The organism is Cupriavidus sp. 22TCCZM01-5, assembly GCF_057798915.1.
On the sequence record NZ_JBYOJR010000010.1, the window covers coordinates 113,201 to 168,841 of the forward strand.

Sequence of the window (55,641 nt, forward strand, 5' to 3'; positions counted from 1 at the left end):
TACCACTGGGCCAATACCCCAGACAGTACCCACTGGACAGTACCCCGGAATCAGTACCCCGGAAGCAGTGCCGGGACCAGTGCCGGGACGGTCCCCAATGGTTGTGACAGTCGCACGACCGTTGGTCCGCCAATCATTGGGCAATCGGCACCATTGGTCGCGTCAGTCGCTTCCATTGGCACCACCAACACCAATTCGGAGGACACTATTGACGGATAAGAACAGCAAGAACAATGGGTTCGCGTCACTATTGCCGGACCACGGCGCAAGCCCCATCGTGGGCGGACTGGTGGGGCTGTTGGTCGGAGATTCGCTTGGCGTGCCATACGAATTTCATCCTCCGGAGGACCTGCCAAGCCGCGACCTGATCGAAATGCAGCCGCCCAACTACTTCAAGCGGGCACATTTCGGGGTTCCGATTGGCTGCTTTAGTGACGACGGTGCCCAAGCCCTGTGTTTACTTGCCAGCCTGCTGGAACGAGGCACGTTTTCACTGGCAGACTTCGCCGATCGGCTGCTGCGGTGGTACGACGAAGGCTATATGGCTGTGGACGGCCACGTATTTGACTGTGGCCTGCAAACCGAACTCGCCATCGAACGGCTACGAGACGGCGTGTCACCGCTTGAATCTGGCGGGGTGGACGAACGCAGCAATGGCAATGGTTCGGTCATGCGCTGTTTGCCGCTGGCCCTGTGGCACACCGGCACCGATGAAGAACTGGTCCACCATGCGCACCTACAGTCCCTTGTTACGCACGCCCACCCACGGTCACTGGTATGTTGCGCGTATCTGTGCGTGGTGGGTCGTGGCTATCTGATGAAGCTGGACGATCCGTGGGGCTGGGCGGACCTCCGCATTGGCGCAATCTATGACGGCTGGTCCGTGGAACAAGAACGGCAGGTCCTGTTGCGCGAACTGGACGTACTGCGCAGCTTCCCCACAACCCACAAGCCAACAGGCGGCGGATATTGCATCGATACCATCTGGTCGGTGCACAAGGCCATGCAGGAAGCAACGTTTGAAGATGTGGTCAGGACCGCCATCCTGTTCGGGCACGACACCGATACGACAGCGGCAGTTGCGGGCGGCCTCGCTGGAATTCGTGCCAGTGGTGTTGCTGAAATTCCGACACGATGGCTGGAACAGTTGCGCGGGTATGACATCGTGGAATCGTTGATCTTCCGATTTGAGGCAACGGCGTCATGTCGTTCAGACCAGCAGAAACCGTGAACCGCACAGACTGACGTTTCAACCATCCGTGAAAGAGGCTGCGGCCAGTTCTCCGGCAAGGTCAGTACGCCAGTTGCGATATGATGGCTAGGTTACTTCGCTCAAACCTGCCCACTAACGTAGATGGCGAATCACTTAGACCTGCCCCGCGATGAAGCAGAAGAAATTCTTGCCTTGGAGAAGACCGCGCCGGGCGGGGACTGGCATCCTTTTTCGTCTGGCCGAATCGAAAAGTGGAGCTTGGCGGTCGGCGTGATGGCAGAAGGGGGCAAATACAAGCGTGATCTGGCGGTCGAGTTGATCTGCCTGCGGACGATGAAGCCGTTTCGAGAGTGCTACAAGTTCGGTCTGTTCAAGACGGAATGCGGTGCTCCAAGGCGAATCTACCAACTGGATACCACGACGGTGCCGTTGGGCATGCCCGGCAGCCACGACTGGCCGCATCAACATGTTGGGCAGGACAGGGAAGGTTTTGGGAAAAGTGATTTTCCGTCAACTTTTGAGCAGGCTATTGAGCATTTCCAGCGGACCGCTAACATTAGCTTTGAAGAACCCGTGGAATCTCCCTTCACGTTCGCCCTGAAATCACAATGAACTGCGCTCAACTCCTCGCGTCGATTGGCTTCCAGTGCCGTAGCCTAGTTCAGCCAAGTGGCGAGGTTATTCATTGTCTTTCCACGCCATTCCAATACTTTGATGGCGATGGCATCCATGTATTCGCGGAAGAGGCTGGCAGCGTTCTGAGATTCTTCGATGGGGGCGAGGCACTGTTTCATGTGGCCGGTTCTGGAATCAAGTTTAGGGACAACCGCTCAGTCGCCCCTATTAAGAAGCTGGTAAAGGATGCCGGTGCGGACCTATCAGAGGATGGGGAAATTTCCGCTCTAGCGATGCCAGCAGACGCAAGGTCTGGCTTTCAAAAGGTAATCACAGCCATCCTCGCCATCGCTGATTGGGAATGTGAGAACGCCGGTCTGACAAGCGACACCGCAAGCCTTGCAGCGGAAGTTGAGTTCTATTTGCAGCAGTGGAAGCCGGGGCATGAGATTCTGAGGGACCAAACAATGTTTGGCCTCTCGGGACGCTCGCATTCTTTTGACTTCTTACTGGATGGGGAACTCATAGATGTCGTCTCGTCTCGCCCACAGTCCACAGCAGCCGAAGTGAGAAAGCTTGCCGACATTCTCGGAATTCCATCTCAGGCCAAGGCCGACGTAAGAGTCATCATCGATGACCGAGGCAACGCTGAGAGGGCGCAACAAGAAGCGATCATTCTGAGCCGCTTTGCTGATGTCTGGTTGCTTTCGCACCTTCAATCACTTGTGGATAAACCATCGGCAATTCTCAACTGATTGTTGGATAGCCTCGGTCGCGTTCAGCGAACTTCCCATAGCCTTCCTGTCGGCGCAATGTAAAACGGTCCCAGAAGCAAGATCGGGGACCGTCAGACTGGTCGGATTCAACTTAGCCGCCGACGAAATTGCCGGAACTTTCCTACTTTCCCTGATCGACGGAAGCCCGAACGGCTTCGAGTTGTGCTTTGATCTCGTCGAAGGTCAAGGTGTCCAGCGATTTGGCTATAAGTGTTTGTGCCGCTCCGATGACAAATCGATCACCTGCGGAGATTGATAGACCGGCCTTTTCCAATCGCGAGGCCACAGTATCGATTTCATCCGTCGGGTCTGGGATCGCACTGCCTTGTGACAAGACAACGGATCGTCGTCTACATACCAAGATGGCGTCCAAGCTGATTGGGTCTTTGGCAGCAGTCTTCGGACTGGCCGCACGCAGTTCAGCGTGGACAGGATGGACAGCTACTACCGCTAAGCCTGCCCCTGTAATCGCTTCGTAGATCGCCGCCCAGCCCTCCGCTCGGGAATGGTGGAAACTGAATGCCAGCACGCCGTCATCCTTCAGTACCCGGCAGCATTCAGTGAAAACAGAGGTTAGCTGGCGCGAAAAGACGCGTGGGTCCTTATGCTGTACCTCGCCATCATCTGATGAATCTGCACGGGCAAACCATTGGTATCGGTTCTTCAGGACTGGCGAAAGCCAGGCGAAGAAAAAGTCGCTCAGCTCCGAATAGTGAACGAAGTCAAAATACGGAGGATCAGTCACGACGGCGTCTACCGATGCATCTGGGATAGGCAGTTGCGAACTGTCTCCGTTGAGGATCATCAACCCATGATCAGCAGCATTCAGTTCGGTCCACGTATCCATGCGCCTAGCCCTGATCGGCTGACTGGCAACGGTTTTGCGGGAACCAACGCGCTTGCCGGTGGCATCGTAGTCAAAGTCAATTTCGAAGGGCTCATCGAGATACCGCTTCGCCCGAAGCAATCGAGACTCGAAGAGCGTGCTGAAGGTCCCACTGCTTCGGTCGGTTCCCCAAACGGAATTTTCAAGCGGCGTTCTCTCTGGCTTCAGAATGTGGTTCGAGAACATATGCCGAACCGCGCCTGTGCCTTCCCCCTTGAAGCTGCAAAACAGATTGTTGAACTCCAAAGTGCTTGAAAACAAGCACAACATCTGTTCTTGAATTGCAAGGTCTTCAATCTTTAGAATTTCGCGCAGCAGTAGTCCAAGGCAGAGCAGTTGTCTTGCGTTGAAGAAATCGCGCCACTTTGTGTAGTTGTACCCACGCGCCTGATCAGTATTGTGGCCGGGGCGAACGCTGGCAACAGGCAATGGAAGGTCCTCTGTCGCAAGTCGTACCTCTGCCTGTTCATATAGAGCAATGTCTTCATCACGGGCAGGAAGGTAGACCTTCTCCCCATCTGGTCGCAGCGCCATCATTGCGTAAAGGCGATGCTGCGGAGGTGCCCCGTCTTTCGGAAGTAAGTCCTTGATTCTGTAGCGTTTGCCTGCACCTGTGGTCACATATTGGCCTGCGGCTGGCCCGACTTGGGGGTCAAAACGATGCGCACAATGGGGGCAAGTGACATCTGTCGCGTCATAGCGATCTTCAAGTACCCCCCAGCAGTCGGGGCATACAATCTGCGCTCTGGGCTTCTTCTTTGGATACGCGTCCTGCGAGAAGACGTACCGAGACATCAGCGGGATTGTTTCGCCTTCCGGTGTGGTAAGAGTTTTTACCCAGAAGTAGTACAGAACCGGAATCATTTGCCCGGAAGCCGGGTCGCGTGTCTGGAAGTACCGTCGAATCTCAGGGGCAGCATCCCTCTCCAACGTGTCAAATGCTTTACGAAGCTGCTCCTCTGACGCGGGTGTAAACGCCTGACGAACCAGAAAGGTGCTGACAGGGTTTATGTCAGACCCTATGGCCTTTGCCCCAAGTTTGACCGCCTCGCCAAGGGTTGTGCCACTGCCCATGAACGGATCGAGCACGACCTTACCGGCGAAGTCGTGTCGCTTATAGAACTGCTCCCACGTGTCTGTACCGGGCTTGTCTAGGGCGGCCAGTGTAATCCCCCTGAAGACCGAACCTAGCCGCGTCGCCCACCATTTGTGGATGTGGTAGATTGGGCGATTGATCTCTTTTCGCCAACTTTCCTGTTCGGCGATCTGACTGATCTCGACGATAGGAAAGTCACATTCGAGTGCCGTCGCTGCGAAAGCGTTGGCAAAAGTAATGTCCTCGGTGACGGTATTCATTCTTCGTCGGCCCTAGAGTTTTCGTCCGGTAGAACGGGGCGGCCTAGCATCGATACCGGCTTGTCGGACTGGCTTGCAAGCCGATAAGCAACAAAGTGATGCTGTGCCCCCGCGCTTGGATTGGCAATGCGTTCGGCTGTCAGTTGGTTAGTCCTCAGGTCGAAGTTGTATCCAACGACAAGAGTTTCTGCTTCGGTACGCGTCAATCGGCCAACTTCTCGGAAGCGGGGGTCGGTACCCATGCTCTCGGGTAGGATCAGCGTCATCAGGCCGGTCGTGCCTTCTGTGAGGGCGAAAGGTGTCGGTGCTACATACATCTTCCGATCACGGATCATGATGTCTCCGTAGGTTCCGAATCCTTTCACACTCTTATTCTTGTGCACATAGTTGTGGTCCGCATTTAGGAAATCACCGTGGCACAGAACGAGGTCAACGACGGGGTACTGTCTACGCCCATTGCCCTGATCAGCGAATGGCGTAAGGTCGGCGGGGTATCGACCGAAAACGTAGAAGATTTGGCGACCGTTGTGATAGCCGGTCGGCACTTGGCTGTTTGAGTCGTAATCCTTTTCGCGCCCCGGCCATGCAAGTCCCTTGATCTCGTAGCCCTCGGTCGCCTCAACCAGGGAGAAATCTGGATAGGTATTGCGACCAGACCCCTCAAAATGAACGGAGAGGCTTTCAAGGCGCTTTTGGAACCAGTTCTGGAAGTGGAATTCCTTGTCCTTAGCACTTACCGACTCAATCAGTTCTCCCGCTTCGACTGCCAGCACGCATTGTTCGAACACATCAAAGCAGGTGGTCCTTCGAGTCATCTTTTTATCTTCCGTTTGTAGGTTGCGTGGGGAGGTACTGATGAAGGGGTGTTTGTGAGTGCTGATGAAGGGGTATTTGGGAGGCGCCATGCCTTGGCCGTTTCGAGCACTGAAAAGTGGCGGGAATTCTAACAGCTTCGAGGATCGATCCGACCGGATGTCACCTGCCCTAGGGCGGGCATTGGGAGACGATCACTTTGATGGTGGTTCGAGATCGGTACGCGTCAGGCGAAACCGGTTTGTATGTGGTTCGGTCGATGACCAGCAAGTACGCATATCGAACGTTGTTGCCGATCCAAGGCAAGGCGAACCGAGCGCAGGTGTCCGAAACCGAGTGTTGGCGGACATCCTGAATCCGCGTGTCCAAAACTTAGCTTGTAAACCTATCGGACAGGGTATAAGATTCGTACTCCCATTACGGACACATGAGGTGCGGATGTCACGACTGTTTGCCTATTGCCGGGTATCGACTGCGGACCAGACGACCGAGAACCAAGTGAAGGAAATCGAAGCGGCGGGATTCACCGTCGCCAAGCAGCGGATCGTTTCCGAAACCATTTCCGGTTCAGTGGCCGCATCCGAACGCAAGGGCTTCTCGAAGCTGCTGGACAAGCTGGAAGACTCTGATGTCCTTATCGTGACGAAGCTCGACAGATTGGGCAGAAACGCAATCGACGTGCGGGCTACGGTCGAACGGCTGGAAGCCGCTGGCGTCCGCGTTCACTGTCTGGCCCTTGGCGGGGTGGACCTCACTAGCCCGGCAGGCAAAATGACCATGCAAGTCATCAACGCGGTGGCCGAATTCGAACGTGATCTGCTGATCGAGCGCACGCAGGCTGGCCTTCGTCGTGCGCGGAGTGAAGGGAAGACCTTTGGCAGGCCGTCAGCCCTGACAGCCGATCAGCGTGCGATCGTCGTGACCCGGTTGAGTGCCGGCGTCTCCGTTGCCCAGATTGCGCGGGACATGAAGACCAGCCGCCAGACGATCATGCGGGTCAGGGAAGCGGCGGCAACAATTGAATGACGACAGGGTATCGGTTGTTCCCGGTCCACGTTGTCGCGCTTGGGCGGCACGCGAGACGGAAAAATACCGTCCCAAATTGAGGACCGATTCGCCGCAGCTTTCGATAATTGATGGACACTAAGAAATGTCAAAAAGAGAAGATTTGAAGCCGGTCAAGACGCAATTGGTTGGTGATATCGTCGATGAGTTGGGCCTTGAAATGACATCGCAGTATGATTGGTGTTTTGGTGATCCTGACGATGTAGGAGTAGTTTTTATCTGGTTTAAGTCGCTTCGAGAGGTGGACGGTACGATTTGCTTTACGGATCGAACTAGCGATTGGATTGATGAAAATCGTGATACCGCCTTGTCGGTTCAGAAAAACCGTGCACAAGCGGTTGGAAACATGATTTTGAAGGCTTACTGGAATGGCCGCCCAATTCGCGTAGCTGTTGTTGATGGTCCAAAGAAAAAAATTGGAAACAGGGAAACCAGTGAGGCGCAATTTAGAGAATTGGATGACGTGCTCTGGTTCCCGCATCATCGCGACCCGTCAACCAATCAAATCGTGGTGATGCGCGGCGTACCTCAGCCACCCGGCTTCAATGCATATGACGAGGACCACTCGCAGAACGCCAAAAATTTAGTCAAAGGTGACGGCGAGGATAGGCCAGTCATACCGGTTACAAAATCAACGGTCTACGAGCGTGATTCTCAGGTTGTCCGTGAGGTTAAAAGAAGGGCCTCAGACGGTTGCTGTGAATATTGCGGCAAGGAGGGCTTTGCGACACCGCAAGGCGGCTATTATTTGGAAGCCCATCACGTTATTCCGTTGCATTGTAACGGATTCGACAAAGTCTGGAATGTTGTCGCGCTCTGTGCTGAGGATCATCGACGCGCCCATTTCGGGTTGGATCGTGACCGTATGCGTGACGAATTGATTCTTAATGTCCTTGACAAATATTACCCGGATCGCTTTGAGCAACTTGAAAATGCATCGCTGCGAATGACCAAGCGTGCTGATGCGTCAGATATTTTGGAGCGGGACTTATTAACGTAGGAGACGTTATTAACGTAGCATCCTGAAATATCAATGCGTCGGGAAAGTGGCGGCGGTGCCGAAGCGTTCCAACCCGCGCAGAGATACGCGCCGCCTGATCCCTCATCGCCATCAGGCGTGCATTTCCATGATTTCATAATGCTGGTTATCCAGCGTCACTATCTTGGTCAGCGACCCATCTGAGTTGCTGATATACGATGCACCGGGTTCCGCTTCTGTTTGTTTGGTCGGTGATTCATCTACAAATGCTGACTTCAACGCGTTCAACATGGCGTGGAACTTCGACATCTCGTCCAGTTGAACAACATTATCGCGGACAGAGTTATTTTCCGAGATGGCGGCGATAAGTTTTTGGATCGAACGCGACTTCACCGGCTGCCGGTCCAACTGTTGACGCTTGACGGTGTGTTCTGTGCTTGCGAACCTGCGGGCTGCTTCATCCCGCTTCTGAAATTCGCCGATGCTAATACCACGTACCTTCAACATGGCTTGAAGCGGCATGTCATGACCGCATACACGGATACAGAAGTCATACCACGGATTGCCGGAAGGCGTGACATCCCGTTGCCGGTATTTGTACATCATCCCATCCATCGAAACACCGTCCGCGAAGAAGACGACGCCATCGTTCTTTTCCGTCTCAGTGCGAACGTTGTTCTTCACAATCCTCTTGATGTCGGTCCCTTTGACCAGAGTGTCCGTGGCATAACCATGCTTTTGGAGAATCTCGGCTGCGAGGTCGCGTTGAATCGCACTGAGCTTCTTCGAAAGGATGGTGTGATTAAGTCCGGTTTCACCCTTGTCGTTCTCGATCAAGGCTACAAGGTCTTTGTTGCTCAGATTTGCACGTTCCGGCTTGTTACACAGCATCGTTGCAAGTGTTGTGGCCCAATAGGGAAACTTCGAATCGAGAATAACTTTGACGATGCTTTTGAATTCGTTTCCTGATTCAACCGTTGCCAGTTTTTGGTCCGCATACTGGCGAACATCCATTTCAACCAAGGCGGCTTCTTGATACTTCTTCTTGTAGTCTTGTTGTGACACTTCGTTTTCCTCTTAATGGGGATGAAATCCCCGGTTGGTGATATTTCATTTCAATCTCTCCTTGTGATGTGGGGGAACGCAGATTGCCCCTCCGAACCCTGTAAAATTGACAGAAATAGGTGACTGTCCGTGTATAGTCATACCTAGTTGATCACGTGTAGTGATGAATTGGTTGCTTCTTCATTGGTGAAGTAAAAACCAAGTTTGAAATCCGACGACCCGAAGGGACGGCGGTTTCGACATCGCGCCAGCGATGTTCCATATGTGATAAATGGGAACTGGTTGTGCATTGCTGTCACAGGTTTCCTCCCTCCGAACCCTGTCAAATTGACAGAAATTGTTGAACCGTTGCTCATTGGTTGATCACATGTAGTGATGAATTGATTACTTCTTCATGAAATACGTGTTCGAAATCCGACGGCCCGCAGGGACGGCGGTTTCGGCGGAGCGACAGCGACGCAGAACTTGTCCCCAATTGGGAACTAGTCATCCATTCCCCGAAGACCAATCCAGTTCGGTCGCTTCGCTTCCCGAACCGCGTTGATGGCTTCGCTGCCGCTACGCCATCACGCGCATACTGGTCAAAGCAGATGAAGTCCGGTGTTCGAATATTGGATTCGGCAGCCGGAAATGAGGTTCTGATCTTCACCGCCAGTCCTGATTGGACATCATGGAAACAACGCATTCGTCCGCTACGCGTCCTCATGGCGTTGTGGGCTTCGCTGGCGCTGCGCCATCACCAGGTGCTTCGGATCAAATCAAGTCCGATGTTCGAAGTTCAGCTGCGGCAACAACCGGACATGAGGTCCTGATCTTCACCGCTAGTCCTGATTGGACATCATGGCAGCAATGCATTCGTCCGCTTCGCGTCCTCATGGCATTGCGAGCTTCGCTGGCGCTTCGCCATCACCGGGTACTTCGGTTCAGATCAAGTCCGATGTTCGAATATCGGATTCCGAAGTCGAAACAATGAGGTCCGATCTACACCGGTAGTGCTAATCGGTCATCCTTGGCGACATGCATCATTCGTCCGCTGTCGCGTCCGAATGTGGTTGCTGGCTTCGCTGCGCTTCGGCCATCACCGGGTACTGGCTTGTCCGCCTACTGGTGCCCACTTGAACCATGAAGTCCCACCGGTTGCCGATATGGGCAATCTTCACCGCTGGCGGATACCGGTCCTTTGGTAGTCAATGGCGACAACCGCTGACGTGGGGGTTCGGCCCTTAGCTTCACGCCGCGCCTTGCGTTCCTGGCCTTGGTTCCTTGGTCAAACTGGAACCTGATCGAGTCCAGTCGTTGACAATGGCGACAACTTCATGCGAAAATTTATACTTCGGCGAAATTGCAACCAAGAGAAGGCGGCATTATACCAGAGATTGGTGTTGCCGTCGAGCGTTTCCGTTCGTTTGGTGTTAACTTCGCCGTTGTGCCTGCGTCCTTCTTCGGGACAGGGCCGGGGGATTTGTCCAGCTTGCCACCCCGACACATCGTCGAACCGGCTAAAAGGGAGATTTGCTATGTCTGCAACAGGTAGCACGCGCTTGCCCTCTTTGGGCCACCCCTACTACGAAGGTCGGCGCAGAAGTCCAGAAGAATCGCCGCTTCGACCTTCCTACATCCCCGCACATCAGGCCCACACGGTCGCGCCATGCATTCGCGTTGGCGTACATCCAAGCCGGTCGTTCCAATTGACGGCAGAGGCCGCTTCATAGCCCCGCTTCGGCCATCAGTTCGGCCACGCTGATTCCAAGGGCGTTCGCCAGTCTTTTCAATGTCAGCGTTGCGGCGTTGTTGGTGCCACGTTCTACGCGTCCCACATAGCTGCGGTCCACTTCGGCAAGTAATGCCAATGATTCCTGCGACAGGTCCTTTGCTTCGCGCAGGCGGCGAATTGCTTCTCCAAGAGCGACCAAAGAGGGGTCTTTGCGTTTGTGGGTCCGAATTGGCATCCCCGCATCGTGTGCGGTAAGATGCCGCGCTGACGACGGACCATGGTCCCCATTGCTCTCCGTGAAAGATTTGTTCGCCTGTGACCATGGGCGGTTATCGGGACGCATCCATCCAGAAGAAGCAGAGCAACATGGGAGAAACCTATATGCAGAACAACCAGAATCAGCCCATATGGAATCCATCGACCGTGGCCGGTCTTAGCTTCGTATTCACACCGGCCTTCGGCAGCTACCTACAGGCATCGAATTGGCGTTCTCTGGGCCAGCCGGAACGGGCAGCCACGTCGAAAGCGTGGTTCTACGTCAGCCTACTTGTCTTGGCTGCGATGGCGGCTGCGGTCTGCTTTGCTGCCAAGGCTGGTGGTGACAGTGATGCCGTACGCGGATTCATCAACGTCGGCGGGCTGATCTACTTCTTCGTCTGGTACGTGGCCTCTGGTCGCAACCAGGTCAGCTATGTGAAGGACGGCTTCGGCAAGACCTATGCGAAAAAGTCACTGGTGAAGCCGGTATTGGCCGCACTTGGGGTGGCAGTCCTGTATGCCGTGGCCGTCGTCGGCCTGCTGTTCGCCACGCAGGGGTCCAGCGATGAGGACGGCCAAGCAACCGATCAGGCGTCATCAACCGGACCGTCGTTCAGTCTTGCCGCCTTGTTCGGTGGCGCTGCCAAGCTGGACTGCGCGTCGCCCGACGTGAAGAAAATCATCACGGACAACTACGCCGAGCAGTTCACCGGAACCGGAATTCCCGATCTGACGATGGCGATTGACCGCAAGCGCATCAGTTTCCGGGTCGAGATGATCACCGAAACGGGGCGAAACACCGCATCGCAATTCGTGAACTGCAAGGGAAATCTCGTCATCAGCTTCCCGGAAGAGGACTTGGCGAAGGCCAGAAGGGCGCTCGGTGATGGTGGGATTTCCGGGATTTATTCCGAGGCCATCCGCAAGACTGGACCGCTGTTCAACGAGGAAATTACCTACAGGGTATCGGTCCCCGCAGACAAAGAGGAACGGAAGAACGGGCCACTTGTTGAAATCACCTTTGTGAATGCCAAAGAAGCATCAAGCAACCTTCGTATGTACGGCGCAACGTATGGTGCGTTGGCGTACACGGTCGCCGATGTCTCGGCATCGAAGCGGAACAATGTGAAGTGGGACAAGGCTTACAAGGATGCGGTTGCTCAGGAATGTGGCAAGCAATCGAATCTTGATCTTTGCCGGTGCAGGTTGGATCAGTTCGAACAGGTCTTTAACCAAGACGATTTCCAGCGCATCGGCTACATCGTTCAAACGAAGACGTTGGACCCGGACAAGTACCCCAATTTCATCGCTCTGTCGGACAGCTTGAACAAGCAGTGCCCGCTGCCACACGGAGTTGCCAGCGTTCTGGGTACATCGGGCGATGCGGCACCGTCGCAGGTGCCTCAGCCCGAAGGGAAGCCCTCTGTCGAAGCAGCACCGGCAGCAGCGGCACCGCAACCAGCACCGCAGGCACCGACAGCACAGCCAGAAGCATCAACGCCCGCAATTTCCGCCAGTTTTGACTGTGGGAAGGCATCGTCCAAGATCGAAAAATTGATCTGTTCGACGCCGGAAACCGCCGATGCTGACCGGCAACTTGCATCCGCCTATCGCACGGCTGCGGCCAAATCGAGCGATGCAGCGGCGCTGAAGCTGCGACAACGTGAATGGCTTACCACAGAACGGAACGCCTGTAACGATGCTGCTTGCCTGCTGCGTGTGACCGAAGCCCGCATTCAGGCACTGTCCTCGCTGTAACGCCGTTCCAAGACTAGACCCGACCGCCGTTCATCGGCGGTTCTTCATTATTCGACCACTGACAACCGGAGAAGTCTATGAAAGCTCAATTGATTGTTGGCTTATTGCTGGCTGCTGGCGTGACGGCGGCGAACGCACACGTCATCGGCACCATCAAGGATGGCAGCGAACGCATCACCCTGACGGACAAGCGGTCGTGTGATGGCTGCGAATTTGAAGCCAGCACGACCGCGAAGGGCATGAACGCAAGCTGGAACTACACGGACATCGACGGCGTAATTCAAGTTGACGAATCCGACGGTGTCAGCCCAGCGCAGTCGCGTAAGTACAACCTTGGCAAGGATGTGAAATTGACGCCGTTCGGGAAGAAATTCATCGGACCGGCTAACGACTAAGTTCGCGACACTGCGATAGCGGGACAACAGCACGCCGGATGTTGTCCCGGTCGTTCAACCAAGACCGGCTGAATCTACGGACGGAGAGCCTATTGACGAAGACCTTCAGCGAGCACGAAATCAATATCGACACCCTTGAAGCCCATATCCGGGACAGCGGACTCGTCCCGCATGAAGTCCAAGCTGACGGCATCTGGATGCGGTCCCCGCAGGGTCTGGGGTTCCGCATTTCCATCATCGAAGACAGGAAGTTTGTCCAGTTCAGGACCTTTCTGCCCCTGAACCGACAAGCACCCATTGACCAGAAGCACGACCTTGCACGTCGATTGAATGAAGGCGTTTTCCTGCCGGTCTTCGCTATCGATTCCGACGAAGACCTTGCGGTGACATACGTTCTTCCATACACGACGGGTCTGATCGCCGGGAACTTCATCGCCATCGTTCACCGGTTCGGGTCCATGCTCGAATATGTGGTCCAGACCTACAAGGGCGGACTGATTGACTTCGGCTGCCCCCCAGAAGCATCCAACCTGTCAGAACCGGAATCGGATGACATAAGCCGGGCACTGCTTCACTGACGTTGGGATGCCGAAATGGTGGCCGCTTTGCGAATAGAACGAACAGCAGAGAGATCGCGGCCATCGATCACCTTGATCACGCTGTTTTTCTCCTTCGCCCAATCTTCCCGCTGGCGAATGTCCGCTTCAACGTCTCGCCGATGGTTCCAGTTTCTGTCGTGCGCTGAAGTGTATAAGGCGATGAAATGCCTAATCGGGATTCGGCCATCGGCATTTTCAATGGTCGGAAGGTCGCGGATGTGTCGATCAAACTCCTTGCCTGGGATGTTTCTCACGTCGCAAGCCTCAATCTCGAAGGTGGCATGCAAGGTCCAGTATTGCAGGCTTTTGCGGTCCTGATGCGGCGAGGCCATCTGGGGCTGGCGCGTCACCCAAACCAAGTCGATGTTCTTCTTGCGCTGCCTGTCTGGTAGATGCACCCGAAACTCGGGAATGACCACATACCCTTTCTCGATGCCGATTTGTACGAGTTGGGCATAGAGATCGTTTTTCGTGATGGGTGGCACCACAACGTTTGCAGTCATCGCGTGATTCGTAGCCAAGTCTGTTAGTAGGGGGCTAACCGGTCAAGCAAGAAGGACATCGGGATGCCAATGTCCTTCAGCCGTCAATGCAAGCCGGTCAACCGATCTTCTTTGCCAGTTCAGCGGCAGAGGGATAGTAATATCGTTTCAGCATCGTAAGATGAGTTCTCGGTCGGGTTCCGCAAGTCCGCGTGATCGCCGTATGACGAAGGTCGTACCGAGGTCAACCAGTCCACCCCGGAGCATGTTTGCCAGTCGAGCCAAATGAGCGAGGTGCTCCATGAATGGAGACCTCGCCACCGTGCGGCGGTCAGGTCTAGCAATTGACGGCCAACTTCCTAGCCAGTTCTCTGGCGTCAATCGAGACATACCGCTGAAGCATGTTCGCCGTTGCATGCCCGGAAATTGCACGCAGTTCCAGAACGGAGAACCCCTGTCCAGCTAGTCGGGTCAGGGCGTCATGCCGCAGGTCATGGAACGTGAAATCGTGGATTCCAGCTCGAATGACAGCGCGTTCGTATGCTTGCTTCAGGGCTTCGACAGAGACAGGAAAGACCGCACCGCTGACGCTTCTCGGCAACCCCGCCAGCATCGATGTGCAAGGTGGTGACAGGGGAACGATCCGTGGCTGCCCGGTCTTGGTGATCTTCAGCGCGGCGGTATTGTGGTGCAGATCAACGTCTTTCCATTTCAGGGCAAGGATTTCGCCCCGCCGTGCCGCCGTCTCCAAGGCAAAGACCACGACAGCCTTGATCCACGGGTTCTGGCATTGCCCACAACTAAGGACCAGTGCGTCACGCTGCCCCGGTGTCAGGACGCGATCACGGGGCTTACCGGCGCTAGGCTTCCTGACAAGACCAACCGGATTTGCCTGAAGCGGAATCGCCCATTCTCGTATGGCGACGCTGAAGACATGCCCAAGAAGCTGAAGCTCACGCAGTACCGTGCCGGATGAGACCTGCTTCAGGCGGGCATCCCGCCACGATGCAATCATCTGCGGTGTGATGGCCGACAGCGAATACTTGGCAATGTCTTGTAGCTTGAAACGTCCGATTCTGTAGGCTTCGGACCTGTTGCCGCGTTTGGCTGTGCTGATCTCGTCGGCGTATCGGTCCAAAAGCTCAGCGAGTGTGGTTTTCTGCACCTCGCTTTGGTCGATCCAGTCGCCTGTGTCGATCAGTCGCTCTTGCTGTCGTGCCCACTTCTCGGCGTCCTTCTTCAGGTCGAAAGTCTTCGTTTGAAGGGGATACCCCTTCCGCTTGATGATTGCCTGCCAGCGGTCATTGCGTTGTCGAATGGTTGCCATCACTGCTCCAAGGGTGACAGCAGGGTGACAAGCCAAACAAATAATCTTGAAGCGAACCCGGAAAGCCGCTCCACAATTGACCAAACGGTCGCCCAACTCTACCGGGGGCGCTGCGTTCGCAATGCAGAGGTCGGGAGTTCGATCCTCCTTCGGTCCACCAGATACAAAAGGGCTCGGAATTCGTTCCGAGCCCTTTTTTTCGCCTGTCTTTTTTGGTTTGTCATTTCATCCGGCGCATCCCGCGTCACGCCACCCGCGGCCCGCGCCGCGCCTTCATCGCCGAAGGCCGTACCTGTTGCAGCGCCCGCAACGACTGAAGCGCGTCTTCCACCGCCTCGATGCCGTCGCGCAGCCTAGCCGTGGCATAGCCGAGGCGAGTTTGCGTATCGGGATCCGGTGCGGACAGATGCTCGAGCGCATCGACTTCCGCCTGCATCTGGCCGATCAGGCGGCGCAATTGGGATGTGCTATGCGAAGCAATCGACCGGATTGCCATGCGAACTCCTTGGACGTGGTCGTTGGGTGGGCGCGTAATTTGTACGGTAGTACGTCACAGCGAGATCGCCAGGGCTGTTACGTCTCCATACACGCATGTCGTCTCGCGCAAGCCACGGCGGCGGGCGGGTCAGTCCATGGCGGCGTGGGCCACGTCGGCCGGGACCTTGCGGGCGGGGCGCACCAGCAGGATCAGCGGCACGACCAGCAGCGTGGCAATGAACATCGCCTTGAAATCATTGAGGTAGGCGATCATTGACGCCTGCTGCGTGATGGCGTGGTTGAGTGCCAGCAGGTCGGCACGGGAGCCGCTCGCGACCATTGACTGCAGGTTCGGGTTGTAGACGCTGACATGCGCGGCCAGGTCGGCGTGCGCGACCTGCGTGTTGCGCGTCATCAGCGCCTGGATCACCGAGATGCCGATACTGCTGCCGATATTTCGCACCAGGCTGTAGGTAGCGGTGCCATCGGCACGCAGATCCGGCCGCAGCGTGGAGAACGTCAGCGCGCTGAGCGGCACGAACACCAGCCCCAGCCCGAAGCCCTGGATCACGCCGGGCCAGACGATGTCGGACATCGATAGCACGATGGTGTAGTGCATCATCTGCCACAGCGCGAACGCGGAAATCAGGAATCCCGACAGGAGCAGCAGCCGCGCGTCGAAGCGGCGCAGCAGGCGGCCCGCCAGCAGCATCGCCACCATGGTGCCGGCGCCGCTGGGCGCGGTGACGAGGCCGGTCGTGGCCACGGGATATTGCATCAGCCCCTGCAGCATCGGCGGCAACAGCGCCCGCGTCGCGTACATGACCGCGCCGATAACGAAGATAAAGCAGGTGCCGGTGGCGAAGTTGCGGTCCTTCAGCAGTTCATAGCGGAAGAACGACTTCGACCCCGCCGTGGCGGTGTGCACGAGGAAATAGGCAAAGCTGACCACCGCCAGCAGCGCCTCGATGCGGATCTCCAGCGAACTGAACCAGTCGAGCTGCTCGCCGCGGTCCAGCATGGCCTGCAGCGCGCCGATGGCCAGGCTCAGCGTGGCGAAGCCGAACGCGTCGAACTTGACCTCGCGGCGCGGTGCCCTGGCGGGCAGGAAGGACATGACCCCGAACATCGCGAACGCGCCGATCGGCACGTTGATGAAGAACACCCAGCGCCAGTTGTAGCTGTCGGTCAGCCAGCCGCCCAGCGTGGGGCCGAGGATCGGGCCGACCATCACGCCCATGCCCCACACGGCCATGGCTTGCCCCTGCCGTGCGGGCGGGTTGATATCGAGCAGGATGGACTGCGACAGCGGCACCAGCGAGGCCCCGAAAATACCCTGCAGCAGGCGCGCGGCCACCATCTGCGGCAACGTCTCGGCCAGGCCGCATAAGGCGGAGGCCATGGTGAAGCCGCCGATGGCGACCAGCAGCAGCTTTTTCACGCCAAGGCGGTCGGACAACCATCCGGTCAAAGGCGTGGCGATGGCCGCCGCCACGATGTACGAGGTCAGGACCCACGTGATCTCGTCCTGCGAGGCCGACAGCGTACCCTGCATGTGCGGCAGCGCGACGTTGGCAATGGTGCTGTCCAGGGTCTGGATCAGCGTGGCCAGCATGATCGAGACCGTGATCATTGGCCGGTTCAGCGGCGTGTCGGTACCGGCCTGCTGGGCTAGGGAGGACATGGAAGGTGGGGGGCCGTTTTATTGATAAGCGTGCTTATTATATGGCCAGGCCGTTCATGCGCGCGCTGTGTGTTCGTGAGCCGTGTGCCGGTCCATTCACTGTCAGGGTTCTTGGGCTATAGTCGCGCGATGGAATCGGAATCTGAAAAACGCCTGGGCTTCCTGGTGACCGACGTGGGCCGCTTGTGCGGCAAGCGCTTCGACGACCTGGCGAAGTCCACGCTGGACCTCACGCGCGCGCAGTGCCGCGCGCTTGTCTACCTTGCCCACCATGGCGAGATCAACCAGGCCAGCCTGGCCGACATCCTCGATGTGGCGCCAATCTCGGCGGGCCGGCTGCTCGACCGCATGGAAGAGGGCGGGTGGATCGCACGGCGGCCCAACCCGGACGACCGCCGTGAACGCCTGGTGCAGATGACCGCCAAGGCCCGCAAGGCACTGGATCAGGCGCGGCGGGTCGGCGACGAGATTGCCGCCGAAGCGCTGCGCGGCTTTACGCCGCACGAGCATGAGCAACTGATCACCCTGCTGCAGCGTGTGCGTGCCAACCTGGTGGCCGCGGTGGAGCGCTGAACGAACATGCCACTTCAGGATCCTTCCATCAGCCGGTCAGCGGGCGCGCACGCCGATTACCTCGCCGGCCGGCGCAGCACGCTGGTCAGTGTCGCAGTCAATATCGCACTGACCCTGGCTCAGGCCGCGGCCGGCCTGTGGGCCGGCTCGCAGGCGCTGATTGCCGATGCTCTGCACTCGCTGTCGGACCTGGTGTCGGACTTCGTGGTCCTGCTGGCCGGGCACCACGGCCGCAAGGACCCCGATTCCGACCACCAGTACGGCCACCGCCGCTATGAAACCGCTGCCTCGCTGGTGTTGGGCTGCCTTCTGCTCGCGGTGGGGCTCGGCATGTTGTGGGCGGCGGTCGGCAAGATCCAGCATCCGCAGGGCGCGCAGGCGGTCAAGCCAATCGCGCTATGGGTGGCCATGGTGGCGTTGTTGTCCAAGGAACTGCTGTTCCGCTACATGCTGGCCATCGCCAAGCGCGTGCGCTCCGGCATGCTGGTGGCCAACGCCTGGCACGCGCGTTCGGACGCCGCGTCGTCGCTCGTCGTGGCGCTCGGCGTCGGCGGCAACCTGCTTGGCTATCACGTGCTGGATCCCGTCGCGGCCATCGTGGTTGGCCTGATGGTCGCGCGCATGGGCTGGAAGTTCGGCTGGGATGCGCTCAGCGACCTGATGGACCGCGCCGCCGATGCCGAGACGGTCGCGGCCATCCGGCAGACCATGCTGGAAACGCCGGGCGTGCTCGGGGTGCACGACCTGCGCACGCGCAAGATGGGCGACCAGGTACTGGTCGACGTGCATCTCGATGTCGACGCGAACCTGACCGTCGCCGAAGGCCACGCCATCGCGGCCGAGGCGCACCGGCGCACCTTGGCCAGCCATCACGTGCTGAACGTGATGACGCACGTCGATCCGGTATACACCTCCGCGGCGGCGGCCAGCCGCTGAGCGGCGCTGTGGATATCCTGACCGTCCATTGGGGATAACTGTGCGGGAAAGCTGTGATACCGCGGGGGATGTGCTGTGGGCCGTATACGTACAAGCTGCGTGAGCTTTCGCGGACGTATACCGAAGGTCGCGGATATCCCGGTACAACCTACGCCATGCCATGTGGTTGTCTTTCCTGCAACCCGCTGATCCCAAAGGGAAAAAATCGGTTATCCACGACCGCGGGCGACGTTTACCTACTACTACTATTTATGTATACGTAAACAGTCTTAAGAAAAATCACTAGGTTGTTCCGCCTCGGCGAAACGTATACCAGCATGCCCCGTTCGCAGGCTCGTATACCTGAGGCCGGCCGCCTTAGCGCGGCACCTTGAACGCCTTGCGCGCGCGCAACGCTTCGGTCCGGGCCCAGCAGCCATCCTGGTGGTCGTTGACCAGCCCCATCGCCTGCATCAGCGCGTACATCGTGGTCGGGCCAACGAAGCGCCAGCCGCGCCGCTTCAGGTCCTTTGACAGCGCCGCCGACTCCGGCGAGGTCGCCATGGTGCGCAGGACTTCCGGTGTCAGCACCCTGGGCCGGCTGGCAGGGTCGGGCTCGTAGCGCCAGAAGTAGGCCGCCAGCGACGACTCGGTTTCCAGCAACTCCGCCGCCCGCTGGGCATTGTTGATGGCGGCTTCGATCTTGCCCCGGTGCCGCACGATGCCGGCATCGCCGAGCAGGCGCTGAATGTCGCGCTCGCCGAAGCGGGCCACCTTCTCGATGTCGAAATTGGCAAACGCCTTGCGGAAGGCCTCGCGCTTGCGCAGGATGGTCAGCCAGCTCAGCCCGGCCTGGAAGCCTTCCAGGCAAAGCTTCTCGAACAGGCGCCGGTCATCGCCGACCGGATAGCCCCATTCGTTGTCGTGGTAGTGGCAGTAGTCTTCGAGCGTGCCGCACCAGCCGCAGCGCACGCGTTCCGCGGCGGCTTCCTGTTTGCTTGTCATGCGTGCCTTTCCATGGCCCGTGGTTTGTCATGGCCGGCGGCGCGCTTGCGCGGTGCCGGCATCAGCCGGTGATCATGCACCGGACCCGCCGTTTGCGGAAGGCAGGAATCGGACATGCGAATCCTGCCGCAGCCGGCGGGGACGGCTCAGAAGCTTGCCGCAAGCCCCAGCGACACGCCCGAGACATTGTTGCCGAACACATACCGCACTACCGCCCGGATCCGCGTGACGAAGACCTCATGCGCGCTGGTGTCCAGTTCCAGCCCGGTGCCGAGCGTGGTCAGGTAGTTGAAGCCGAGCACGCCGGCCTGGCTGCCGAGATAGTGCGAATGGGACAGTTCGAGCACATAGCGTACAGGCCGGTCCAGCGCGCGCCAGCCGGTCGGGGCGCGCCAGCGGGCATACAGGTTGGCGGTCTGCGCGGTCGCGGTGCCGGTGACCCCCGCGGACGAGCCACCGAAGCTCTGCAAGTGGATATTGGTGTAGCGCAATTCCAGGTCGATCTCGTGGGTCTCGCGGTAGTGCTCCCAGTCGAGCATCACCGAGCCACCCAGGCCGTAGGCATTGAGCGAGCCGTGCTCGAGGAAGTTGATGCTGGCATCGGTGTTGCGCTCGATCACGAGCTCGCCCACCCTCAGGTCGCTGGAGACATTGCCGAGCGAGGCATTGAAGATCGGCCGGAACACGAGTTCCTTGTTTTCGGTCAGCGGGAAGTCCCAGCCGACGCCGATGGTGCCGGAAAACGTGTTCCATTTGACCGGCAGGGGGCGGGAGTCGGCGCCGCTGGAGGCGACGAAGGTCGGGTCGTAGCGGCTGTAGGCGATCGCCCCTTCCAGGTAGAGCGGGAACGACTTGCTCCAGGTGAAGCCGCCACCAAGCTGTGTCATGTAGACGCCGGGGTTGTCAGTGGTCGCGTTGTTGATCGACAACGAACTGGAAGCCAGGTCCGGCACGACCGAGTACGACATCAGCGTGAGCACGCCGTTGGCATGCTTCTGCACATTGGTGCCGATGATCCGGAACCCGTTCGAACCCTGTGCCTGTGCCCGTGCCTGCCCCGGCAACAGCCAGAGCGCACCCGATAGGGCCAGACAGGCCGGCAGGGCAGCCGCGGCCCTGCGAAATTGCTGGATTGCGGACATTCGAAGTGCCGGATAGGGTTCCGAATCCGGCGCGCATGATGCGCGCGCCGCACCGGTGATGCATTCTAGCTAGGGATGGTGCCCGCCGCATGGCATCGGCGCCCATGCACGAATCTTTTCAGATCACCGATGACAAGTCTTGCATACGGGGCACCGCGACTAACCTGCGTGATGGTGGCCCTGCGGGGGCGATGATGCCGGGTCCGCCTCGGACACCGGCGGCTGCGTGGCGCGCCTGCACGACAGCCACAGCAGCGCGGCGCTGGCCAGCCAGCCAGCCACGAAGACCGTATCTCCGGCATGGTTGAGCCAGTAGGTGGCGCCCGGCGTGCCGAACAGGGCGGCCAGGACGGCGGCCGGCAAGCGGGCGAGGATCCACAGCGCGACAGCCGGGGCGCTCGCGTACGCCCCGGCTCGCCACCAGTGCGCGGGAATCGAGGCTGGCCGCCTGTGACGGGGCGGGAGGCGCTGTACCACGAGAATCTCCACGTTGCCGGGGGCGCTTGCTGAAGACCGCCGGGCGCCCCGTAGGCATCGTATGCGATTCCCGCTGCGCGCAGGCACAAGGAGCCATGCGCTGTGTGGGCCACCCCACGCTGGCCGCGGAACGGCCATTCAAGTTTTTTGCACGAACTGTCCGCAAATCCGATCCGCAGGGCTGCGCCTTCTTTGTCAAACTACCTGCAACCCACGAAATCCTTTGAAGGTGAGTGCCATGCTTCCCTCGATCTATGTCTCACACGGTTCGCCGATGCTGGCGATCGACCCGGGTCCGACCGGGGCCATCTTCGACGCGCTGGGCGAAAGCCTGCGCGCGCAGCGGCCGCGCGCCGTGCTGGTGGTGTCGGCGCACTGGATCTACAGCACGCTGGCAGTCAGCACGCGTGAACGGCAGGAAGCGTGGCACGACTTCGGCGGTTTTCCGCGCGAACTCTACGCGCTGCGCTATGACGCGCCGGGCTCGCCCGAGCTGGCTGCGCGCGTCAAGGCGCTGGTCGAGGCCGCTCACGTTCCGGGCGCCGGCTTTGTCGGCTTTGACGAAGAACGCCCGCTGGACCATGGGGCCTGGATGCCGATGCGGCACTTTTTCCCGGATGCCGACATCCCCGTGGTGCAGCTGGCGCTGAACCCGTACCTGTCGCCCGCGGTGCAGATCGAGATCGGCCGCGCGCTGGCGCCGCTGCGCGCCGAAGGTGTGCTGGTGCTCACATCGGGCAGTTTCACGCACAACCTGCAGGAAGTGTTTGGCAGCGGCCGGCGCGTCCAGCACGGCGCGGCCACCGAGCCGTATGTCGATGCCTTCCGCGGCTGGATGCTCGGCGCGCTCGACCAGGCGCTGGCAACGGGCGATACCAGCCGCATTGCCGACTACCGTGCCCAGGCGCCGCACGCGCGCCGCGCGCACCCGACCGACGAGCACCTGTTGCCGTTCTACGTGGCGCTGGGCGCGGCGCTGGGCCCGCGCGAGGCCGGCCATGCGCAGGCACCGGCGGAGGTGGCGCGGGTCGCCGACGAAGTGACTTACGGCGTGCTGGCCATGGACACCTTTGTGTTCAACGGCCTGGGAGCCGGTGCGCAGCCGCCCGTGCGCGCGGCCGCCTGAGGGCTATCCCCTGCGCGCAGGCGGGCATCAGCCGGGCGCGCGCAGCAGGCCGCGCCGGTGCAGCGCGAACGCGAACGACAGCAGCGCGGCCAGCGCCAGCGCGGTCATGGTCCAGAGCATCAGCCAGTAGCCGCCGGCGGCGCGCCAGAGCAGGGCGCCCAGCCACGGCGCGGCGGCCTGCATCAGCAGCACCGGCGTCATCATCAGGCCGTTGAGCGTGGCGTAGTGATGGCGCGAGATCAGTTCCGGCATGGCCATCGCGCGCAGCATGGTATTGACGCCATTGGCGCAGCCGTAGAGCACCGCCGCAACCATCAGCCAGGCGCCGTGCCCGAGCGCCATGCACAGCAGGCCCGTGCTCATCAGCGCATAGACGGGCAGGGCAAGGCGTACCGGGTGCCGCACCGCGGCGCGCATCATCAGCAAGCGGCCCGCCACCTGCGCCGGGCCGATCAGCGCCGCGACCACGAGCTGCTGGCCCAGCGACAGGCCTTTCTCGGTCAGCATCGGAATCAGGTGCGCACCAAGCAGCGACGCCACCATGATCGTTGCCGTGAAGGCCAGCACGACCGCCCAGAACACCGGCTGGCGCAGCGTGGCGCGGGCGATGCCCTGGCTGGCGGCGTCGCCCGCGGGCAGCGGCGAGGCCGGCTGGACGGCCGCATAGCTGGGGTGCAGCACGTAGCGCAGGCGCGCGTGCAGCGGCGCGCAGACCAGCAGGTTGAGCGCGGCAAAGCCCAGCAGCGTGGGGCGCCAGCCAATATGCAGCACCAGCCATTGCGCCAGCGGCACGAAGATCGTGCTCGCAAAGCCGGCCATCAGCGTGACCGTGACGATTGGCTTCTGGTAGCCGTCTCCGTATGCCTGGCGCAATACCACGAAGGCAGGTTCATAGAGCGTGGTGGACATGGCCAGGCCCAGCGGCACCCACATCAGCAGGAACATGGCCGGGGAGGGCGACCAGGCCCATAGCAACAGCCCGGCGCCAGCCAGCAGCGAACCCGCGCCCATCACGCGGCGCGCCGGCACGCGGTCGAGCAGCCGGCCCACGCCGAACGAGCACAGCGCCCACACCAGCAGGCCCAGCGAAAAGCCGCCGGCCAGGAAGGGCTTGGAGTAGCCCAGCGCGCGGGTCATGGGCTCGATGAAGACCGTGAAGGCGAAGTACAGCGTGCCCCATGAGATGGTCTCGGTCAGGCCAAGGGTCCAGACCAGCCGGCGTGGCGGCATCGGCGGCATTGGCGGCGCAGGCGGGTTGCCGGTGTCGGCAGGAACGGAGGGCGTGGCGGATTCCGCGTCGGGCGTGGCGTCGGTTCGGGTCATGGCGCGCCCGGCGCATGCGGGACGGCGCGGCGGGCTAAGCGGAAATTGTAGCGACCAAGGGCGCGTCGTGGTGACGCTCAGGCACTTTCGGCTGGCCCCTTGAGTTCGACCACGTTGCCATCCGGATCCTTCAGATACAGCGACGGCCCCTTGCCTTCGGCGCCGAAGCGCTGCTCCACCGCGCCGGCCTCCACGCCGTGGCGTGCCAGTCCGGCACGCACGGCGTCGGCATCGAACGGGTCGATGCGCAGGCAGAAGTGGTCGAGATTGCGGCCCTGCGCACCGGGGCCCGCGCCGCCGGCGAGGCCGAGCGGGCCGTCCAGCGAGACCAGGTCGATCAGTCCGCTGCCGGCGCGCAATTGCGTCAGTCCAAAGGCCGGTTGCTCGCGTTCCACGCTGCAGCCGAGGACATCCACGTAGAAGCGCCGCAGCCGCTCCACGTCGGCGGTGCGCAGCACCAGGTGGTCGATACCGAGGATGCGGAACATGTCAGGCTCCCGGCACGGCGCTCAATGGTGCAGGCCGTCGTAGTCGATGATCTTCAGCGCGTCCAGGTCGACGTTGTCCAGGCAGCGCACATTGATCCCCGTCGTCGGCCGGCCGTCCTTGTCCTGGCCTTCCGCATAGGGTCCGCAGCCGCATACCGGGCAGAAGCGGTGCGCGATCTTCATGGTGTTGAAGCGGTACGTGGAAGCGTTCGCTTCCGGCGTGGCCAACTTGAACTGCGCGCGCGACACGAACCACAGCAGGTGCCCGCGCCGGCGGCAGATCGAGCAGTTGCAGCGGATCACGCTGGGGATGTTGTCGGCCTCCACCTCGAAGGCGATGACGCCGCAATGACAGCTGCCCTGGAATGTCATGTCGTCTCCTTGTGGTCGGATCTGCTGCAGGGCCTATTGATCGGGAATCAGCCGCTTGCCCAGGCTGACCACCGCATCCGGCGCGTACCCGAGCTTGTTGTAGAAATCGATTACGACGTCGTTGCCGGCGCGCACCTGCAGGTTGATCTTGGGACAGCCGCGCTCGATCAGCAGTTGCTCGGCATGCGCCATCAGCATGCGTCCGCAGCCCTTGCCCTGGTGCGCGGGATCGACGGCCACATAGTAGACCCAGCCGCGGTGTCCGTCGAATCCCACCATCGCGGACGCCATCGGCGCTCCGGACACTTCGCCCACCAGGAACAGTTCAGGCTGTGCGGTGAGCTTGCGGGCAATGTCGCGGTATGGGTCATTCCATGGACGCGTGAGGCCGCAGGCCTGCCACAGCGCAACGATGGCTTCAGTATCTTCTTCGCGGAACGAACGGATCAGCATGCAGGGATGGTGCGTCGCATCAATCGGCGCATTGTTCAGTATTTGACAGTGTAGCCGCGCGGCCGATGCCACAATGCCCCCAGACCATCCAGACGACAGGCAACCCCACCGCCAAGGAGACCAGCATGAACGACACCCACGTGCCCGCGCACGCCACTTTCAGCCACATGGAACATGGCACCCGTGAAGACTGGGCCGCCATCTCGGCAGAGTTCATGCCGTTCGCAAAAGCTTTGCCGGACCGCGTACTGGCGCACCTGCGCCTGCTCGAAGGCGATTGCGGCGGCTTTCCCGTGGACCGCCTCACGCACTCGCTGCAGACCGCCACCCTCGCGCATCGTGACGGTCGCGATGAGGAATACGTGGTGTGTGCATTGCTGCATGACATCGGCGACACGCTGGGCAGCTACAACCATCCCGATATCGCCGCCGCCATCCTCAAGCCTTTCGTCAGCGCCGAAAACCTGTGGATGGTCGAGAAGCACGGTGTCTTCCAGGGCTATTACTTCTTCCACCACCTGGGACTGGACCGCAACCTGCGCGAGCAATTCCGCGACCAGCCGGAACTGTTCGAGCGTACCGCGGAGTTTTGCCAGAAATATGACGCGGCTGCATTCATGACCGACTACGACACGCTGCCGCTGTCGTTCTTCGAGCCGATGGTGCGGCGCGTGCTGTCCCACCCGCGCAACTCGATGTATGTGAAGCCGGGCGAGAAGGAACTGGCCAAGGCGTAAGGCTGGCGGCTGGCAGCGCGGCAAGCGCTGCCAGTGCGGCTGCTTACGCAACGCGTTGCGCCGTCTCCGGCTGGCGGAACTGTTCCAGCAGCTTCGCCCAGCGCGTACGCACCGCCTTCAGGTTGTTGTCCTTCACATGGCCGAAACCGCGGATGTCGTCCGGCAGGTTGGCCAGCGCCACGGCGGTGTCGTAGTTGGCAGCATTCAGGCCGGCGGTCAGCGTGTCGAGCAGCGCGCGGTATTCGCCAATCAGCGCGCGTTCCGTGCGGCGCTCCTCGGTCCGGCCGAAGATGTCGAACATGCCGCCACGCAGTCCCTTCATCTTCGCCAGCACGCGGAACAGCGTCATCGTCGACGGGCCGAACTTGCGCTTGACCAGTTGCCCCTTGTCGTCGCGTTTGGCGGTCGCCGGAGGCGCCAGCCAGAAGTTGAGCTGGTAGTCCTTGCCGGGCTCGCCTTCGAACTGCGCGCGCAGCTTGTCCAGGAAGGCCGGGTCGGTGTACAGGCGCGCGACCTCGTACTCGTCCTTGTAGGCCATCAGCTTGGCCAGGTTGCGTGCAGCGGCTTCCGTGAGCGGCAGCGGCTTGCCGCTGCCCGCCAGCGCGCTTTCGGCTGCGCGCACGCGGTCGACGGCTTCGCGGTAGGTACGTGCGTAGGCCGCATCCTGGTAGGCGGTCAGGTGCTCCATCCGGCGAGCGATCAGCTTTTCCAGCAGCGCGCCCGATGACGTCGGCAGCTTCACTACCTCAGCGCCTTCGGCGGATGTCTTCAGCTTGCCGGTCAGCGACAGCACGTGCTCCGGGTCATGCGCCATGTGGCGGCCCCAGTCGAACGCGGCCTTGTTCTTTTCCACGGCCACGCCGTTGAGTTCGATCGCACGTTCCAGCGCCTGTAGCGTCAGCGGGATCCATCCCTTCTGCCAGGCATAGCCGAGCACCAGCGGGTTGGTATAGATGGCATCGCCAAGCAACGCCACGGCCAGGCCGCTCGCATTGATGAAGTCGCACTGGGCGCCGACGGCGTTGCGGATGTCCTGCTCGGCCGACAGGCCCGGAAACTGCCACTTCGGGTTCTTGATGAACTCGGCGGTCGGGGTCTGCGACGTGTTCACCACCGCACGCGTGCGGCCCGACTGCGTCTTCGAGATGACTTCGTCGTTGGCCGAGACGATCGCGTCGCAGCCGATGATCAGGTCCGCCTCGCCCATGGCGATGCGTGTCGCATGCAGGTCCTCGGGGCGCATCGCGAGCTGCACGTGCGACAGCACCGCGCCGCCTTTCTGCGCCAGGCCCGCCATGTCGAGCACGGTGACGCCCTTGTTCTCCAGATGCGCGGCCATGCCGAGCAGGCCACCGATGGTTACCACGCCCGTGCCGCCCACGCCGGTCACCAGGATGCCGTAGGCGCGGCGGATCTCGGGCAGTGCAGGCTCAGGCAGTGCCGGCAGGCTGTCCATCGCTACGCCATGCTGCTCGGGCTTGCGCACCTGCGCGCCTTCAGCCGTGACAAAGCTCGGGCAGAAGCCGTTCAGGCATGAGAAGTCCTTGTTGCACGACGACTGGTTGATCTGGCGCTTGGTGCCGAACTCGGTCTCCAGCGGTTCCACCGACAGGCAGTTCGACTTGACCGAGCAGTCGCCGCAGCCTTCGCACACCGCGTCGTTGATGAAGGCGCGGCGTTGCGGGTCTTCCATCGTGCCGCGCTTGCGGCGGCGGCGCTTCTCGGTGGCGCAGGTCTGGTCGTAGATCAGGATGGTGCAGCCCGGGACCTCGCGCAGTTCGCGCTGGACCGTGTCGAGCTGGTCGCGGTGGTGGACGGTGATGCCGTCCGGCAGCTTGATCGCCGCGTTGTACTTCTCCGGCTGGTCGGTGACGATGACGATCTTCTTCGCGCCTTCGCTGTGGACCTGCCAGGCGATGTCCTGCACCGAGAGCTGGCCGTCCACCGGCTGGCCGCCGGTCATGGCCACCGCGTCGTTGTACAGGATCTTGTAGGTGATGTTGACGCCCGCGGAGATCGATGCGCGGATCGCCAGCAGCCCCGAGTGGAAGTAGGTGCCGTCACCGAGGTTGGCGAACACATGCTTGTCCCCGGCAAATGGCGCCTGGCCGATCCACGCCACGCCTTCGCCGCCCATCTGGCTGAAGGTGCTGGTATTGCGGTCCATCCACACCGTCATGTAGTGGCAGCCGATGCCGGCCAGCGCGCGCGAGCCCTCGGGCACGTTGGTCGAGGTATTGTGCGGGCAGCCCGAGCAGAACCAGGGCTTGCGCTCCGCGGTCACGCGCGGCGTGGCCAGCGCCTTTTCCTTGGCCTCGATGATCGCCAGGCGCGCGGCGATCCGTGCGCGCACGTCCACGGGCAGGTCGAACTTCTCGAGCCGCGTGGCGATGGCCTTGGCGATGATGGCCGGCGACAGCTCGTAGTGCGCCGGCAGCAGCCAGTTGTTCTGCGGGATCGACCATTCGCCGCCCGCGTTGTCCTTCTCGTCGAACTTGCCGTAGACCTTGGGGCGCACGTCGTCGCGCCAGTTGTACAGCTCTTCCTTGAGCGCGTACTCCATGATCTGGCGCTTCTCTTCGACCACCAGGATTTCCTGCAGGCCTTCGGCGAACGCCCGCGCGCCATGCGCTTCGAGCGGCCACACGCAGCCGACCTTGTACAGGCGGATACCGATCTGCGCGCAGGTGGCATCGTCCAGGCCCAGGTCGGACAGCGCCTGGCGCGTATCCAGGTAGGCCTTGCCGCCGGTCATGATGCCGAAGCGCGCGTGCGGCGAATCGATCTCGATGCGGTCGATCTTGTTGGCGCGCACGTAGGCCAGGCCGGCATACCACTTGTAGTCGAGCAGCCGCGCTTCCTGTTCCAGCGGCGGATCGGGCCAGCGGATATTGAGGCCGCCCGGCGGCAGCGCGAAGTCGTCAGGCAGCACGATCTGCACGCGATGCGGATCGAGTTCCACCGAGGCGGACGATTCCACCACGTCGGTGACGCACTTCATCGCCACCCACAGTCCCGAATAGCGGCTCATGGCCCAGCCATGCAGGCCGTAGTCCAGGTATTCCTGCACGTTCGACGGATACAGCACCGGCAGGCCGCAGGCCTTGAAGATGTGTTCCGACTGGTGCGCGAGCGTCGAGGACTTGGCCGAATGGTCGTCACCCGCGAGCACCAGCACGCCGCCGTGGCGCGACGAGCCCGCCGAGTTCGCGTGCTTGAAGACGTCGCCGGTGCGGTCCACACCCGGCCCCTTGCCGTACCACATGCCGAACACGCCGTCGAACTTCGCGTCCGGGTACATATTGACCTGCTGCGAGCCCCATACCGACGTGGCGGCAAGGTCCTCGTTCAGGCCGGCCTGGAACACGATGTTGTGCGCGGCGAGGTGCTTCTTGGCTTTCCACAGCTGTTGGTCCAGCGCACCCAGCGGCGACCCGCGATAGCCGGAGATGAAGCCGGCCGTGTTCAGGCCGGCGGCGTGGTCGCGCTCCTGCTGCAGCATCGGCAGGCGTACCAGCGCCTGAGTGCCGCTGATGTAGATGCGGCCACGCTCCAGCGTGTATTTGTCGTCGAGGGAAACGTTAGCGAGCGCGCGGCGGATGGCGTCGCTGACCGGCGTGGTCAGGGGGGCATTCATAGGTGCTCCTCTATGGGGGTGTGTGGTCGGGATCACCGACTCCTACAGTCATGGGGCGACCGTCCTGAGCCTCTTGTGAAGGCATCGACCGGTCGTGTCTCTGCGCGGCATGGTAGCACCGCTGAAAATGCCGCGGCACCTTGCAATGCAGCAAAATCCACACCCGGCCGGACCGGAGTTTCCCGTATGGACAGGGCTTCGCGTGTACACTGCGATGCATCCAACGCGCCGCCCGCATGCACTACGATGTGGCTGAAGGCGCCCCTGCCACCGACCAGCGCGCGCCGGCCCGGTGCAACCCTCCACCCGGCAACATGGCCGGGAACCTCCTCCGAGCAGGACAGAACATGAGCAACTCCCCCCGCCAGGGCACCGCAACCCTGGCCGTACTGATCGACGCCGACAACGCGGCGCCCGCCATCATCGAAGGCCTGCTGGCTGAAGTCGCGAAATATGGCGTGGCCGCCGTCAAGCGCATCTACGGCGACTGGACCAAGCCCAACCTGTCGGGATGGAAGGAGTGCCTGCTGTCGCACTCGATCCAGCCGATCCAGCAGTTCCGCTACACGGTTGGCAAGAATGCGACCGACAGCGCGATGATCATCGATGCGATGGATCTGCTGTACACGGAACGCTTCGACGGCTTCTGTCTGGTGTCGAGCGACAGTGACTTCACGCGCCTGGCATCGCGCATCCGCGAGCAGGGGCTGACTGTCTATGGCTTTGGCGAGCGCAAGACGCCCAAGCCGTTTGTGACGGCGTGCGACAAGTTCATCTATTCCGACGTGCTGCGCGCCGAAACCGAGGTGGATGAGGCGGCCCCGCCGCCGCGTCGCCGCAATACCGGCGAGCTGCGCCAGGATTCGCGCCTGGTGCGGCTGCTGCAGAGCGCGTCGCAGGCGGTGTCGGATGAAGACGGCTGGTCGACGCTCGGTGGCATGGGCAACCACATCGCCAAGCAGGCGCCGGAGTTCGATTCGCGCAACTATGGCTACGGCAAGCTTTCGGAGCTGGTTGTGGCCACCGGGCTGTTCGAGGTCGAGACGCGCAATGGCGGCAACAACAAGACCATCTGGGTGCGGTTGAAGAAGCGAGGCAAGGGCGGGCAGGACGGAGATGGCCGCGGTGGCGCGGGCCAGCGTCAGCCAGAGAAGCAGCAAGCTCAGCCGCAGGCGACGCCGCCAATGTCACAGCCCGAGAATCGCCGACCGGCGCCCCAGCCGGAGGTCGTGGCGGCACCGGTCGTCGACCCCGTAGCGGAGCCCGTGCCGGCGGCCGTGGAGATTCCCGCGGTACCCGAGGCCGTACCTGAACCTGCGCCCGTGCCGGAGGCGGAAGCGCCTCAGGCAACGGTGGCCGTGGATGTGGTTCCGGACGAGCCGGCCGCTCCGGCCGCCAGGAAGACCCGCAAGCGGGCTCCGCGGCGTCCCGAAGTGGCGCTCAGCGAGAAGCCCTGGCCGATCGACCAGTCCGTGTTTGCCGCGCCCGGCGATACGGTGCTGACCGCGCAGGTGCAGGAGGCGTTTGAAGGGTTTGCCGAGGCGCCGGCGCCAATTGAGGAAGAGGCCAAGCCGGCAAGAAGGACGCGCAGGAAGGCGAAGGCTTAAGGGATTCGCGGGATTCGCCGGAGGCGTTGTGCCTGGCCGGGCGGTGAAACCGCCACGCCAGCCAGGCACGACGACCGGCCAATTCTCTTCATCTCACCAACTGATTGATCTCGATAATCGGCATCAATACCGCCAGCACGATCATCAGCACTACCCCGCCCATCGCCAGAATCAACAGGGGCTCCAGCAGGCTGGTAAGAAACAGCGTGCGGCGCTCCAGCTCCTGCGCCTCACCCTGTGCAGCGCGGTCGAGCATCGTCGGCAGATTGCCGGTGGCCTCCCCAGACCGGATCAGGTGCACCAGCACCGGTGGAAACTGGTTCTGCGCGGCCAGCGCCCGCGCCAGCGACGCGCCTTCCCGCACCCGCGTGTTCGCATCCTCCACATTGGCCCGCAGCGCCTCATTGGTCAGCGTCTCGCCCGCCGCCTGCAGGCTGCGCAGGATCGGCACGCCGGCCGACACCAGAATCGCCAGCGTGCCCGCGAAGCGCGCGGTGTTGTAGCCGCGGATCAGCTTGCCGAACAGCGGCGCGGTCAGCAGCCAGCGGTGCCATTCCAGCCGCACGGCGGGCTGCTTGAGCACGCTGCGCACGATCGCGGCGATGACGGCGATCACGCCCAGCGCCGCCCACCACCAGTTGCGCACGAAATCCGACAGCGCCAGCATGATGATGGTCAGCGTCGGCAGCTTCTGCTTGGTGTTGGCGAACACGCTGACGACCTGCGGCACCACATACGACAGCAGGAAGATGACGATCGCGAATGCCACCACCGTGACGATGGCCGGGTACGTGAACGCCAGCCGGATCTTCGACGTCAGCGCATTGCGCGATTCGATGTAGCCGGCCAGCCGCTCCAGCACCAGCCCAAGGTGGCCGGAGTGCTCGCCGGCGGAAACCAGCGCACGGTAGATGTCCGGGAAATCACGCGGATTTTGGGCCAGCGCCACCGACAGCGCGCTGCCGCCCATCACCTCGGCGCGGATGCCGGCCAGCAGTTCGTGCACATAGGGGCGCTCGGCCTGGTCGGCCAGCGCGCCGAGCGCTTCGTCCAGCGGCAGTCCGGAGACGATCAGGCTGGCGAGCTGACGCGTGAACAGCGCCTGCTCCTGGCTCGACAGCCGGCGCGTGAACAGCTGCGCGCCGCTGCGCGGCGCCTGCCCGGCACCGGCGAGCGGGTCGACCGTCAGCGGCGTGAGCCCGCGTGCGCGCAGCTGCGTGCGCGCCTGCCGCGCGCTGTCGGCCTCGATGACGCCGCGGTCGGTCTTGCCGAGGGCGTCGGCGGCTTCGTAGCGGAAGGCGGGCATGGCGGCGTTTCGTCAGTCGCGCGTGACGCGCAGGACTTCTTCCAGGGACGTGGCGCCGCCGTCGATCCAGCGCTGCGCATCGCCGCGCATGGTCTGCATGCCATGCGCCAGCGCCACCTGCTTGATCTCAGATTCGGGCTGCTGGCGGTGGATCATGGTGCGGATCTCGTCGTTGACGGTCAGCAGTTCGTACACGCCCATGCGGCCCTGGTAGCCGGAGTTGCCGCACTTGTCGCAACCGGCTGCATGCCAGAGATGCTGCAGCGGCCGGCCCTGCGCCTGCAGCGTCGCGGCTTCGCCGGCGGTAACCTCGATGACTTCCTCGCGTTTGCAATGCGGGCACAGGCGCCGTACCAGCCGCTGCGCCAGCACGCCGAGCAGCGACGACGACAGCAGGAACGGTTCGATGCCCATGTCCACCAGCCGCGTGATCGCCGAGGCCGAATCGTTGGTGTGCAGCGTGGCCAGCACCAGGTGGCCGGTCAGCGACGCCTGCACCGCGATCTGCGCGGTCTCAAGGTCGCGGATTTCGCCGATCATCACCACGTCCGGATCCTGGCGCAGGATCGCGCGCAGGGCCTTGGCGAAGGTCATGTCGATGCGCGGGTTGACCTGGGTCTGGCCGATGCCGTCCAGGTCGTACTCGATCGGGTCCTCGACCGTCATGATGTTGGTGGTGCGCGCGTCCAGCCGCGACAGCGCCGCGTACAGCGTAGTGGTCTTGCCCGAGCCGGTCGGCCCGGTGACCAGCACGATGCCGTGCGGCTGGCGGATCAGGCCGTCGAAGCCGCCCAGCGTGCGCGGCGACATGCCGAGCCTGGCCAGGTCCAGGCGGCCCGCTTCCTTGTCGAGCAGACGCAGCACGGCGCGCTCGCCGTGGCCGGTGGGCAGCGTGGAAACCCGTACGTCCACCGGACGCCCGCCCACGCGCAGCGTAATGCGGCCGTCCTGCGGCAAGCGTTTTTCCGCGATGTCGAGCTGCGCCATGATCTTGATGCGCGAGATCAGCGCACCGTGCAGCGCCTTCTTGGGCCGTACCACGTCGCGCAGCGTGCCATCCACGCGGAAGCGCACCACCGACGCCGACTCGAACGGCTCGATGTGGATATCCGACGCGCCCTCGCGCGCGGCCTGCGTGAGCAGCGCGTTGATCATGCGGATGATCGGCGCATCGTCCTCGGACTCGAGCAGGTCTTCCACGGCGGGAATGTCCTGCATCAGGCGCGACAGGTCGACTTCGCCTTCCACTTCGCCCACCACCTGGGCGGCGCTGCCGTCCTGGCGGTTGTAGGCGTCGGACATGGCGCGCTCGAGCGCCTCGGGCTCGAGCACCCGCAGGCGCAGCGCGCCATGCACGCGCGCCACTTCAGCGAGCGCCGCGGGCGAGGTGGCGCGGCTGACCCAGACTTCGAGGCCATCGGCGCGCTGGTGCGCGATCAGCAGCGGCGCTTCGCGCGCAAAGCTGTATGGAACCAGTCGCGCCGCCATCGGCGACGGCGGCTCCTGGGTATCGGGTGCGGCTTGGACTTCGCTTGCCATGGTGTCGTTCAGTTGCCGCGCCCGGAAGCCGGCGCAGCCGTCCCGGCGAGCGCGCCGTTGCTGCCTTGCTGTGTCAGCGGCTGCGGCACGGGTTGCTGGGACTGCGGCACGGATTGCGGCAAAGGCAGCGGGCCGGGAACCGCGCCGGTGCCGCGCGGGTCGACGAACGGCGTGGTCGGCGCGTCCGCGGGCGGCAGCACCGGCGTATTTTCGTCGCGCACCATGATGTTAGGCGAGACGAAGCCGGCCTGCTGGTTGCGCATGTAGTCGTAGCGGTCCGTCGTCAGGCGGTCGACGGCGCCCGCCGTGCGCATCACATACGGACGCAGGAACACCAGCAGGTTGGTCTTGGAGCGGTTCTTGTTCTCGTAGCGGAACAGGCCGCCGATCCATGGGATATCGCCGAGCACCGGCACCTTTTGCACGCCGTCGCCATAGGAATCCTCGATCAGGCCGCCCAGCACGATGATCTGGCCGTCGTCGACGAGCACATTGGTCTCGATCGAACGCACATTGGTGGTCGGGCCCTGGACCTGCGTCAGCGTACCCGGCACCACCGACGACGATTCCTGGAAGATCTGCATCTTGACCAGGCCGCCGTCGGTGATCTGCGGCCGCACGCGCAGCGTGATGCCGACGTCCTTGCGGTCGAAGGTCTGGAACGGGGTGACCGAGGCGGCACCGCCGGTCTGCGCATAGGAGCCGGTCGTGATCGGGATGTTCTGGCCGATCAGGATCTTCGCTTCCTCGTTCTCGAGCGTGATCAGGTTCGGCGTCGACAGCAGGTTCACGCTGCCGTTGCTGCCCAGCGCGCGCAGCAGCGCGCCCAGGCCCAGCGCCTTGTTGACCACGCCGAGGTTCAGGCCGCCGATGTCGGGCACCAGTTGCGTCGCCGCTGCAATGCCGGCGGCATGGTTGGCGTTGTAGGCCGCGCCGGCCAGGGTCAGGTTGATGATGTTCTTGCCGCCGGTGCCAAAGTTGGTGCCAGCGAAAAAGTTATTGTTGCCGCTGTCCGACCGGATCAGCCCCTGCCACTGAATGCCGAGTTCGCTGGCTTGCGTGGAAGTGACCTCCACGATCATCGACTCGATGTAGACCTGCGCGCGACGCGCGTCGAGGTCTTCGATCACGCCGCGCAGGTTGCGGTAGACCGGCTCGCTGGCCGTGATGATCAGCGAATTGGTGGAGGGATCGGCCTGGATGATGCCGCCCGTGGTCGGCTGGGTGTTCGGGTTGAACGAGGCCGCGAACGCTGAATTGCCATAGGCGCCGCCCGAGCCGGAGCCGCTGGTGCCGCCGGAGCGCATGCCGGTCTGGCTCGCCGTGGTGCCGCCGGTGAACTGGCCGCCGGCAGGCGTGGAAATGTTGGTCAGGCCGCCCGCGCCCGCTGCACCGGCTGCGCCGGGCTGCGTGCTGGAAGCAAAGCTGCCGTCCGCGGCGACGATGGCGCGCAGCGTGGCGGCCAGCTTGACCGCATCGGCGTTCTTGAGCGGCACGACCCAGATATTGCCGGGGCGCGCATAGGGCTGGTCGAGCTTGTCGATCAGCTGGCGCGCCTGCTGCAGCCGCGCGCGGCTGGACGTGCGGATCATCAGCGAGTTGCTGCGCGGCTCGGCCACCACGGTCGTGCGCAGGCTGCTGTCGACGCCCGCGCCACCGCCGCCTGCGCCGCTCGCGGCCGCCGCCGGATCGAGCAGCTTCTGCAGCACCAGCGCCGTGTCGCTGGCGATGGCATTCCTCAGCGGTACCAGTTCGACTTCGCCCGAAGCCGGCGCGTCGATGGCGGCGATGATGCGGCCCAGGCGGCGCAGGTTCTCGGCATAGTCCGTGATCACCAGCGTGTTGTTGGCCGGGTAGGCGGTGATGGTGTTGTTGGGCGCGATCATCGGCCGCAGCACCGGCACCAGGTTGTTGGCCGACTCGTAGTTCAGGCGGAACACCTGCGTCACCACCTGGTCGCCGCGCCCGCCGCCACCGCCAACCACGATCGGCGAGCCTTGCAGCTTGGCGTCCGCTTCGGGGACGACCTTGGTGAAGCCGTTGCTTTCCACCATGGCATAGCCCTGCATGCGCAGGACCGATCCCAGCGTTTCAAGGGCTTGTGCGCGCGACACCGGCTGCTCGGTCACCAGGTTGACCGTGCCCTTCACGCGCGGATCGATCACGAAATTCTTGCCGGTAGCCTGGCCCACGGCCTTGACCACGGATTCAAGGTCGGCGTTGACGAAGTTCAGCACCACCTGGTCGCGGTTGCGCGGCGTGATGTCCGGCGGCGCGCCGGGACCGGCGGGCTGTTGCGCCCACAGCGGCGTGGGCGCCAGCAGCGAAAGCCCGCACAGCAGGGCCACGGCGCGGGCACTGGCGGTCTGGAGGAAGGGTCGGGTGGCTTCGGTTTTCATGTTGGGTTCCGGTCGGCTCCTGGCGCTGCCTGGCTTCAGAAGCGCAGCCTTGTCACATTGTTCTCTCGTCGTCCCAGCAGGCTCAGCAGGCTGTTCAGCTGGGTGGCGGCGTCGGGCTCGGCCTGGGCCGTGCCTTCAAAGCGCGCCTGCCGGCCCAGCGTGCCGCTGCCATCGAGATGCAGGGGCCCGGCGATGGTGCTCAGCGCGAGCTTGCCGTCGGCGCCGTTCCAGTCGATCTCGGCACGGTAGCTGCCCAGCGGACGCAGGCGGCTTACCGCCGACGACACCTGTTCGATGCGCAGCGTGATATGCCCGTAAAGCAGCCCGCCCGCGAACTTGCCTTGCAGCGCGGACCAGTCCACGCGCATCAGGCCGTCCGGGCGCAGCGTGTTGAACGGCGCGCCCACGCCCTCCAGCAGCGCCGCGGGGAGGCGCATGGCACCCGCCTGCGCGGTCCAGCCGCGCGGCGTGACGGTCAGTCCGACCGGCGTCGGCATCGACTCGGTGTGCGTCAGCATCACGCGCGCGGAGCCGGTCAGCAGCGGCCAGAAGGCCAGCGACCATTGCAGGCGGCCGGGCAGCACGGTCGCGGTCTGGCTGCCCGCGCCGGCCGACATCGCCAGCGTGGCGCTGCCATGCCAGAGCGAGCCCGACGCGTCGGCGAGCAGCACGCGGCGCTGCGTGCGGGCTGCTACCGTGTCGGCAATCCAGGCGGCCGGCAGCATCGCCAGCATGGTGATGCCGGCGGTGGCCAGGCCAAGCAGCAGCCAGCCCGCGCGCCGCCAGCCCGCCGGGCGGCGCAGCTTGCGTCGGGGCAGCCGCAGCGACTCCAGGCGTACCATCAGCTGCGGCCGCCCGGACCCTGCAGGGTCGCGCTGACATTGACCAGCGCGGTGGCGCCGACGTAGACGATGCGTGCGTCCGTGACCTTCAGGCGCTGCTGCTGGCGCACGTCCTGCAGCCATCCCGCCACCGCGCCGAAGGGCGCCTTGTCGAGCTGCACCTGAACGCTGTTGTCGGCGCCGGCCGCCAGCCGCGTGGCCTTGAGGCCGTATTTGCCGAGGCTGTCCTGCAAGGCCTGCGTGAGGGCATCGCCGCGCAGCGCGGGGGCCGGGCTCGCGTTCAGGCCGCGCGCCTCCTGCGCCAGGGTTTCCATTTCCGCGAGATCGGCGCGCATCGCCGGCAGGCTGCGCGACAGTCGCGCGCGGCCGTCCGCAGCGGGCTCCCACAAGACGCTGTAGATGAGCACCAAGCCCAATACCGCGGCGCCACCCGCAAGGATGGCCTGCTCGCGCGGGTTGCGCGCCGACCAGAAGGCGTCGAACTGGTCGCGCCAGGCTTGCGGCACGCGCGGCTTGACGCGCGCAAGCCAGGCGGGAGCCGCGCGGCGCCCCGGTGTCGCGGAGGCCGGTTGGGTCTGGGGGCGGAGGTTGTCTTTGCTCGGGCTCATGGTTCGGTTCACAGGCCTGGCTTGATGACCCAGCGCGAGCCGGCCGGACCGGCGGGGCGCGTGTCCTCGGCGGTCTTGTCTTCTTCCATTTGCAGGCCGGCCTGGCGCACGGCGCCGCGCAACGCGGCGGTATCGGTGCCGGGCTTGAGCGTGGCCACCAGCGTGCGGCCGCGGTATTCGAGCGCCTGCAGGCCGTCTGGCGGAAGCTGGCGGGCCGCTTGGCCAAAACGGTCGGCCAGCGGCAGGAAATCGTCCGGCGTACTGCGCCCGCTGGCCAGGCGAAGCTGTTCCACCTGGCGGCGCATCTGCAGCGGGGCGTCGAGCACGGTCTGGATCTGCGGGAAGGCGTTGTGCAGCGTCTGCAGCTGCGCGGCTTCGAGCCGCTGCTGTTCGTGGCGCAGCATCAGCCAGTGTACGTTCATGCCGAGCAGCTGGACCAGCACGATGCCAGCGGCCAGCGCTAGCGGCAGGCGCCAGGCCAGCAGGTTCCAGCGGTCCGCGCGGCCCTGGGCGAACTCGAACTGTGCAAGGTCCAGCCCGGGTTCCTGCAGGCAGCCCTGCGCGCCGGCGATCCACAGGCGCCAGTCGGCGGCGCGGGCCTGGCGCAGCGCGGGCACCGGCGCGCTGGCCACGGCGCTGGCATCGCCATGCCAGTCGCCTTCGGGCGCCAGGGCCTGCCATGCGGCGAGTGCATCATTGCCGAGCAGCAGGCCATAGCCTTCATGGGGGCCGGTGCGTACCGTGAGCTGCCACTGGCCGCCGCCAGCTGCGATTGGCGGCGGGGCCAGCGTCGGTTCGACCATGCCTTCGGCCTGGGCCAGGGACGCGGCCGCGGCTTCGACGACCAGCGTGGCCGGCTGCGCCGCGGCGCTATCGTCATCCCCGGCTTCCGGCGCAGCCGCCAGCGGCAGGCACATCTGCGCCGGCAGGATATGGCGGCGGCGATGGCGGTGTTCGCCAAAGGCATCGAGCACGGCGCGCAGCCAGGCCCGGTCGGCCACCATCAGCAGGCGGCGGCGCGGGCCGCGCGCAGGCCGTGCGGCGTCGCCGTCCAGCACCGGGCCCACGCCGACGTGGCACGGCTGCGCGTCCGTGGCCAGCGCATCTTCCACCAGGTTGGGCAGTGCCAGCTTGAGACGCGCCGGCGGCAGCGGTGGCACGGTCGCTGTGGTGAGCAGTACGTCACTGGCGGCAAGGATGAGCACCAGACGCTCCGCGGCGGGCAGCGCGGCAATCTGGGCGTGGCCTTCGCGCAACACTTCCGGCGCCTGCGAGGCGTCCGTGCGCCGCGCGGCCGGCATGGACGGGTCGCGTACCAGGGCGAACGGCAGGGCGCCAAAATGCCAGGGTTGCGGCTGGTCGTGCGGCCGGTGCGGCAAGCGAACGTACAGGGTGGTGCTCAAGATTTCCTAATGTTGACGTCAGTGAGGCTGTGCTTGGGGACTGCCGGGGCAGCGGCGGGGATGCCCGGGCGCGGATGTGCCGGGTGGCGGAAACGGAAAGGCAGGGGCGCCGCTCGGCATGGCGCCACGGTTGCGGCAGCGCCGCAGCATACCTTGCCTGTGTGACTAATCCGCGTCAATAGCATTCTCCCCGGTGTCTCGGCCTGCAACGTCGCGTACCCGAACGCGTGCAAATCGGCAGATGCGTCATCGCAGATCGGGCAGGCGGTCGGTGTCGTGGATCCACAGCACGCGCGTGGTGTTGGCGTTGCCCAGCACCTCGCCACGGTACACCAGCGACACCTGAAGCCGGCTGGCGCGCTCGTGGCGCACCAGGCCGTAGATCAGGAAATAGTGCGTGCGCACGTCCAGCATGGCGGACAGGTTGCCGGTGTCGGCCTGCGGCGCCACGCCGGTCAGCTTGGTCTGGAGGTCGCCGACATTATTGAAGTACGCGCGGTCGCGCTCGCGGACCAACTCGCGCGCACGGTCGAGCGCCAGGTTGTTGATGACGGCCGACAGCACTTCCGGGTCGGCCGTATTGGCGTTGACCAGCGTGCGTTCGGGCAGCACCGTGATGAACGGCTCCAGCGCAGCAACCATCGCTGGCGTATAGCCCGGGATCGCCAGCAGGCTCTGGGCGCTGTCGGCCGGCCGGGGCGCGGGCTGGCCGTCGGCGCCGCCCTGGGCGGCACGCAGCAGGAAGCGGCCCGTGGTCTCGGCCAGCGACGGGTTCAGGCCTACCGTCTGCAGCAGGCGGCGGTAGGCCGCCAGCGCGGCCGGGTCGACCGTGGCGGCGCGGCCCTGGGTCGGCGTGGCGGTCCACAGCACCAGGTTGGTCAGGTTCAAGCGTGCCTGGGCGTCCAGGATGCGGCCGGACAGGAACGAGGTCTCGCCCGACTGGTCGGTGCGCAGCGCCGCGCCAAGGAAGTCCGACAGCCGGGTCTCGGCGATCGGCACGGCCCAGGGCTCGCCAAGCTCGTCGATGCTGGTGCGGCGCTGGTCGTCGCGCAGGATCAGCCGGGCCCAGTCCACGGCCGCGCGCTCGATCCACGTGGCCTGCGCCAGCAGGCGCTGGTTCTCGATCGAGCGGATCTGCACCTGCTGGCGCCACAGCATGCCGGACACCACCACCACGGCAAGCGTGACCATCAGCAGCGCCGTGACCACGGCGGCACCGCGAGCGCGGCGGCGGGGCAGGGGCAGGGGCAGGGGCAGGGGCAGGGAGGGAGAGGATCGGCGCATGATCACAGGCCCGTCATGCAGATCTTGAGGAAGTCGCGCGGCGTGTCGCCGTCGCCCATGCGCGCCCGCACGGACAGCTCCACGGCGCGGACGACGGCGCCGGTCGGTGCCGTCGCCGCCGTCGCCGCCGTCGCCGCCACGGCGCTGGCTGGATTGAACAGCGCGCCGCGGATGCGGCCGTTGTCGGCCAGCCATCCCTGCGGATCGATCCATACGCGCGCGCCCAGGCTGTCCACATCGGACAGCACGCGGCGCGCCTGCACGTTGTCTTGCCGGCCGGCCTGGCGCAGCCCCAGCAGCGCGGACTGCACGGCGGCGCGGCTGTCGACGGGCGGGGCAGCCAGGCGTACCAGCGCGTTGCCGTCAAGCCGGTAGCTGAGCACCTGCCACATCGGCGGCTGGTTCTCTTCGCGGCGGTCGCGCACCATCAGCACCTGGCCGGCCCCGACTTCCACCGGGCTGGCCTGCAGCAGGTCCGCGTTGGCCAGGTGCTCGCAGTCGGACTGGAACTGGCCGTAGAGCACCTTGAGTGCGTCGAGCCGGGCATCGTGGTCGGTCAGCCGTTCGCGGCTGCGCGTCATGCTGTCCAGCGCGCGCCAGCCGATCACGGCCATGACCGCCAGCAGCGTGATGGCCACCAGCATCTCGAGCAGCGTGAAGCCGCGCGGCGCCGCCTGGCGGCGCTCAGAGCAGGTTGCGCGTTTCATTGGGGATGATGGTGACCAGCCACGCCAGGCGCACCGAGCGGTCGGCGGCTGACGGATAGACCGCGATCTCGACGCGCCGGAACACGGGGTTGGGCGTGCCGGAGACGCTTTGCTCGCAATAGAGCGGCGTGCCGCCCTGCGGGCAGGCATAGCCGCTGACGCCTGGCTCGGGCCAGGTCTTGGACAGGCGCAGCGTGGCCAGGTGGTTCTCGGCGCTGAATTCGGCCAGCATGCGCGATTGCAGCGCGGCGCTGGCATCGATCATGCTGCCCATGGCGCGCATGGCCGCCGTCAGCGCGACGGCCAGGATGGTCAGCGCCACCAGCACCTCGATCAGCGTGAAGCCGCGCGCAGGGCGGCGCAAGGAGGCGACGGCGGGCGCGCTCATGGCGTGCTGGCGAAGTAACGGCCGCCGCCGTCGCCGACGACATCGACGCGGATGTCGCCGCGCACCAGTACCAGCCGCTGCGGGCCGTCGATCAGCTCGCGACCGAAGACGAGGCGCGGCGGGCCGCCCGTGCCGGCGTTGCGGCCGCCTTCGGCGATGATCACCTGGTCCGGCGCAAGGCGCCACTGACCCGGCGCGAACACGTCGGTGCGCATCGGGACCCAGCCGTTGGGGGTGGATTCGAGAAAGCGCCAGCCCCTGATGCTGCCTTCCCAGGCGATCGGGCGGGCGCCGAGCTGGGCCTCTTCCTGCGCCAGCTCGAACAGGCGCGCGATGCGCTGGCCGTCGTCCAGCAGGCGCCCGCGCTCATTGGGCGAAGCATTGATGGCCACCAGCGAAATGACGATGCCGGCGATCACCATGACCACCAGCAGTTCGAGCAGGGTGAAGCCCCGTGGCCGGCAGGCGGCGGCGCGGCGGCACGGGGCCGGTTTCATGCTGCGGGCGCGGCGTTATTCCCAGTTGCCGATGTCGGCGTCATTGCCGCTGCCGCCGGCCTGGCCGTCGGCACCGAAGCTGAAGACGTCGATCTCGCCGCGCACGCCGGGGTTCAGGTACTGGTACGGGTGGCCCCACGGATCCTTGGGCAGCTTCTCCAGGTAGCCGCCGCCCTTCCAGTTATTGGGCACGGGCTCGGTGGTCGGCTTGGCCACCAGCGCGGCCAGGCCTTGCTCGGTGGTGGGGTAGCGGCTGTTGTCGAGCCGGTAGAGCTTGAGCGCCTGCATGATCGACGAGATATCCTGGCGTGCCGCCACGATGCGGGCTTCGTCAGGGCGGCTCATGATCTTGGGCACCACCAGCGCCGCCAGCACCCCCAGGATGACGATCACCACCATGATTTCGATCAGGGTGAAGCCGCGGCTGCCGTTGGTGTGGCGCGATCTCATGAAGCGGGTATTGGCGGTAAGCGGTGAAAATCTGCGCATCGTGTCTGAGCCTCTTGCTGGATGGCGGGGCGGGCCGCTAGCCGCGCGCCCGGCGTTCGGCAGCCAGTATAACCGCCACCCCATGACTGTTTTTTGTGGCGTGGGATTCTCGCACGCAGGTGTGCGATCCATGTCACGGTATCCTGCACTGCAACAATAATCTTGCATTTGAAATGCTGCTTATCTAAGATGTCGCCACGATGCAACTGACCCGTTTCTCCGACTACGCACTGCGGCTGCTGATGTACGTCGCACGCGCCGACGGCAGCCGGCCCATCACCATTGCCGAGGTGGGGCAGCAGTTCGAGATTTCGCACCACCACCTGGTGAAGGTGGCCGCGCGTCTGTCGAAACTGGGCTGGCTCACGGCTACGCGCGGTCGCCACGGTGGACTGGAACTGGGCCCGCAGGCCTGCCAGCTGACCATCGGCACGATCCTGCGCGAGCTGGAAGGGCACAAGCCGGTCATTGACTGTGACAATCCGCCGTGTGCCCTGAGCGGCAGTTGCCGGCTGCGTCGGGCGCTGGACGAGGCAGAGCAGGCGTTCTACCGCAAGCTTGACACCGTCACCCTGGCGGATGTGACCGGCAGCCAGACCGCCGAGTCGATCATCCGGCTGCATCGTGATTTTATGAGCCGGCGCACGGCCTGAACGGCACCTCCTGAGCGGTTCGTTTAGACGCCCCGTGCGCCGGCTTTGTTGTGAGTGAAAACATGCATTTTATTTGCATGAATTAAAACGGAGCCTTACCTGATGTTGTCTGCCGCTTCCCGCCCCTACATCGATGCCAGCGTTCCGGTGCTGCGCGAACATGGTCTCGCCATCACCACCCATTTCTACCGCGAGATGTTCGCGGCCCGGCCCGAACTGACCCAGCTCTTCAATATGGGCAACCAGGCCAACGGCTCGCAGCAGCAGTCGCTTGCATCCGCGGTGTTCGCATACGCCGCCAACATCGACAACGCCAGCGCGCTCGCGCCGGTGGTCGAGCGCATCGTGCACAAGCATGCGGCCGTGGGCCTGACGCCCGCGCACTATCCGATTGTCGGAAAGCACCTGCTGGGCGCAATTTCCGCCGTGCTGGGCGAAGCCGCCACGCCTGACCTGCTTGCTGCCTGGGACGAAGCTTACTGGCTGCTCGCCGGCGAACTGATCGCCGCCGAAGCGCGCCTGTACCAGAGCACCGGCCTGGCCGCCGGCGAGCGCATCGCCGTGCGCGTAGAGCGCCGCGAAGTGCAGAGCGACAACGTGGTCGCGCTGACGCTGTCGGCCATCGACGGCAAGCCGCTGGGCGATTTCCGACCGGGCCAGTACATCAGCGTCGAAGTCGCGCTCGAGGATGGCAATCGCCAGCAGCGCCAGTATTCGCTGTCCGCCGAGCGCGGCCTGCCGACGTGGCGGATTTCCGTCAAGCGCGAGGACGGCGACCATGCCACGCCGGCCGGCGCCGTCTCCAACTGGCTGCACGCCAACGCCCAGCCCGGCACCGAACTGGCCGTGAGCGCGCCGTTCGGCGACTTTGCGCCGCGCCTGGACGGCCAGCGCCCGCTGGTGCTGCTGTCGGCCGGCATCGGCATCACGCCGATGCTGTCGGTGCTGCGCACGCTGGCCCTGCAGGGTTCCAGGCGTGAAATCCTGTTCGCCCATGCCGCGCGCGACGGCCGCCACCATGCGCACCGCGCCGACGTGGCCTGGGCCAAGGAGCGCCTGCAGCTGCGTACCCATGTCAGCTATGAGCAGCCGCAAGCCGCCGACGTGGCCGGCCGCGATTACGACCATGCGGGCACCATGCCGGTCGCCGAGCTGCTCGCCTCGCCCGAGAACAGCCTGTTCATCGATGGCGATTTCCACCTGTGCGGCCCGCTCGGCTTCATGCAGGCGCAACGGCATGCGCTGATCAGCGCCGGCGTGCCGGTCGGGCATATCCATCGCGAAGTGTTTGGCCCGGATCTGCTGGACGACCTGCTGTAAGCCGTCGCAGACACGGTCATGGGCCTCTGGTACGCTTGATGCGTTCCTGTCGAGCGTACCGTCCATTCCGTGCAACTCTCCTTCCGGCCCGTTTTCCGTCCCGATGCTGCCGCCTGGCTGCCGCGCGCGGCCAGCCTGGTTCTCTTCGTCGCGCTATGCGCCCTGGCGACGCACTGGGTGCTGACCTTCAGCGCCATGCGGACCATCCCCGTACCGCAAGCCGCCCGCGTGGCGCAGACCGAGGCGATCGAGACCGGCGCCGTGGCCACGCTGTTCGGCGGCTCCGCCCAGGGTGGCGTGCGTGACGTCCAGCTGGTCGGGGTCGTGGCGGATGTGGCCGACGGCGCGGGCGCCGCGATCGTGTCGCTCGACGGCGGCCCGCCCAAGGCTGTGCGGGCCGGTACGGCACTGTCGCAGCAGATTCGCCTGGTCGAGATCCACGGCCGTTCCGTGGTGATCGAGCGCAATGGGGTGCGCCAGGAGATTGCGTTGCCGGTACAGGCCGGCGCGGAGCGCTCCGGTCCGGCACCGCTGGCAACGCCGCCTTCCGGTGCGGCCGCTCCGCTCGCCACACCGATGACGCCGCCAGCGCCCGCGGTGAGCCAGCCGCCTGCCCCATCGTCGCCGGCTCCACAGCCGGTACAGCCCGCCTCGCCGGCGCCGCCGGTCAACATGCAGCCGCAACCGCAGAACGTCGATCCCCACCAGCTTCAGCCTGCCGTGGCGCCGCACGCACCAATGGCCGAGCCGCTTGTGCCCAAGAACTGAATCCGGGCGCGCGGGCCGCCATGGCTCGCCAATATTCGTCCTGGCTTGCGATCGCTTACGACCGGACGGCCTTTCTGTGAGGCGCGTAACATCGTATTAAAAGCGCCAACTTCCCTGCATCGTCCGCGTTCTAATCCGTACATGCCCACGTGATGAAAAGGAGCAAGACATGCAAGGCAATTCCAAGTCGCAGATCCTCAAGCACTTCCTGGCCGCGTCCGCCGCGTTCCTCGTCGCAGGCGGCGCCTTTGCCCAGGCCGCAGCAACCGCGCCGGCGCCCGCGCCCGTACCGGGCCAGCGCGGTGCCATGCACCACCACATGGAGCACGGTGGCGGCATGTGGATGAAGTCGGTCGACACCGACGGCGACGGCACGATTTCCAAGGCCGAGGCCGACGCGCTGTTCAACCGCATCGACACCAATCACGACGGCAAGCTCGACCAGAACGAACTAACGGCCTACCGCAAGTCCATGATGGAGCAACGCCGTGCCGAAATGCAGAAGGAATTCGAGGCGAAGTTCAAGGCCGCCGACAAGAACAATGACGGCGCGCTGACCAGGGACGAAGTCAAGACAGGCATGCCGCGGCTGGCGGAGCGTTTCGATCAACTCGACGCCAACCATGACGGCAAGCTGACTCTCGACGAAATCAAGGCAGGCATGCAGAAGATGCACGAGGAGCGCATGCAGCGCATGCCGCGCGGACCGGGGGCGCCGTCGGCGCCTTCCAGCAGCGGCGGCTGATCCGCGTGAGCGCGCCCCACACCGGGGCGACGCCTGATATCGCGCGACCTTTACGGGTCGCGCTTTTTTTTTGCATTTCGGGTCTTCTAGTGCTCCAAATCCTGGCATTGGTGCCGGATAAGCGCAGAACGACCGTAGAATGCCCGCTGCCCGTGCAACCGGCTTGGCACCCTCCTTGCCTTCCCTTGGTCAGTTTGTCGCGGCACGATCTTGCCCGTCCATTCCTTCGCCAGAGTGATGGATACGGCCACAAACCGGATGAGATGCCACAAAAAATTGCGTAGTTGTGCACAACTTGCTAAATTTGCGCAAAAAAATTGCCAATAAACATACTGCGGAGCAACGAAATCGTGAGCAAGGTGGAGTTGGACAAGATCGACCGGAAGATCCTTGAGGTGCTGCAGACCAACGGCCGGTTGACCAACCTGGAGGTGGCCGAGCGCGTGAACCTGTCGCCGAGCCCGTGCCTGCGGCGCATCCGCCGGCTGGAGGAGATTGGCGTGATCCGCCAGTATGCGGCGTTGCTGGAACCCGGCAAGATCGGCCTGGGCCTGCTGGCCTATATCAACGTCCGGCTGGAAAAGCATGGTGGCGCGCCCAAGGGCAAGGCGCCGCTGGACCTGTTCCGCGCTTCCATTTCCACGTGGCCGGAGGTGGCGGCATGCCATGCCATGACCGGCGAAATGGACCTGCTGCTCAAGGTCTACGTGGAAGACATGGAACACTTCGCGCGCTTCATGCAGGAGCAGTTGCTTGCCCACCCGTCCGTCATCGACGTCCGTTCCAGCTTTGCGCTGGAAAGCATCAAGGACACCACGGCACTGCCGGTTGCCGGCGGCTGAGCTGCCGCGTAAAACAAAAACGGCGCATCGTCACGATGCGCCGTCTGGCGTGCGGGCCTGGCCGGTGCGCGGCGAGGGTATCAGGCGGTGCCCTTCTGCGGCACCATCGAGCGCCAGAAGCGCAGCCCGAAGCGGCGCGCGTCGCGCAGGTTGCGGCGCACCAGGTAGTCCAGGTCGGCGACTTGCTCGTCCAGCGCCTCGGTCAGGCGGCTCATGGCATCTGCCGGCGGCAGCTCCAGGTAGGCGTCGGCCTCGCCGTACGCGTACTGGACCTTCATGCCGGCCTTCTTGGCGATATGCATCATGGCCGCGTTGCGCGACAGGCAGTGCATGTACAGCGTGCGCACGCTGGTGTTGCGGCCGTGGATGGCGGCGCGCTCGAACAGCGCACTGCCGATGCCGCGGCCGCGCGCGCTCTTCGACACCGATACGCCGAACTCCGCTACGCGGCCCTGGGCGTTGTCGCGCAGGTTGGCGAAGTGGCCGACGCCGACCAGTTCCAGCTTCTCGTCATACACGCCGAACACCGAGTCATGGTCGAAGTCGATGCTGTCGACATACGCTTCAATCACGTGGTCGCCCACCGACTGGCCGAAACGGAGCAGGCGATCCTCCTCGCGCAGGGCGAGGAAATGCTTCAGCAGGCGCGAGCGGTGATGGGCGGCCAGCTCGCGCACCAGGACGGTGGCGCGCTGTGCGGCCTGTGTGGCTTCGGCTGCCTTGCGCAGATCTTCGTCGGTAACGGCGCCGACAGCCTTGCTCAGTTCGAGCGGATTCACGATGTTTCCTTCCCGGTGCAATCCGGTGCAATCAGCGATAAAAATAACACCGCTGTGGTGTTTGACCAGGCACTTTCTGCTTCACAAGCTGCCAGATAGGGGCAAACACCATCTTGATGCGGCACGAAAAGTATTGTAGCGGAACTGTCAGTTACGCGTAAGCTTCCTGCGATGCAGCAGGGATGGCCGGACCAAATTTCTGTAAAAATACTGAGTAAAATCAAAAGCTTGAAAAAATGTGATGAATTGTTGCAGCCGCTCAGCTGTGGATTTGCTGCAACGCCGCATTCCCTTGGATAACTGCATGCCCGCCGAAGCGGGTACGCCCGATTTTCCGGACTGATCGCCCGTGCCGAAGACCGAATCCCCGATTGTTGTGATCTATGCGCATCCCGCGCCGAGCCGTTCGCGCGTGAACCGGCCGCTGGCAGAGGCGCTCGCCACGCTGCCGAACGTCGCAGTTCACGATCTCTATCGCCGCTACGTCGACTACGACATCGATGTCGTCGCCGAGCAGCGCGCGCTCGCCGCTGCGGAGACGGTCGTCCTGCAGTACCCGGTGCACTGGTACAGCGTGCCGGCGCTGCTCAAGCTCTGGCTCGACGAGGTGCTCGAATATGGCTGGGCCTATGGCCCCGGCGGCACGGCGCTGCGCGGCAAGTCCGTGCTGGCCGTGGCGAGCACCGGCGGCACCTTCGATTCCTATGGGCCCGAAGGCAACCATGGCCACCCGATCGAAGCGTTCCTGCTGCCGCTGGAGCAGACCGCGCGGCTGTGCGGGATGGACTGGCTGCCGCCGCTGGTGCTGCATGACGCCGACAACATCGACGCCCAGGCCCTGGCCGGGCATATCACCCACGTTTGCAGGCGCATTGGTGCCCATGAGGGCAGCCCGGCCGCGGCAGGCGCGGAGGTACGCACATGAACCAGCACGACTTCCTGATCGCGCTCGTGGTGTTTCTGGTGGCCGCCGTGGTGGCGGTGCCGCTGGCGCGCCGCACCGGCCTGGGCGCAGTGCTCGGCTACCTGCTGGCCGGTGCGGCCATCGGGCCGTTTGCTCTGCGCCTGGTGACCAATGTCGAGTCGATCCTGCATTTCTCGGAATTCGGCGTGGTGCTGATGATGTTCGTGATCGGCCTGGAGCTGGAGCCACGCAAGCTCTGGGCGCTGCGGCAGAGCATCTTCGGCTATGGCGGTATCCAGCTTGCGGCGTGTGCGCTGGTGATCGGCGTCCTGGCGGTGCTTGTCGGGGCGCCCTGGCCGGTGGCGCTGGTTGCGGGGCTGGGACTGGCGCTGTCGTCCACGGCCATCGCCCTGGCCACGCTGGGCGAGCGCAACCTGTTCGGCACGCCCGCGGGCGGGGCCAGCTTCGGCATCCTGCTGTTCCAGGACGTCGCGGCCATCCCGATGATCGCGCTGCTGCCGCTGCTGGCGGCAGAGAGCGCGACAGACGCCGGCGGCGCCAGCGGCTGGCAGGCGGCGGCCAAGGGCGTGGCGGTGATTGCGGCCGTGGTGTTCGGCGGCCGTTATCTCGTGCGCCCGGCCCTGCGCTTCATCGCCCGGACCGACATGCGCGAGATGTTCACCGCCTTCGCGCTGCTGCTGGTGGTTGGCATTGCGCTGATGATGGATGCGGTGGGCCTGTCGATGGCGCTGGGCACCTTCGTGGCCGGCGTGCTGCTGGCCGATTCAGAGTACCGCCATGCGCTCGAGGCCGACCTGGAGCCGTTCAAGGGCCTGCTGCTCGGCATGTTCTTCATGGCCGTGGGAATGTCGATCGACTTCGCGGTGCTGGCGCGTGCGCCCGGCACCGTGCTCGGGCTGGTGGCCGCCTTCGTCGTCGCCAAGACCGCCGTGCTGATGCTGCTGGCGCGATACTTCGCCATTGCGCGCGGCCAGCGGCTGCTGTTCGCGCTGCTGATCTCGCAGGGCGGCGAGTTCGCCTTCGTCGTGTTCGGCGTGGCCGGCACGGCGGGCCTGCTGCCGCGCGAGACCGAGGCGCTGCTGGTGCTGATCGTGGCCCTGTCGATGGTGGCCACGCCCTTGCTGCTACTGGCCTATGACCGCCTGGTGGCGCCGCACGTGGGGGCCATGAAACGGCGCGCCGACGACGCCATCACGCCGCAGGACAACCCGGTGATGATTGCCGGCTTCGGGCGATTCGGGCAGATCATCGGCCGTCTGCTGTACGCGCAGGGCATCGGCGTGACCGTGCTGGACCATGATCCCGACCAGATCGAGTTCCTGCGCCAGTACGGTTTCAAGATCTTCTACGGCGATGCCACGCGGCTGGACCTGCTGGAAGCCGCCGGCATCGCCAAGGCGCGCATCCTGATCGTGGCCATCGACGGCATGGACGACAGCCTGCAACTGATCGACCGCGTGCGCGAACGCTACCCGGACCTGCAGATCTACGCCCGGGCGCGCCATGTCTCGCACATCTACCAGCTCAAGGACCGCGGCGTGCAGCTGTTCGAGCGCGAGATGTTCGAGGGTTCGCTAATGCTGGGCCGGCGGGTGCTGGAAGGATTGGGATTCGATCCGGTGCAGGCCCGCAGCGTCGCGCTGCGTTTCCGCCGCCACAACATCCAGGCCATCGACCGCTTCTACCCGCACTACACGGACCAGAAGAAGCTGGTGTCGCTGGCGCGCCAGGCGCGCGACGAGCTGGAAGAAATGTTCCGCCAGGACCGCGAGCAGCGGCGCCAGCAGGAAGAGGCCGAATGGTCCTGATGGCCGGGCCGGCCTGCCTTCAGTGCCTTCAGCGGCGGGCCAGTGCTTGCGCGGGGATGCCGGCCTTGCCCGGCAGCCCGCCTTCGAGCATGTCGACCACCATGTCGGCGAACGCCGCGTAGGACAGCTTGCCGCCCGGCTTGAGCCAGGTGAAGGTCCAGTTGATCATGCCGAACACCATCATGGTCAGCGCGGTCTGGTTCTCGCGCGTGACGCGCTCCGGGTACGCGCGCCGCAGCATGCGCGAGAACGCCGCGACCACGTCGCGTTCGCGGCCGAGGATGATGTCGCGCTGCTCGTCGGCCAGGAACTTGACGTCGTTGATCAGCGCGATATGGCGCGTCTGCGAGTTCTCGTACTCGGCCAGGAAGGCGCGGATCAGGCTGGCGAAGCTTTCGCTGTCGGTGCGGCCCTGGCGCTCGGAATCCGCCTCGACCTCCGTGACGATCAGCATCAGGCGGCGCGTGTAGCGGTCCAGCAGGTCGAACAGGATCGCTTCCTTGCTCTCGTAGTAGTGATACAGGCGCGCCTTGGAGGTGCCACAGGCGGCGGCCAGGTCGGCCATCGAGGTGCTGGGGTAGCTGCTGTTGGCAAAGGCGGCGGCGGCCAGTTCCAGGATCTGCTCGCGCTGCGCTTCGAAGTCGGGTGCCTTGGTTCGGGCCATGTCTGTCCGGCAGGGAGTGTCCGGGGAGAAGAGGGAAGAGGGGCTATTCCGCGCTGGTGGCCTGATGCCGGCGCAGCTCGCAGGTGTCGAGCGAATCGGCGTTGCCGCGCAGGACCATCCGGCCCGTGGAGATCAGCTCGCGGCAGCGCCAGAACACGAACCAGTCGCTGGCCAGCAAGCCTTCGATAGCGCCCATCACGCTGCCTACCACCTGGGACGCGGGCGTCCAATCGGACGGAGCCCGCTCCATGATGATGTCGTCGATGCTGTGGTAGGCCGCCGGCACCAGCGTATTGCCCTTCCATAGCCGGACATCGGCGTTCTCGCGCACATTCTGCTGCCATTCGTAGCCCAGCCGCCCCAGGCGCAGTACCGAGACCGGCGCGATGGTCGAGAAGCGCCGCGCCAGCCGTGCCGGCGAGTACATGCCGATGGCCGCCAGCCCGGCCTGCGGCGGCAATTCCAGCTCGCGCAGGTCCATGGAGACTTCATTGATGCGCTGGGGGGCCTGGTAGAGGTGGAACACCACCCGGCGCAGCATCAGCTGGTCGGCCGCGCTCTGGCCGTGCCAGATCGCGACTTCCATCTCGCTCTGGCGCAGCGTCTGCAGCTGGTCCAGCGCCTGGCGCATTTCGGCGGGGAAGTCGATGTCGGTGTGCGGGGCCACGCGCTGCCAGAAGCCGGAGCGGATCTGGCCGGTGCTGTCCACGTCGACGAGCGGACCCACGGCCAGGTCGTCGCGCAGCACGATCACGGGGTCGGGCCGGGCAGCCTGGGCCAGCGCCTGGCGCAGGGTATTTCCGGCGACATCGCCGTTGACGACGTGGATATATTGCATGGCCGTGATTGTATATGCGTGGGACGGTTGTCAGTCACCTTGCGGAGCCGGCAATGCGCTCCCATCCCATTGTAATCACGGCCAGGCTTCGCCAGCCGGCGCGTCGGCCCACGGCGCGCGGCGCGGCGAACGTTCAGCGCTCGTCGTAGCTGACCACCACCCGGGGCGTGAGCGCACGGGCCTGGCAGGTCAGCACGAAGCCCTTTTCCATTTCCCACGGCTCGAGCGTGTAGTTCTTCTCCATCTCGACCTGGCCCTCCAGCACCTTGGCGCGGCAGGTGCAACAAACGCCGCCCTTGCACGCATAAGGCAGGTCCAGCCCCGCCGCCAGCGCGGTGTCGAGCACTTTGCCGTCTTCCAGCGGCAGGCGCATGGTGTGCTGCTTGCCGTCCAGCACGACCACGAGTTCGGCCGTGCCGGCGTGGTCGCCAGCGGCATGCGCGGGCGCGCGCTTCTGGCGGTCCACCGGCACGCCGAAGCGTTCGGCGTGGATGCGGTGCGGGTCCAGCCCGGCGTCGCGCAGCGCCGCTTCGACATCGTCGATCATCGACGCCGGGCCGCACACGAAGGCGGCATCGATATCGTCCACCGGAATCAGCGCCTGCAGGAAGGCCGTGACCCGCGCATGATCGAGCCGCCCATGCAGCAGGTCGACTTCCTGCGGCTGGCGCGACAGTACGTGGTAAAGCGTGAAGCGCGCCAGGTACTGGTTCTTCAGGTCTTCGAGCGCCTCGGAAAAGATAATGCTGTCGACCGTGCGGTTGCCATAGACCAGAGTGAAGCGGCTCTTCGGTTCCGCCGCCAGCGTGGTGCGGATCAGCGATAGCACCGGCGTGATGCCGCTGCCCGCGGCAAAGGCGACATAGTGGCGCGCGGCGCCGGCATCGAGCGGCACGTGGAAGCGCCCGTCCGGCGTCATCACGTCGATGACCTGGCCAGTCGCCAGCGTGTCGTGCAGGTGGCTGGAAAAGATGCCATCCTCGACCAGCTTGACCGCCACGCGCAGCTCGCCGCGCTCCGCGTAATCCTGCACGCCGCTGCAGATCGAGTACGAGCGGCGCAGTTCCTGGCCATCGACCGGGGCCTTCAGTGTCAGGAACTGGCCCTGGGTGAAGCGGTAGGCGTCGCGCAGGCCTTCGGGCACCTCGAACGCGATGGAGATCGTGTCGGCCGTCTCGGGGCGCACCTGCGCCACACGCAGCGGATGGAACTGTGGGGTCATGGCAGCTCGCTCGGAACGGCAGCGTCGTGGGATTAGTAGGGTTTGAAGTAGTCGAACGGCTCGCGGCAGTCCAGGCAGCGGTAGAGGGCCTTGCAGGCCGTGGACGCAAAGCGCGAGATTTCCTGCGTGTGGCGGCTCCCGCAGCGCGGGCAGACCACCGTGTCGGGCACGCCGGCGCGCGCCGCGCGCGGTACGAAATTCAGTGGCTGCATGGCAGGCGTGGTGGCCGCCGTGCCGCACGGGTGCGGCGGGGCGATGCCGAACTCACGCAGGCGTTCGCGCGCGGCGTCGCTGATCCAGTCGGTCGTCCACGCCGGCGACAGCACCGTGCGGATCCGCCACGGCCCGAGCCCGGCCGCATCGAGGGCCTGGCCGATGTCCTCGGCGATCTGCGACATGGCCGGGCAGCCGGAATAGGTCGGCGTGATCGTGACCTCCAGCGTGTCGCCGTCAGCCACGGCGATTTCGCGCAGGATGCCGAGGTCGCGGATCGATACCACCGGGATTTCCGGGTCGGGCACAGCCTCAAGCACAAGCCACGCGCGCGCGACGCGCCCGGCGCCGGAATCGAAGTCGACGGAATCGGAATGGGTCACGGTGCTCATGTCGGCTTCCCGCCGGCTACCACTGCGCGCCGGGATGGACGCGCGCCAGGCTCTGCATCTCGGCCAGCAGGTAGCTCATATGTTCCGAATGCAGGCCGTGCTTGCCGGTGGACAGGAAGGTGCTCGGTACCGGCTTGTCGAGCGTGGCGGCTTCGAGGGTCTCGTCGACTGTCTCCTCCCATGCGTCGCGCAGCGCCGAGGTGGGCACGGCCACGCCCTGGGCGGCAGCGAGCTGCTCCACGTCGTCGCCGGCAAAGCACTCGTTCATGTATGGCATCAGGTGGTCGAGCGCGCGCTGCATGCGCAGGTGCGAGGCTTCGGTGCCGTCGCCAAGCCGCACCATCCAGCCGGCGGCGTGTTGCAGGTGATAGCGCGCTTCCTTTAGCGACTTGGCCGCGATGGCGGCCAGCCCGGCGTCGGTGCTGGCCTGCAGCACGTTCCACAACTCGACCATCAGCGCGCTGTACAGGAAGTTGCGCGTGATGGTGACGGCGTAGTCGCGGTCGCTGCTGGCGGTGCCGGCCAGCGGGCCGCTGTGCGGCAGTTCGGCCAGCGTCCAGTTGCCGAACTCGCGCTCGCCGCGCCAGTACGCGTAGTCATCCTCATGGCGCGGCCGGCCGGTCAGCGCGCCTTCGAGTTCGCCGGCGTGCGCATAGAGCAGGCGCGACTGGCCGATCAGGTCCAGGCTGATGTTGGCCAGCGCAATGTCCTCTTCCAGCACCGGGCCGTGGCCGCACCACTCGGCGTTGCGCTGGCCGAGGATCAGCGCGTTGTCGGCGAGCCGCAGCACATAGCGCAGCGCCGCGGTGCGCTCGGGCGGCAGGTGCGACAGGTATGGCAGCGCGATGTCGGACGTCGGGGTCGTCATGGTGCCGGGCCCTTACATGTGGTTGACTTCGTCGGGCAACTGATAGAAGGTCGGGTGCCGGTAGATCTTGTCGGCCATCGGGTCGAACAGCTCGGCCTTTTCCTCGGGCGCGCTGGCGGTGATGGCGCTGGACGGCACCACCCAGATCGACACCCCCTCCTGGCGGCGTGTATATACATCGCGCGCCATGTGCAGCGCCTGCTGGGCATCCGCCGCATGCAGGCTGCCGCAATGCTTGTGCTCCAGGCCCTGCTTGCTGCGCACGAACACTTCCCACAGCGGCCACTCTTTCCGGGTCATGCTGCTCTCCTTGTCCATGGTCTCAGGCGGCTTCGCGCTGCGCCTCGCGCGCGGCCAGCTTGGCGGCGTGGGCCAGCGCGGCTTCACGCACCCAGGCGCCGTCCTCGTGGGCCTTCACGCGCGTGGCCAGGCGCTCGCGGTTGCACGGGCCGTCGCCGTTGATCACGCGCCAGAATTCGTCCCAGTCCAGCGGGCTGTAGTCGTAGTGGCCGCGCTCGCTATTCCATTGCAGGCCCGGATCGGGCAGCGTGACGCCGAGCACCTTGGCCTGTTCGACCGTTGCGTCGACGAACTTCTGGCGCAGGTCGTCGTTCGAGATGCGCTTGATGCCCCAGGCCATGGTCTGGGCGCTGTTGGTGGACGCGGCGTCGGGCGGCCCGAACATCATCAGCACCGGGAACCACCATCGGTTGACCGCGTCCTGCACCATCTCGCGCTGGGCATCGGTGCCGCGCATCATCGCCAGCAGCGCGTCGAAACCCTGGCGCTGATGGAACGACTCTTCCTTGCAGATGCGGATCATGG

General features: G+C 64.1%; 55 protein-coding genes (1 of these 55 running past the window's edge). 20 read left to right on the forward strand and 35 right to left on the reverse strand.

What is annotated here, in order from left to right:
* Positions 1-208: 208 nt before the first annotated feature.
* The 3 genes from AC3FNH_RS12470 to AC3FNH_RS12480 all read left to right on the forward strand — a co-directional run bounded on the left by AC3FNH_RS12470 (position 209) and on the right by AC3FNH_RS12480 (position 2,583).
* A complete protein-coding gene (locus AC3FNH_RS12470; RefSeq protein WP_488720250.1) occupies positions 209-1,231 on the forward strand; it encodes an ADP-ribosylglycohydrolase family protein in 1,023 nt (340 codons plus the stop codon).
* A 123-nt stretch (positions 1,232-1,354) separates the two neighbouring features.
* Positions 1,355-1,825, forward strand: coding sequence for a hypothetical protein (locus AC3FNH_RS12475; protein WP_488720251.1), 471 nt, complete (start codon positions 1,355-1,357; stop codon positions 1,823-1,825).
* Positions 1,822-2,583, forward strand: coding sequence for a DUF1828 domain-containing protein (locus AC3FNH_RS12480; RefSeq protein ID WP_488720252.1), 762 nt, complete (start codon positions 1,822-1,824; stop codon positions 2,581-2,583). The genes AC3FNH_RS12475 and AC3FNH_RS12480 overlap by 4 nt, the downstream gene beginning before the upstream one ends.
* A 142-nt stretch (positions 2,584-2,725) precedes the next feature.
* Here the strand turns inward: AC3FNH_RS12480 and AC3FNH_RS12485 are convergent, their stop codons facing one another.
* Both AC3FNH_RS12485 and AC3FNH_RS12490 read right to left on the reverse strand, forming a co-directional pair.
* Positions 2,726-4,846 (reverse strand): DNA methyltransferase, encoded by a 2,121-nt coding sequence (locus AC3FNH_RS12485; RefSeq protein WP_488720253.1) that lies wholly within the window; start codon positions 4,844-4,846, stop codon positions 2,726-2,728.
* Positions 4,843-5,751, reverse strand: a complete 909-nt coding sequence (locus tag AC3FNH_RS12490; protein WP_488720254.1) for a hypothetical protein — start codon at positions 5,749-5,751, stop codon at positions 4,843-4,845. Before AC3FNH_RS12490 ends, AC3FNH_RS12485 begins: the two co-directional genes overlap by 4 nt.
* Before the next feature lie 346 nt (positions 5,752-6,097).
* On the opposite strand from AC3FNH_RS12490, the gene AC3FNH_RS12495 reads away from it, so the two are divergent.
* Both AC3FNH_RS12495 and AC3FNH_RS12500 read left to right on the forward strand, forming a co-directional pair.
* A complete protein-coding gene (locus AC3FNH_RS12495; protein WP_488720255.1) occupies positions 6,098-6,685 on the forward strand; it encodes a recombinase family protein in 588 nt (195 codons plus the stop codon).
* Positions 6,686-6,809: 124 nt separating this feature from the next.
* Complete coding sequence (locus AC3FNH_RS12500; RefSeq protein WP_488720256.1) at positions 6,810-7,724, forward strand: HNH endonuclease; 915 nt, start codon at positions 6,810-6,812, stop codon at positions 7,722-7,724.
* Between the two features lie 111 nt (positions 7,725-7,835).
* Here AC3FNH_RS12500 and AC3FNH_RS12505 read toward each other — a convergent pair whose 3' ends face one another.
* A complete protein-coding gene (locus tag AC3FNH_RS12505; RefSeq protein WP_488720257.1) occupies positions 7,836-8,768 on the reverse strand; it encodes a hypothetical protein in 933 nt (310 codons plus the stop codon).
* A 1,706-nt stretch (positions 8,769-10,474) separates the two neighbouring features.
* A complete protein-coding gene (locus tag AC3FNH_RS12510) occupies positions 10,475-10,717 on the reverse strand; it encodes a helix-turn-helix domain-containing protein (protein WP_488720258.1) in 243 nt (80 codons plus the stop codon).
* 131 nt (positions 10,718-10,848) lie between these two features.
* Here AC3FNH_RS12510 and AC3FNH_RS12515 point away from each other — a divergent pair, with 131 nt between their 5' ends.
* The 3 genes from AC3FNH_RS12515 (at position 10,849) to AC3FNH_RS12525 (ending at position 13,471) form a co-directional block, all read left to right on the forward strand.
* Complete coding sequence (locus tag AC3FNH_RS12515) at positions 10,849-12,498, forward strand: lysozyme inhibitor LprI family protein (protein WP_488720259.1); 1,650 nt, start codon at positions 10,849-10,851, stop codon at positions 12,496-12,498.
* Between the two features lie 77 nt (positions 12,499-12,575).
* Positions 12,576-12,893: a hypothetical protein gene (locus AC3FNH_RS12520; RefSeq protein WP_488720260.1), complete on the forward strand. Its 318-nt coding sequence runs from the start codon at positions 12,576-12,578 to the stop codon at positions 12,891-12,893.
* A 92-nt stretch (positions 12,894-12,985) separates the two neighbouring features.
* The gene (locus tag AC3FNH_RS12525) at positions 12,986-13,471 is read left to right on the forward strand and encodes a YbjN domain-containing protein (RefSeq protein WP_488720261.1); all 486 of its coding nucleotides are present in this window, start codon (positions 12,986-12,988) and stop codon (positions 13,469-13,471) included.
* Here the strand turns inward: AC3FNH_RS12525 and AC3FNH_RS12530 are convergent.
* The 4 genes from AC3FNH_RS12530 to AC3FNH_RS12545 all read right to left on the reverse strand — a co-directional run bounded on the left by AC3FNH_RS12530 (position 13,465) and on the right by AC3FNH_RS12545 (position 17,462).
* Positions 13,465-13,995, reverse strand: a complete 531-nt coding sequence (locus AC3FNH_RS12530; RefSeq protein ID WP_488720262.1) for a hypothetical protein — start codon at positions 13,993-13,995, stop codon at positions 13,465-13,467. The two genes, AC3FNH_RS12525 and AC3FNH_RS12530, sit on opposite strands and share 7 nt — an antisense overlap.
* Before the next feature lie 316 nt (positions 13,996-14,311).
* Positions 14,312-15,301, reverse strand: a complete 990-nt coding sequence (locus AC3FNH_RS12535) for a tyrosine-type recombinase/integrase (RefSeq protein ID WP_488720263.1) — start codon at positions 15,299-15,301, stop codon at positions 14,312-14,314.
* A gap of 244 nt (positions 15,302-15,545) precedes the next feature.
* Positions 15,546-15,758, reverse strand: coding sequence for a hypothetical protein (locus tag AC3FNH_RS12540; protein WP_276098847.1), 213 nt, complete (start codon positions 15,756-15,758; stop codon positions 15,546-15,548).
* 168 nt (positions 15,759-15,926) lie between these two features.
* On the reverse strand, positions 15,927-17,462 hold the full coding sequence (locus AC3FNH_RS12545; protein ID WP_488720264.1) for a DHA2 family efflux MFS transporter permease subunit: 1,536 nt from the start codon (positions 17,460-17,462) through the stop codon (positions 15,927-15,929).
* Positions 17,463-17,591: 129 nt separating this feature from the next.
* On the opposite strand from AC3FNH_RS12545, the gene AC3FNH_RS12550 reads away from it, so the two are divergent.
* Positions 17,592-18,035 (forward strand): MarR family winged helix-turn-helix transcriptional regulator, encoded by a 444-nt coding sequence (locus AC3FNH_RS12550; protein WP_276098845.1) that lies wholly within the window; start codon positions 17,592-17,594, stop codon positions 18,033-18,035.
* A gap of 6 nt (positions 18,036-18,041) precedes the next feature.
* Positions 18,042-18,971 carry a cation diffusion facilitator family transporter gene (locus AC3FNH_RS12555; RefSeq protein WP_276098844.1) on the forward strand — a complete coding sequence of 310 codons (930 nt, stop codon included), beginning with the start codon at positions 18,042-18,044 and terminating at the stop codon, positions 18,969-18,971.
* 357 nt (positions 18,972-19,328) lie between these two features.
* Here AC3FNH_RS12555 and AC3FNH_RS12560 read toward each other — a convergent pair whose 3' ends face one another.
* The 3 genes from AC3FNH_RS12560 to AC3FNH_RS12570 all read right to left on the reverse strand — a co-directional run bounded on the left by AC3FNH_RS12560 (position 19,329) and on the right by AC3FNH_RS12570 (position 21,574).
* Entirely contained in the window at positions 19,329-19,955 is a 627-nt protein-coding gene (locus AC3FNH_RS12560) for a DNA-3-methyladenine glycosylase I (protein WP_488720265.1), read from the reverse strand.
* A 146-nt stretch (positions 19,956-20,101) separates the two neighbouring features.
* Positions 20,102-21,097: a hypothetical protein gene (locus tag AC3FNH_RS12565; RefSeq protein ID WP_276098842.1), complete on the reverse strand. Its 996-nt coding sequence runs from the start codon at positions 21,095-21,097 to the stop codon at positions 20,102-20,104.
* Between the two features lie 159 nt (positions 21,098-21,256).
* Positions 21,257-21,574 (reverse strand): hypothetical protein, encoded by a 318-nt coding sequence (locus AC3FNH_RS12570; protein ID WP_488720266.1) that lies wholly within the window; start codon positions 21,572-21,574, stop codon positions 21,257-21,259.
* Between the two features lie 238 nt (positions 21,575-21,812).
* On the opposite strand from AC3FNH_RS12570, the gene AC3FNH_RS12575 reads away from it, so the two are divergent.
* A complete protein-coding gene (locus tag AC3FNH_RS12575) occupies positions 21,813-22,700 on the forward strand; it encodes a DODA-type extradiol aromatic ring-opening family dioxygenase (protein WP_488720267.1) in 888 nt (295 codons plus the stop codon).
* 27 nt (positions 22,701-22,727) lie between these two features.
* Here AC3FNH_RS12575 and AC3FNH_RS12580 read toward each other — a convergent pair whose 3' ends face one another.
* From AC3FNH_RS12580 to AC3FNH_RS12595, 4 genes are all read right to left on the reverse strand, one after another.
* On the reverse strand, positions 22,728-24,023 hold the full coding sequence (locus AC3FNH_RS12580; protein ID WP_488720268.1) for an MFS transporter: 1,296 nt from the start codon (positions 24,021-24,023) through the stop codon (positions 22,728-22,730).
* Positions 24,024-24,100: 77 nt separating this feature from the next.
* The gene (locus AC3FNH_RS12585; RefSeq protein WP_276098838.1) at positions 24,101-24,511 is read right to left on the reverse strand and encodes a VOC family protein; all 411 of its coding nucleotides are present in this window, start codon (positions 24,509-24,511) and stop codon (positions 24,101-24,103) included.
* A gap of 21 nt (positions 24,512-24,532) precedes the next feature.
* The gene (locus AC3FNH_RS12590) at positions 24,533-24,883 is read right to left on the reverse strand and encodes a GFA family protein (protein ID WP_488720269.1); all 351 of its coding nucleotides are present in this window, start codon (positions 24,881-24,883) and stop codon (positions 24,533-24,535) included.
* A gap of 33 nt (positions 24,884-24,916) precedes the next feature.
* Positions 24,917-25,336 carry a GNAT family acetyltransferase gene (locus AC3FNH_RS12595; RefSeq protein WP_488720270.1) on the reverse strand — a complete coding sequence of 140 codons (420 nt, stop codon included), beginning with the start codon at positions 25,334-25,336 and terminating at the stop codon, positions 24,917-24,919.
* A 125-nt stretch (positions 25,337-25,461) separates the two neighbouring features.
* On the opposite strand from AC3FNH_RS12595, the gene AC3FNH_RS12600 reads away from it, so the two are divergent.
* Complete coding sequence (locus tag AC3FNH_RS12600; RefSeq protein WP_488720271.1) at positions 25,462-26,073, forward strand: HD domain-containing protein; 612 nt, start codon at positions 25,462-25,464, stop codon at positions 26,071-26,073.
* A 43-nt stretch (positions 26,074-26,116) separates the two neighbouring features.
* Here the strand turns inward: AC3FNH_RS12600 and AC3FNH_RS12605 are convergent, their stop codons facing one another.
* Positions 26,117-29,710 carry an indolepyruvate ferredoxin oxidoreductase family protein gene (locus tag AC3FNH_RS12605; protein ID WP_488720272.1) on the reverse strand — a complete coding sequence of 1,198 codons (3,594 nt, stop codon included), beginning with the start codon at positions 29,708-29,710 and terminating at the stop codon, positions 26,117-26,119.
* A 347-nt stretch (positions 29,711-30,057) separates the two neighbouring features.
* Here AC3FNH_RS12605 and AC3FNH_RS12610 point away from each other — a divergent pair, with 347 nt between their 5' ends.
* Complete coding sequence (locus tag AC3FNH_RS12610) at positions 30,058-31,317, forward strand: NYN domain-containing protein (RefSeq protein ID WP_488720273.1); 1,260 nt, start codon at positions 30,058-30,060, stop codon at positions 31,315-31,317.
* 88 nt (positions 31,318-31,405) lie between these two features.
* Here AC3FNH_RS12610 and gspF read toward each other — a convergent pair whose 3' ends face one another.
* The 11 genes from gspF to gspG all read right to left on the reverse strand — a co-directional run bounded on the left by gspF (position 31,406) and on the right by gspG (position 42,740).
* Positions 31,406-32,623 (reverse strand): type II secretion system inner membrane protein GspF, encoded by a 1,218-nt coding sequence (gene gspF / locus AC3FNH_RS12615; protein WP_488720274.1) that lies wholly within the window; start codon positions 32,621-32,623, stop codon positions 31,406-31,408.
* Positions 32,624-32,635: 12 nt separating this feature from the next.
* Positions 32,636-34,162, reverse strand: a complete 1,527-nt coding sequence (gspE, locus tag AC3FNH_RS12620; RefSeq protein WP_488720275.1) for a type II secretion system ATPase GspE — start codon at positions 34,160-34,162, stop codon at positions 32,636-32,638.
* Between the two features lie 8 nt (positions 34,163-34,170).
* Positions 34,171-36,561, reverse strand: coding sequence for a type II secretion system secretin GspD (gene gspD, locus AC3FNH_RS12625; RefSeq protein ID WP_488720276.1), 2,391 nt, complete (start codon positions 36,559-36,561; stop codon positions 34,171-34,173).
* Between the two features lie 35 nt (positions 36,562-36,596).
* Positions 36,597-37,403, reverse strand: coding sequence for a type II secretion system protein N (locus AC3FNH_RS12630; RefSeq protein WP_276098829.1), 807 nt, complete (start codon positions 37,401-37,403; stop codon positions 36,597-36,599).
* On the reverse strand, positions 37,403-38,011 hold the full coding sequence (locus tag AC3FNH_RS12635; protein ID WP_276098828.1) for a type II secretion system protein M: 609 nt from the start codon (positions 38,009-38,011) through the stop codon (positions 37,403-37,405). The genes AC3FNH_RS12630 and AC3FNH_RS12635 overlap by 1 nt, the downstream gene beginning before the upstream one ends.
* An 8-nt stretch (positions 38,012-38,019) precedes the next feature.
* Complete coding sequence (gspL, locus tag AC3FNH_RS12640; RefSeq protein WP_488720277.1) at positions 38,020-39,414, reverse strand: type II secretion system protein GspL; 1,395 nt, start codon at positions 39,412-39,414, stop codon at positions 38,020-38,022.
* A gap of 246 nt (positions 39,415-39,660) precedes the next feature.
* Positions 39,661-40,698: a type II secretion system minor pseudopilin GspK gene (gspK, locus tag AC3FNH_RS12645; RefSeq protein WP_488720278.1), complete on the reverse strand. Its 1,038-nt coding sequence runs from the start codon at positions 40,696-40,698 to the stop codon at positions 39,661-39,663.
* A 2-nt stretch (positions 40,699-40,700) separates the two neighbouring features.
* Complete coding sequence (locus AC3FNH_RS12650) at positions 40,701-41,405, reverse strand: PulJ/GspJ family protein (RefSeq protein WP_488720279.1); 705 nt, start codon at positions 41,403-41,405, stop codon at positions 40,701-40,703.
* Positions 41,383-41,793 carry a type II secretion system minor pseudopilin GspI gene (gene gspI, locus AC3FNH_RS12655; protein WP_276098824.1) on the reverse strand — a complete coding sequence of 137 codons (411 nt, stop codon included), beginning with the start codon at positions 41,791-41,793 and terminating at the stop codon, positions 41,383-41,385. The genes AC3FNH_RS12650 and gspI overlap by 23 nt, the downstream gene beginning before the upstream one ends.
* Positions 41,790-42,290 carry a prepilin-type N-terminal cleavage/methylation domain-containing protein gene (locus AC3FNH_RS12660; RefSeq protein ID WP_276098823.1) on the reverse strand — a complete coding sequence of 167 codons (501 nt, stop codon included), beginning with the start codon at positions 42,288-42,290 and terminating at the stop codon, positions 41,790-41,792. Before AC3FNH_RS12660 ends, gspI begins: the two co-directional genes overlap by 4 nt.
* Before the next feature lie 15 nt (positions 42,291-42,305).
* Positions 42,306-42,740, reverse strand: a complete 435-nt coding sequence (gene gspG, locus AC3FNH_RS12665; RefSeq protein WP_276100845.1) for a type II secretion system major pseudopilin GspG — start codon at positions 42,738-42,740, stop codon at positions 42,306-42,308.
* A 239-nt stretch (positions 42,741-42,979) separates the two neighbouring features.
* On the opposite strand from gspG, the gene AC3FNH_RS12670 reads away from it, so the two are divergent.
* The 5 genes from AC3FNH_RS12670 to AC3FNH_RS12690 all read left to right on the forward strand — a co-directional run bounded on the left by AC3FNH_RS12670 (position 42,980) and on the right by AC3FNH_RS12690 (position 47,107).
* Positions 42,980-43,432, forward strand: a complete 453-nt coding sequence (locus tag AC3FNH_RS12670; protein WP_488720280.1) for an RrF2 family transcriptional regulator — start codon at positions 42,980-42,982, stop codon at positions 43,430-43,432.
* Between the two features lie 102 nt (positions 43,433-43,534).
* Positions 43,535-44,752: a globin domain-containing protein gene (locus tag AC3FNH_RS12675; protein WP_488720281.1), complete on the forward strand. Its 1,218-nt coding sequence runs from the start codon at positions 43,535-43,537 to the stop codon at positions 44,750-44,752.
* A gap of 69 nt (positions 44,753-44,821) precedes the next feature.
* Positions 44,822-45,520 carry a type II secretion system protein N gene (locus tag AC3FNH_RS12680; protein ID WP_488720282.1) on the forward strand — a complete coding sequence of 233 codons (699 nt, stop codon included), beginning with the start codon at positions 44,822-44,824 and terminating at the stop codon, positions 45,518-45,520.
* A gap of 169 nt (positions 45,521-45,689) precedes the next feature.
* Positions 45,690-46,265 (forward strand): EF-hand domain-containing protein, encoded by a 576-nt coding sequence (locus AC3FNH_RS12685; protein ID WP_276098819.1) that lies wholly within the window; start codon positions 45,690-45,692, stop codon positions 46,263-46,265.
* 350 nt (positions 46,266-46,615) lie between these two features.
* The gene (locus tag AC3FNH_RS12690; protein WP_211946200.1) at positions 46,616-47,107 is read left to right on the forward strand and encodes an Lrp/AsnC family transcriptional regulator; all 492 of its coding nucleotides are present in this window, start codon (positions 46,616-46,618) and stop codon (positions 47,105-47,107) included.
* 80 nt (positions 47,108-47,187) lie between these two features.
* Here AC3FNH_RS12690 and AC3FNH_RS12695 read toward each other — a convergent pair whose 3' ends face one another.
* On the reverse strand, positions 47,188-47,886 hold the full coding sequence (locus AC3FNH_RS12695) for a GNAT family N-acetyltransferase (protein ID WP_276098818.1): 699 nt from the start codon (positions 47,884-47,886) through the stop codon (positions 47,188-47,190).
* A gap of 376 nt (positions 47,887-48,262) precedes the next feature.
* Here AC3FNH_RS12695 and kefF point away from each other — a divergent pair, with 376 nt between their 5' ends.
* Together kefF and kefC are read left to right on the forward strand one after the other, a co-directional pair.
* Positions 48,263-48,811, forward strand: coding sequence for a glutathione-regulated potassium-efflux system oxidoreductase KefF (gene kefF, locus AC3FNH_RS12700; RefSeq protein ID WP_488720296.1), 549 nt, complete (start codon positions 48,263-48,265; stop codon positions 48,809-48,811).
* Positions 48,808-50,619 (forward strand): glutathione-regulated potassium-efflux system protein KefC, encoded by a 1,812-nt coding sequence (kefC, locus tag AC3FNH_RS12705; protein WP_488720283.1) that lies wholly within the window; start codon positions 48,808-48,810, stop codon positions 50,617-50,619. Before kefF ends, kefC begins: the two co-directional genes overlap by 4 nt.
* 28 nt (positions 50,620-50,647) lie before the next feature.
* Here the strand turns inward: kefC and AC3FNH_RS12710 are convergent, their stop codons facing one another.
* The 7 genes from AC3FNH_RS12710 to paaA form a co-directional block, all read right to left on the reverse strand.
* Positions 50,648-51,283, reverse strand: a complete 636-nt coding sequence (locus tag AC3FNH_RS12710) for a TetR/AcrR family transcriptional regulator (RefSeq protein WP_276098816.1) — start codon at positions 51,281-51,283, stop codon at positions 50,648-50,650.
* Between the two features lie 43 nt (positions 51,284-51,326).
* Positions 51,327-52,121 (reverse strand): DUF1835 domain-containing protein, encoded by a 795-nt coding sequence (locus tag AC3FNH_RS12715; RefSeq protein WP_276098815.1) that lies wholly within the window; start codon positions 52,119-52,121, stop codon positions 51,327-51,329.
* Between the two features lie 133 nt (positions 52,122-52,254).
* A complete protein-coding gene (gene paaE, locus AC3FNH_RS12720) occupies positions 52,255-53,343 on the reverse strand; it encodes a 1,2-phenylacetyl-CoA epoxidase subunit PaaE (RefSeq protein ID WP_488720284.1) in 1,089 nt (362 codons plus the stop codon).
* A 32-nt stretch (positions 53,344-53,375) separates the two neighbouring features.
* Positions 53,376-53,948, reverse strand: coding sequence for a 1,2-phenylacetyl-CoA epoxidase subunit PaaD (gene paaD / locus AC3FNH_RS12725; protein WP_276098813.1), 573 nt, complete (start codon positions 53,946-53,948; stop codon positions 53,376-53,378).
* 16 nt (positions 53,949-53,964) lie between these two features.
* Positions 53,965-54,816 carry a 1,2-phenylacetyl-CoA epoxidase subunit PaaC gene (paaC, locus tag AC3FNH_RS12730; protein ID WP_488720285.1) on the reverse strand — a complete coding sequence of 284 codons (852 nt, stop codon included), beginning with the start codon at positions 54,814-54,816 and terminating at the stop codon, positions 53,965-53,967.
* Between the two features lie 12 nt (positions 54,817-54,828).
* Positions 54,829-55,116 (reverse strand): 1,2-phenylacetyl-CoA epoxidase subunit PaaB, encoded by a 288-nt coding sequence (paaB, locus tag AC3FNH_RS12735; protein WP_276098811.1) that lies wholly within the window; start codon positions 55,114-55,116, stop codon positions 54,829-54,831.
* A gap of 22 nt (positions 55,117-55,138) precedes the next feature.
* On the reverse strand, positions 55,139-55,641 hold the end of the coding sequence (paaA, locus tag AC3FNH_RS12740) for a 1,2-phenylacetyl-CoA epoxidase subunit PaaA (RefSeq protein WP_276098810.1). 511 nt of this gene lie beyond the right edge of the window; the window shows 503 of its 1,014 coding nt (coding positions 512-1,014); the start codon falls outside the window, past its right edge; it ends in the stop codon at positions 55,139-55,141.

Coding starts and splice junctions, on each gene's coding strand:
- AC3FNH_RS12475 (WP_488720251.1), top strand. CDS start 1,355: ATGGCGAATCACTTAGACCTGCCCCGCGATGAAGCAGAAGAAATTCTT.
- AC3FNH_RS12480 (WP_488720252.1), top strand. CDS start 1,822: ATGAACTGCGCTCAACTCCTCGCGTCGATTGGCTTCCAGTGCCGTAGC.
- AC3FNH_RS12485 (WP_488720253.1), bottom strand. CDS start 4,846: ATGAATACCGTCACCGAGGACATTACTTTTGCCAACGCTTTCGCAGCG.
- AC3FNH_RS12490 (WP_488720254.1), bottom strand. CDS start 5,751: ATGGCGCCTCCCAAATACCCCTTCATCAGCACTCACAAACACCCCTTC.
- AC3FNH_RS12495 (WP_488720255.1), top strand. CDS start 6,098: ATGTCACGACTGTTTGCCTATTGCCGGGTATCGACTGCGGACCAGACG.
- AC3FNH_RS12500 (WP_488720256.1), top strand. CDS start 6,810: ATGTCAAAAAGAGAAGATTTGAAGCCGGTCAAGACGCAATTGGTTGGT.
- AC3FNH_RS12510 (WP_488720258.1), bottom strand. CDS start 10,717: ATGCCAATTCGGACCCACAAACGCAAAGACCCCTCTTTGGTCGCTCTT.
- AC3FNH_RS12515 (WP_488720259.1), top strand. CDS start 10,849: ATGGGAGAAACCTATATGCAGAACAACCAGAATCAGCCCATATGGAAT.
- AC3FNH_RS12520 (WP_488720260.1), top strand. CDS start 12,576: ATGAAAGCTCAATTGATTGTTGGCTTATTGCTGGCTGCTGGCGTGACG.
- AC3FNH_RS12530 (WP_488720262.1), bottom strand. CDS start 13,995: ATGACTGCAAACGTTGTGGTGCCACCCATCACGAAAAACGATCTCTAT.
- AC3FNH_RS12535 (WP_488720263.1), bottom strand. CDS start 15,301: ATGGCAACCATTCGACAACGCAATGACCGCTGGCAGGCAATCATCAAG.
- AC3FNH_RS12545 (WP_488720264.1), bottom strand. CDS start 17,462: ATGTCCTCCCTAGCCCAGCAGGCCGGTACCGACACGCCGCTGAACCGG.
- AC3FNH_RS12550 (WP_276098845.1), top strand. CDS start 17,592: ATGGAATCGGAATCTGAAAAACGCCTGGGCTTCCTGGTGACCGACGTG.
- AC3FNH_RS12555 (WP_276098844.1), top strand. CDS start 18,042: ATGCCACTTCAGGATCCTTCCATCAGCCGGTCAGCGGGCGCGCACGCC.
- AC3FNH_RS12560 (WP_488720265.1), bottom strand. CDS start 19,955: ATGACAAGCAAACAGGAAGCCGCCGCGGAACGCGTGCGCTGCGGCTGG.
- AC3FNH_RS12565 (WP_276098842.1), bottom strand. CDS start 21,097: ATGTCCGCAATCCAGCAATTTCGCAGGGCCGCGGCTGCCCTGCCGGCC.
- AC3FNH_RS12575 (WP_488720267.1), top strand. CDS start 21,813: ATGCTTCCCTCGATCTATGTCTCACACGGTTCGCCGATGCTGGCGATC.
- AC3FNH_RS12580 (WP_488720268.1), bottom strand. CDS start 24,023: ATGACCCGAACCGACGCCACGCCCGACGCGGAATCCGCCACGCCCTCC.
- AC3FNH_RS12585 (WP_276098838.1), bottom strand. CDS start 24,511: ATGTTCCGCATCCTCGGTATCGACCACCTGGTGCTGCGCACCGCCGAC.
- AC3FNH_RS12590 (WP_488720269.1), bottom strand. CDS start 24,883: ATGACATTCCAGGGCAGCTGTCATTGCGGCGTCATCGCCTTCGAGGTG.
- AC3FNH_RS12595 (WP_488720270.1), bottom strand. CDS start 25,336: ATGCTGATCCGTTCGTTCCGCGAAGAAGATACTGAAGCCATCGTTGCG.
- AC3FNH_RS12600 (WP_488720271.1), top strand. CDS start 25,462: ATGAACGACACCCACGTGCCCGCGCACGCCACTTTCAGCCACATGGAA.
- AC3FNH_RS12605 (WP_488720272.1), bottom strand. CDS start 29,710: ATGAATGCCCCCCTGACCACGCCGGTCAGCGACGCCATCCGCCGCGCG.
- AC3FNH_RS12610 (WP_488720273.1), top strand. CDS start 30,058: ATGAGCAACTCCCCCCGCCAGGGCACCGCAACCCTGGCCGTACTGATC.
- gspF (WP_488720274.1), bottom strand. CDS start 32,623: ATGCCCGCCTTCCGCTACGAAGCCGCCGACGCCCTCGGCAAGACCGAC.
- gspE (WP_488720275.1), bottom strand. CDS start 34,162: ATGGCAAGCGAAGTCCAAGCCGCACCCGATACCCAGGAGCCGCCGTCG.
- gspD (WP_488720276.1), bottom strand. CDS start 36,561: ATGAAAACCGAAGCCACCCGACCCTTCCTCCAGACCGCCAGTGCCCGC.
- AC3FNH_RS12630 (WP_276098829.1), bottom strand. CDS start 37,403: ATGGTACGCCTGGAGTCGCTGCGGCTGCCCCGACGCAAGCTGCGCCGC.
- AC3FNH_RS12635 (WP_276098828.1), bottom strand. CDS start 38,011: ATGAGCCCGAGCAAAGACAACCTCCGCCCCCAGACCCAACCGGCCTCC.
- gspK (WP_488720278.1), bottom strand. CDS start 40,698: ATGCGCCGATCCTCTCCCTCCCTGCCCCTGCCCCTGCCCCTGCCCCTG.
- AC3FNH_RS12650 (WP_488720279.1), bottom strand. CDS start 41,405: ATGAAACGCGCAACCTGCTCTGAGCGCCGCCAGGCGGCGCCGCGCGGC.
- gspI (WP_276098824.1), bottom strand. CDS start 41,793: ATGAGCGCGCCCGCCGTCGCCTCCTTGCGCCGCCCTGCGCGCGGCTTC.
- AC3FNH_RS12660 (WP_276098823.1), bottom strand. CDS start 42,290: ATGAAACCGGCCCCGTGCCGCCGCGCCGCCGCCTGCCGGCCACGGGGC.
- gspG (WP_276100845.1), bottom strand. CDS start 42,740: ATGAGATCGCGCCACACCAACGGCAGCCGCGGCTTCACCCTGATCGAA.
- AC3FNH_RS12670 (WP_488720280.1), top strand. CDS start 42,980: ATGCAACTGACCCGTTTCTCCGACTACGCACTGCGGCTGCTGATGTAC.
- AC3FNH_RS12675 (WP_488720281.1), top strand. CDS start 43,535: ATGTTGTCTGCCGCTTCCCGCCCCTACATCGATGCCAGCGTTCCGGTG.
- AC3FNH_RS12685 (WP_276098819.1), top strand. CDS start 45,690: ATGCAAGGCAATTCCAAGTCGCAGATCCTCAAGCACTTCCTGGCCGCG.
- kefC (WP_488720283.1), top strand. CDS start 48,808: ATGAACCAGCACGACTTCCTGATCGCGCTCGTGGTGTTTCTGGTGGCC.
- AC3FNH_RS12710 (WP_276098816.1), bottom strand. CDS start 51,283: ATGGCCCGAACCAAGGCACCCGACTTCGAAGCGCAGCGCGAGCAGATC.
- AC3FNH_RS12715 (WP_276098815.1), bottom strand. CDS start 52,121: ATGCAATATATCCACGTCGTCAACGGCGATGTCGCCGGAAATACCCTG.
- paaE (WP_488720284.1), bottom strand. CDS start 53,343: ATGACCCCACAGTTCCATCCGCTGCGTGTGGCGCAGGTGCGCCCCGAG.
- paaD (WP_276098813.1), bottom strand. CDS start 53,948: ATGAGCACCGTGACCCATTCCGATTCCGTCGACTTCGATTCCGGCGCC.
- paaC (WP_488720285.1), bottom strand. CDS start 54,816: ATGACGACCCCGACGTCCGACATCGCGCTGCCATACCTGTCGCACCTG.
- paaB (WP_276098811.1), bottom strand. CDS start 55,116: ATGACCCGGAAAGAGTGGCCGCTGTGGGAAGTGTTCGTGCGCAGCAAG.